Source organism: Pseudomonas khavaziana (assembly GCF_036704165.1).
GTDB lineage: Bacteria > Pseudomonadota > Gammaproteobacteria > Pseudomonadales > Pseudomonadaceae > Aquipseudomonas > Aquipseudomonas khavaziana.
In genome coordinates this window covers 4,197,905-4,255,213 of record NZ_CP129946.1, presented here as the reverse complement: position 1 = coordinate 4,255,213, position 57,309 = coordinate 4,197,905, and the positions used below count along the sequence as shown (strand labels likewise).

Annotated in this window: 49 protein-coding genes and 2 pseudogenes (2 of these 51 only partly in view); 25 read left to right on the top strand and 26 right to left on the bottom strand. The window is 60.3% G+C overall.

The window, feature by feature from the left end:
* Positions 1-3,425 carry the 3' portion of an amino acid adenylation domain-containing protein gene (locus QYQ93_RS18725; RefSeq protein ID WP_338475235.1) on the top strand. Its footprint begins 2,845 nt before the window's first position, so the window shows 3,425 of its 6,270 coding nt (coding positions 2,846-6,270); the start codon falls outside the window, past its left edge; the stop codon is at positions 3,423-3,425.
* 463 nt (positions 3,426-3,888) lie between these two features.
* On the opposite strand, the pseudogene QYQ93_RS18720 reads toward QYQ93_RS18725, so the two are convergent.
* Positions 3,889-4,107: pseudogene (locus QYQ93_RS18720) on the bottom strand (DUF6124 family protein); the annotation flags it as partial.
* Between the two features lie 335 nt (positions 4,108-4,442).
* Here QYQ93_RS18720 and QYQ93_RS18715 point away from each other — a divergent pair.
* Genes QYQ93_RS18715 through QYQ93_RS18690 form a run of 6 tightly spaced genes read left to right on the top strand, consistent with a single transcriptional unit; the run spans position 4,443 to position 9,035 of the window.
* Positions 4,443-4,661 carry a hypothetical protein gene (locus QYQ93_RS18715; RefSeq protein WP_338475234.1) on the top strand — a complete coding sequence of 73 codons (219 nt, stop codon included), beginning with the start codon at positions 4,443-4,445 and terminating at the stop codon, positions 4,659-4,661.
* A 59-nt stretch (positions 4,662-4,720) separates the two neighbouring features.
* Complete coding sequence (locus QYQ93_RS18710; protein WP_338475233.1) at positions 4,721-5,578, top strand: McbB family protein; 858 nt, start codon at positions 4,721-4,723, stop codon at positions 5,576-5,578.
* Positions 5,575-6,381: a SagB/ThcOx family dehydrogenase gene (locus QYQ93_RS18705; protein WP_338475232.1), complete on the top strand. Its 807-nt coding sequence runs from the start codon at positions 5,575-5,577 to the stop codon at positions 6,379-6,381. The genes QYQ93_RS18710 and QYQ93_RS18705 overlap by 4 nt, the downstream gene beginning before the upstream one ends.
* Positions 6,368-7,570, top strand: a complete 1,203-nt coding sequence (locus tag QYQ93_RS18700) for a YcaO-like family protein (protein WP_338475231.1) — start codon at positions 6,368-6,370, stop codon at positions 7,568-7,570. The genes QYQ93_RS18705 and QYQ93_RS18700 overlap by 14 nt, the downstream gene beginning before the upstream one ends.
* Positions 7,571-7,578: 8 nt before the next feature.
* Positions 7,579-8,322 (top strand): ABC transporter permease, encoded by a 744-nt coding sequence (locus tag QYQ93_RS18695; RefSeq protein WP_217883734.1) that lies wholly within the window; start codon positions 7,579-7,581, stop codon positions 8,320-8,322.
* Entirely contained in the window at positions 8,322-9,035 is a 714-nt protein-coding gene (locus QYQ93_RS18690; protein WP_043051340.1) for an AAA family ATPase, read from the top strand. The genes QYQ93_RS18695 and QYQ93_RS18690 overlap by 1 nt, the downstream gene beginning before the upstream one ends.
* A 138-nt stretch (positions 9,036-9,173) precedes the next feature.
* Here QYQ93_RS18690 and QYQ93_RS18685 read toward each other — a convergent pair whose 3' ends face one another.
* From QYQ93_RS18685 to QYQ93_RS18670, 4 genes are all read right to left on the bottom strand, one after another.
* Positions 9,174-9,482 (bottom strand): DUF6124 family protein, encoded by a 309-nt coding sequence (locus tag QYQ93_RS18685; RefSeq protein ID WP_043051339.1) that lies wholly within the window; start codon positions 9,480-9,482, stop codon positions 9,174-9,176.
* A gap of 332 nt (positions 9,483-9,814) precedes the next feature.
* On the bottom strand, positions 9,815-11,332 hold the full coding sequence (locus tag QYQ93_RS18680) for an ArnT family glycosyltransferase (RefSeq protein WP_338475230.1): 1,518 nt from the start codon (positions 11,330-11,332) through the stop codon (positions 9,815-9,817).
* Positions 11,333-11,358: 26 nt separating this feature from the next.
* On the bottom strand, positions 11,359-13,014 hold the full coding sequence (arnT, locus tag QYQ93_RS18675) for a lipid IV(A) 4-amino-4-deoxy-L-arabinosyltransferase (protein ID WP_338475229.1): 1,656 nt from the start codon (positions 13,012-13,014) through the stop codon (positions 11,359-11,361).
* 182 nt (positions 13,015-13,196) lie between these two features.
* Entirely contained in the window at positions 13,197-13,877 is a 681-nt protein-coding gene (locus QYQ93_RS18670) for a histidine phosphatase family protein (RefSeq protein WP_043051336.1), read from the bottom strand.
* 273 nt (positions 13,878-14,150) lie between these two features.
* On the opposite strand from QYQ93_RS18670, the gene QYQ93_RS18665 reads away from it, so the two are divergent.
* The 4 genes from QYQ93_RS18665 to QYQ93_RS18650 all read left to right on the top strand — a co-directional run bounded on the left by QYQ93_RS18665 (position 14,151) and on the right by QYQ93_RS18650 (position 19,949).
* Positions 14,151-14,819: an ABC transporter ATP-binding protein gene (locus QYQ93_RS18665; protein ID WP_043051335.1), complete on the top strand. Its 669-nt coding sequence runs from the start codon at positions 14,151-14,153 to the stop codon at positions 14,817-14,819.
* A 1-nt stretch (position 14,820) separates the two neighbouring features.
* Complete coding sequence (locus QYQ93_RS18660) at positions 14,821-17,283, top strand: ABC transporter permease (protein ID WP_338477274.1); 2,463 nt, start codon at positions 14,821-14,823, stop codon at positions 17,281-17,283.
* Positions 17,273-18,337, top strand: a complete 1,065-nt coding sequence (locus tag QYQ93_RS18655; protein ID WP_338475228.1) for a lipocalin-like domain-containing protein — start codon at positions 17,273-17,275, stop codon at positions 18,335-18,337. The genes QYQ93_RS18660 and QYQ93_RS18655 overlap by 11 nt, the downstream gene beginning before the upstream one ends.
* Positions 18,338-18,503: 166 nt before the next feature.
* A complete protein-coding gene (locus QYQ93_RS18650) occupies positions 18,504-19,949 on the top strand; it encodes a hypothetical protein (protein ID WP_338475227.1) in 1,446 nt (481 codons plus the stop codon).
* A 5-nt stretch (positions 19,950-19,954) separates the two neighbouring features.
* Here QYQ93_RS18650 and QYQ93_RS18645 read toward each other — a convergent pair whose 3' ends face one another.
* Positions 19,955-20,656 carry a sterol desaturase family protein gene (locus QYQ93_RS18645; protein ID WP_043051329.1) on the bottom strand — a complete coding sequence of 234 codons (702 nt, stop codon included), beginning with the start codon at positions 20,654-20,656 and terminating at the stop codon, positions 19,955-19,957.
* Positions 20,657-21,344: 688 nt separating this feature from the next.
* Here QYQ93_RS18645 and QYQ93_RS18640 point away from each other — a divergent pair.
* From QYQ93_RS18640 to QYQ93_RS18615, 6 genes are all read left to right on the top strand, one after another.
* Positions 21,345-22,265: a substrate-binding domain-containing protein gene (locus QYQ93_RS18640; protein ID WP_338475226.1), complete on the top strand. Its 921-nt coding sequence runs from the start codon at positions 21,345-21,347 to the stop codon at positions 22,263-22,265.
* Positions 22,266-22,316: 51 nt separating this feature from the next.
* On the top strand, positions 22,317-23,825 hold the full coding sequence (locus QYQ93_RS18635; RefSeq protein ID WP_338475225.1) for a sugar ABC transporter ATP-binding protein: 1,509 nt from the start codon (positions 22,317-22,319) through the stop codon (positions 23,823-23,825).
* Positions 23,791-24,783, top strand: coding sequence for an ABC transporter permease (locus QYQ93_RS18630; RefSeq protein ID WP_043048785.1), 993 nt, complete (start codon positions 23,791-23,793; stop codon positions 24,781-24,783). Before QYQ93_RS18635 ends, QYQ93_RS18630 begins: the two co-directional genes overlap by 35 nt.
* Before the next feature lie 27 nt (positions 24,784-24,810).
* Entirely contained in the window at positions 24,811-25,902 is a 1,092-nt protein-coding gene (locus tag QYQ93_RS18625) for an alcohol dehydrogenase catalytic domain-containing protein (protein WP_043048784.1), read from the top strand.
* A gap of 4 nt (positions 25,903-25,906) precedes the next feature.
* A complete protein-coding gene (locus tag QYQ93_RS18620) occupies positions 25,907-27,439 on the top strand; it encodes an FGGY-family carbohydrate kinase (protein WP_338475224.1) in 1,533 nt (510 codons plus the stop codon).
* Positions 27,440-27,684: 245 nt separating this feature from the next.
* Entirely contained in the window at positions 27,685-28,410 is a 726-nt protein-coding gene (locus QYQ93_RS18615; protein WP_043048781.1) for an SDR family oxidoreductase, read from the top strand.
* Here the strand turns inward: QYQ93_RS18615 and QYQ93_RS18610 are convergent.
* Together QYQ93_RS18610 and QYQ93_RS18605 are read right to left on the bottom strand one after the other, a co-directional pair.
* Positions 28,407-29,411: a LacI family DNA-binding transcriptional regulator gene (locus tag QYQ93_RS18610; protein WP_338475223.1), complete on the bottom strand. Its 1,005-nt coding sequence runs from the start codon at positions 29,409-29,411 to the stop codon at positions 28,407-28,409. The genes QYQ93_RS18615 and QYQ93_RS18610 overlap by 4 nt on opposite strands.
* Before the next feature lie 58 nt (positions 29,412-29,469).
* Positions 29,470-30,333, bottom strand: coding sequence for a LysR family transcriptional regulator (locus tag QYQ93_RS18605; RefSeq protein ID WP_043048778.1), 864 nt, complete (start codon positions 30,331-30,333; stop codon positions 29,470-29,472).
* A 312-nt stretch (positions 30,334-30,645) separates the two neighbouring features.
* Here QYQ93_RS18605 and QYQ93_RS18600 point away from each other — a divergent pair, with 312 nt between their 5' ends.
* Positions 30,646-31,098: a hypothetical protein gene (locus QYQ93_RS18600; RefSeq protein ID WP_338475222.1), complete on the top strand. Its 453-nt coding sequence runs from the start codon at positions 30,646-30,648 to the stop codon at positions 31,096-31,098.
* An 89-nt stretch (positions 31,099-31,187) separates the two neighbouring features.
* Here the strand turns inward: QYQ93_RS18600 and QYQ93_RS18595 are convergent, their stop codons facing one another.
* From QYQ93_RS18595 to QYQ93_RS18580, 4 genes are all read right to left on the bottom strand, one after another.
* Entirely contained in the window at positions 31,188-31,934 is a 747-nt protein-coding gene (locus QYQ93_RS18595) for an alpha/beta hydrolase (RefSeq protein WP_043048775.1), read from the bottom strand.
* A gap of 106 nt (positions 31,935-32,040) precedes the next feature.
* Positions 32,041-33,453: an efflux transporter outer membrane subunit gene (locus QYQ93_RS18590; protein WP_338475221.1), complete on the bottom strand. Its 1,413-nt coding sequence runs from the start codon at positions 33,451-33,453 to the stop codon at positions 32,041-32,043.
* The gene (locus QYQ93_RS18585) at positions 33,446-35,416 is read right to left on the bottom strand and encodes a MacB family efflux pump subunit (protein WP_043048796.1); all 1,971 of its coding nucleotides are present in this window, start codon (positions 35,414-35,416) and stop codon (positions 33,446-33,448) included. Before QYQ93_RS18585 ends, QYQ93_RS18590 begins: the two co-directional genes overlap by 8 nt.
* A gap of 1 nt (position 35,417) precedes the next feature.
* A complete protein-coding gene (locus QYQ93_RS18580) occupies positions 35,418-36,587 on the bottom strand; it encodes an efflux RND transporter periplasmic adaptor subunit (protein WP_043048773.1) in 1,170 nt (389 codons plus the stop codon).
* Positions 36,588-36,842: 255 nt separating this feature from the next.
* Here QYQ93_RS18580 and QYQ93_RS18575 point away from each other — a divergent pair, with 255 nt between their 5' ends.
* The 4 genes from QYQ93_RS18575 (at position 36,843) to QYQ93_RS18560 (ending at position 41,057) form a co-directional block, all read left to right on the top strand.
* Positions 36,843-37,325 (top strand): sigma-70 family RNA polymerase sigma factor, encoded by a 483-nt coding sequence (locus tag QYQ93_RS18575; RefSeq protein WP_043048772.1) that lies wholly within the window; start codon positions 36,843-36,845, stop codon positions 37,323-37,325.
* A 121-nt stretch (positions 37,326-37,446) separates the two neighbouring features.
* A complete protein-coding gene (locus QYQ93_RS18570; RefSeq protein ID WP_338475220.1) occupies positions 37,447-38,784 on the top strand; it encodes a lysine N(6)-hydroxylase/L-ornithine N(5)-oxygenase family protein in 1,338 nt (445 codons plus the stop codon).
* Positions 38,785-38,958: 174 nt separating this feature from the next.
* Positions 38,959-40,179 carry a putative DNA modification/repair radical SAM protein gene (locus QYQ93_RS18565; RefSeq protein ID WP_043048769.1) on the top strand — a complete coding sequence of 407 codons (1,221 nt, stop codon included), beginning with the start codon at positions 38,959-38,961 and terminating at the stop codon, positions 40,177-40,179.
* The gene (locus tag QYQ93_RS18560; RefSeq protein WP_338475219.1) at positions 40,176-41,057 is read left to right on the top strand and encodes a TIGR03915 family putative DNA repair protein; all 882 of its coding nucleotides are present in this window, start codon (positions 40,176-40,178) and stop codon (positions 41,055-41,057) included. Before QYQ93_RS18565 ends, QYQ93_RS18560 begins: the two co-directional genes overlap by 4 nt.
* 512 nt (positions 41,058-41,569) lie before the next feature.
* On the opposite strand, the gene QYQ93_RS18555 is transcribed toward QYQ93_RS18560, so the two are convergent.
* From QYQ93_RS18555 to ctlX, 7 genes are all read right to left on the bottom strand, one after another.
* Positions 41,570-42,067 carry an Lrp/AsnC family transcriptional regulator gene (locus QYQ93_RS18555; RefSeq protein ID WP_043048767.1) on the bottom strand — a complete coding sequence of 166 codons (498 nt, stop codon included), beginning with the start codon at positions 42,065-42,067 and terminating at the stop codon, positions 41,570-41,572.
* 4 nt (positions 42,068-42,071) lie between these two features.
* Complete coding sequence (locus tag QYQ93_RS18550; RefSeq protein WP_338475218.1) at positions 42,072-42,902, bottom strand: ABC transporter ATP-binding protein; 831 nt, start codon at positions 42,900-42,902, stop codon at positions 42,072-42,074.
* A gap of 3 nt (positions 42,903-42,905) precedes the next feature.
* Positions 42,906-43,619 carry an ABC transporter permease gene (locus QYQ93_RS18545; RefSeq protein ID WP_043048764.1) on the bottom strand — a complete coding sequence of 238 codons (714 nt, stop codon included), beginning with the start codon at positions 43,617-43,619 and terminating at the stop codon, positions 42,906-42,908.
* Entirely contained in the window at positions 43,616-44,317 is a 702-nt protein-coding gene (locus QYQ93_RS18540) for an ABC transporter permease (RefSeq protein WP_043048763.1), read from the bottom strand. The genes QYQ93_RS18545 and QYQ93_RS18540 overlap by 4 nt, the downstream gene beginning before the upstream one ends.
* A gap of 171 nt (positions 44,318-44,488) precedes the next feature.
* On the bottom strand, positions 44,489-45,268 hold the full coding sequence (locus QYQ93_RS18535; protein WP_043048762.1) for an ABC transporter substrate-binding protein: 780 nt from the start codon (positions 45,266-45,268) through the stop codon (positions 44,489-44,491).
* A gap of 226 nt (positions 45,269-45,494) precedes the next feature.
* A complete protein-coding gene (locus QYQ93_RS18530; protein WP_043048760.1) occupies positions 45,495-46,541 on the bottom strand; it encodes an ornithine cyclodeaminase in 1,047 nt (348 codons plus the stop codon).
* A gap of 11 nt (positions 46,542-46,552) precedes the next feature.
* Positions 46,553-47,479 (bottom strand): citrulline utilization hydrolase CtlX, encoded by a 927-nt coding sequence (gene ctlX / locus QYQ93_RS18525; protein WP_043048758.1) that lies wholly within the window; start codon positions 47,477-47,479, stop codon positions 46,553-46,555.
* 284 nt (positions 47,480-47,763) lie between these two features.
* On the opposite strand from ctlX, the gene QYQ93_RS18520 reads away from it, so the two are divergent.
* Positions 47,764-48,660, top strand: coding sequence for a GNAT family acetyltransferase (locus QYQ93_RS18520; protein WP_338475217.1), 897 nt, complete (start codon positions 47,764-47,766; stop codon positions 48,658-48,660).
* Between the two features lie 43 nt (positions 48,661-48,703).
* Here QYQ93_RS18520 and QYQ93_RS18515 read toward each other — a convergent pair whose 3' ends face one another.
* Positions 48,704-48,982 (bottom strand): hypothetical protein, encoded by a 279-nt coding sequence (locus QYQ93_RS18515; protein WP_338475216.1) that lies wholly within the window; start codon positions 48,980-48,982, stop codon positions 48,704-48,706.
* A 226-nt stretch (positions 48,983-49,208) separates the two neighbouring features.
* On the opposite strand from QYQ93_RS18515, the pseudogene QYQ93_RS18510 reads away from it, so the two are divergent.
* Positions 49,209-49,307: pseudogene (locus QYQ93_RS18510) on the top strand (GNAT family acetyltransferase); the annotation flags it as partial.
* Between the two features lie 188 nt (positions 49,308-49,495).
* Here the strand turns inward: QYQ93_RS18510 and QYQ93_RS18505 are convergent.
* The 5 genes from QYQ93_RS18505 to QYQ93_RS18485 all read right to left on the bottom strand — a co-directional run bounded on the left by QYQ93_RS18505 (position 49,496) and on the right by QYQ93_RS18485 (position 55,659).
* Positions 49,496-50,515: a branched-chain amino acid aminotransferase gene (locus QYQ93_RS18505; protein ID WP_043048752.1), complete on the bottom strand. Its 1,020-nt coding sequence runs from the start codon at positions 50,513-50,515 to the stop codon at positions 49,496-49,498.
* 195 nt (positions 50,516-50,710) lie between these two features.
* A complete protein-coding gene (gene lpdA / locus QYQ93_RS18500) occupies positions 50,711-52,090 on the bottom strand; it encodes a dihydrolipoyl dehydrogenase (protein ID WP_043048750.1) in 1,380 nt (459 codons plus the stop codon).
* A 4-nt stretch (positions 52,091-52,094) separates the two neighbouring features.
* On the bottom strand, positions 52,095-53,363 hold the full coding sequence (locus tag QYQ93_RS18495; RefSeq protein ID WP_338475215.1) for a dihydrolipoamide acetyltransferase family protein: 1,269 nt from the start codon (positions 53,361-53,363) through the stop codon (positions 52,095-52,097).
* Entirely contained in the window at positions 53,364-54,422 is a 1,059-nt protein-coding gene (locus tag QYQ93_RS18490) for an alpha-ketoacid dehydrogenase subunit beta (RefSeq protein ID WP_005789444.1), read from the bottom strand.
* Position 54,423: 1 nt separating this feature from the next.
* Entirely contained in the window at positions 54,424-55,659 is a 1,236-nt protein-coding gene (locus QYQ93_RS18485) for a 3-methyl-2-oxobutanoate dehydrogenase (2-methylpropanoyl-transferring) subunit alpha (protein ID WP_338475214.1), read from the bottom strand.
* A 195-nt stretch (positions 55,660-55,854) separates the two neighbouring features.
* Between QYQ93_RS18485 and bkdR the strand changes: the two genes are divergently transcribed.
* Positions 55,855-56,343: a Bkd operon transcriptional regulator BkdR gene (gene bkdR, locus QYQ93_RS18480; RefSeq protein WP_003174877.1), complete on the top strand. Its 489-nt coding sequence runs from the start codon at positions 55,855-55,857 to the stop codon at positions 56,341-56,343.
* 121 nt (positions 56,344-56,464) lie between these two features.
* Here bkdR and QYQ93_RS18475 read toward each other — a convergent pair whose 3' ends face one another.
* On the bottom strand, positions 56,465-57,309 hold the 3' portion of the coding sequence (locus QYQ93_RS18475; protein WP_043048745.1) for an MBL fold metallo-hydrolase. The gene runs 19 nt beyond the window's last position; 845 of the gene's 864 nt are visible here — the last part of the coding sequence; its start codon lies off the right edge, out of view; the stop codon is at positions 56,465-56,467.

The window sequence follows — 57,309 nt, the reverse complement described above, 5'->3', positions numbered from 1 at the left end:
ACGGGGTGGAAACCACCCTGGCGCAGATCTGGGCTGAATTGTTGCAAGTGCAGCAGGTGGGCCGCCAGGACCATTTCTTCGAGCTGGGCGGGCATTCGCTGCTGGCGGTGCAACTGGTGCAGCGCATGCGCCAGGCCGGCCTGCGCGCCGATGTGCAGGTGCTGTTCGGCCAGCCGACGTTGGCGGCGCTGGCGGCGGCGTGTGTTGGCAGTGACATCAAGGTGCCGGCCAATCGCATTCCGCCAGGCTGCACCCATATCACCCCGGACCTGCTCGCCCTGGCCGAGCTGGATCAACCCAGCGTCGACCGCATTGTCGCCGGCGTCCCCGGGGGCGCCGCCAATGTGCAGGAAATCTACCCGTTGGCGCCGTTGCAGGAAGGGTTGCTCTACCACCACCTCACCGACGAGCGCGACCCGTACCAGCAACAGGCGCTGTTCAGCTTTGCGCACCGCGAACAATTGGACGCCTTCGCCAACGCCCTGCAACAGGTGATCGACCGCCACGATATTTTGCGCACCAGCCTGGCCTGGGACACCCTTGAACAACCGATGCAGGTGGTGTGGCGTCAAGCGCGGCTGCAGGTCGAACCCCTGCGCGAACCGGCTGAACTCCTGGACCTGCGCCAGGCGCCGCTGATGGCCCTGGATTATGCCGAAGAACCCCATAACCAACGCTGGGTCGCCAGGCTGCGCTTTCATCACCTGGTCAACGATGCCACCTCGACCACTGTCTTGGTGGAGGAAATCCGTGCCCATCTGCTCGGCCAACAGGCGCAATTGCCCGCCCCCGTGCCGTATCGAAACGTGGTTGCGCAGACCCGTTGTGTCGCACGTCAGACTGCCCACGAGCAGTTCTTTCGTGAGCGCCTGGCAGAGGTATACGAACCGACCCTGGCGTTTGGCTTGCAGGAGCGCCAGGCCCACCGTGCCGAGATCGAAGAGGCTGAATGCTCGCTCAGCGATACGCTCAATCTGCGTTTACGCAGCCAGGCGCGGACCCTGGGTGTCAGTGCCGCGAGCCTGTTCCACCTGGCCTGGGCCCATGTGCTCAGCCGGGTCGCCGGCCGCGACGATGTGGTGTTCGGCACCGTCTTGCTTGGCCGCCTGCAAGCCGGCGAAGGCGCCGAGCGAGCCCTGGGGATGTTCATCAACACCTTGCCGCTGCGCCTGCGCCTGGCCGAACGAAACGTGCTGGATGCACTGCACGACACCCACGCCCAACTGAGTGCCTTGCTCGTCCATGAACAGGCGTCCCTGGCGTTGGCCCAGCGTTGCAGCGGCGTGTCACTGCTGTTCAACAGCCTGCTCAACTACCGCCACACCTCGGCCAACCCCGAGCTGAACCTGGTGCCGGGCATTGCCTTGCTCAGCAGTGAAGACATCCTCAGTTACCCGCTGATGCTCACGGTGGATGACGTGGCCAGCGGCTTCCGGCTCAAGGCCAAGACACCGCGTGCAGTGGGTGCCGAACGGCTGCTGGGCTATCTCGATACGGTACTCCATGGCTTGGTGGACGCGCTTGAGCGCGCCCCGAAAATGCCGCTGCGCGACGTGCAGGTGCTGCCTGCCAGCCAATTGCAAACCTTGCTGGTGGACTTCAACGCCACCGCCACCGATTACCCGCAAACCTTGACGGTGCAGGCGCTGTTCGAAGCCCACGCGCGGCGGACCCCCGATGCCATTGCGGTGCAAGCGGGCGAGCAGCGATTGACCTACCGCGAACTCAACGAGCGCGCCAACCAGTTGGCCTTCCATCTGCAAGAGCGTGGAGTACAGCCTGACTCGCGGGTAGCGTTGTGCGTGGAGCGCGGGTTGGAGTTGGTGGTAGGGCTGCTGGCGATTCTCAAGGCGGGCGGCGCCTATGTGCCCCTCGACCCGGGTTACCCGCGTGAGCGCCTGGTCTACATGCTCGCCGACAGCCAGCCGGTGGCACTGCTGGTACAGGCCACCACCCGCAAGTTGGTGGGCGAGGTCGCGATCCCGCTGATCGACTTCGACCACTGCACCTGGCATCAGGCACCCACGGTTGATCCCGTGGTGCCGGGCTTGAGCGTCGCCAACCTGGCCTACGTGATGTACACCTCAGGCTCCACCGGCACGCCCAAGGGCGTGATGATCGAACATCGCGGCCTGGGCAACCTGCTGCACTGGGGCTCCCGGCTGTGCCCGAATGCCGAAGGTGGTGCATTGTTGCAGCGCGCGCCGTTCAGCTTCGACGGTTCGGTGTGGGAGCTGTTCTGGCCGCTGAGCAACGGCATGCGCCTGGTACTGGCGCGGCCTGACGGGCACCGTGAACCGGCGTACCTGGCCCAGCTGATTCGCGAGCAACAGATCAGCGTGATCAAGTTCGTGCCGGCAATGCTGCAGCAATTTCTAGAACTGGATGAGTCGGCGCTGTGCACCAGCCTCACCGACGTCTTGTGCGGCGGCGGCGAACTCACCGAAGCCCTGGCCCGGGGCGTGCAGGCACGCTTGCCCAAGGTGCGCTTGCACAACGTATACGGCCCCACCGAAGCCACGGTAGACAGCAGCGCCTGGACCCTCGAGCCCGGCGCGCCCGTACCCGCCGGGCAACTGCCGATTGGTCGCGCCATCCACAACACCCGCCTGTACGTGCTGGACGCCCATGACATGCCCGTGCCGATGGGCATCAGCGGCCAATTGCATATCGGTGGCGTTGGGGTTGCCCGAGGCTACCTGGGCCTGGAACAACTGACCGCCGAGCGCTTTATCGACAGCCCCTTCGTGGCCGGTGACCGCCTGTATCGCACTGGCGACCTGGTGCGCTACCGGCCGGACGGCAACCTCGAGTTCCTCGGGCGCAACGACTTCCAGGTCAAACTGCGCGGCGTACGCCTGGAACTGGGCGAGATCGAGGCACGCCTGGCCGCACACCCGGCCTTGCGTGAAGTGGCGGTGCTGATTCGCGATGAGCGCCTGGTCGCCTACTACACCCTGCGTGGCCAGGCCTCTAGCCTGGAAGCCTTGCGCACCCATGTGCTGGAGCAACTGCCGGAATACATGGTGCCGGCCGCCTTCGTACAACTGGAAGCACTGCCTCTCAACCCTGCGGGCAAACTCGATCGCAAGGCCCTGCCCGAACCCGGGCTGGAAGCGGTGCTCAGCCGCGCCTATGAAGCGCCCGTGGGCGACGTGGAAACCCTGATGTCGGGGATCTGGGCCGAGGTGTTGAAACTCGAACGGGTAGGGCGCCATGATCACTTTTTCGAACTTGGCGGGCACTCGCTGCTGGCCGTAAACCTGGTAGCCCGTCTGCGCAAGGCCGGCCTGGAAGTGGATGCGCGCACCTTGTTCAGCCAACCCACCCTGGCCCAACTCGCCGCCAGGACGGTGGCGCAGGTACAACGCGTGGAAATCGCACAAACCGCCATCCCCCCACTCGACCGTCGGCGCCGGATCTGAGTGCACAGTGTGGGAGGGGGCTTGCCCCCGATGACGGAGTGTCAGCAGTGGATATATCAGCTGACCCACCGCCATCAGGAGCAAGCCCCCTTCCACATTTTAAGGTGCTGTCTTCAAGGGCTTCATACACTCGATGGAGCTATCCACGCTTCGACTGCCGAAGCGGATCAAGACATTGAAATGCGTCCAATGTGGGAGGGGGCTTGCCCCCGATGACGGAGTGTCAGCAGCGGATATATCAGCTGACCCACCGCCATCAGGAGCAAGCCCCCTTCCACATTTTAAGGTGTTGCCTTTAAGGGCTTCATACACTCGATAGAGCTATCCACGCTTCGACTGCCGAAGCGGATCAAGGCATTGAAATGCGTCCAATGTGGGAGGGGGCTTGCCCCCGATGACGGAGTGTCAGCAGTGGATATATCAGCTGACCCACCGCCATCGGGAGCAAGCCCCCTCCCACATTTTAAGGTGTTGCCTTTAAGGGCTTCATACACTCGATAGAGCGATCTACCGTAGTCCTGGCGATCTCCAGCAAATGCCACACCGCCAAAATCTTCGCCCGCCCTGGACTGTCCAGCAGTTCGCCACAATCCAGCGCGGTCGCCGAAGCACTGTCGAGCAGGCTGGCGGTGTACAGCAACGCATCTTCAAAACTCAGGTCGTTGTTGATGTTGTGGAGCCCTGACTGAACCGTTTGTCGGATTTTTTACCTTGTTTTTGACATGCCACGCTGTTTCCTACGCAGAGTTCGTCCTCGGATAATTTTCATATTCAATAATTGATACTTTCTAAAGTCTTAATTTCGCTGGGAATGGTTAATTCTTGAAAGTTTGATTCGGAATTTTCTACCTCGGACAATTACTTGTGTTCTGATTTTAATGAGAGAAATTTCCTAATTGAAAGTATTAATTTTCCTACTAGGAATGTTTGTTTTTCTTGCATGTTTTTTTTCGCCTACTAAATTGTGAATGTCACTTCGGTTAAGTGACTTCACAACAAATTGTAAGGGGTGTCAAAATGAAAGAGTCAGAGTTTGGAGAGGTCCTCTTCGGCTTCGATAGTGAATATGGATTTAATCCGTATGCCGGTAATGCAGGCGCTTCAGGAAGCCAGGGTGGTTGTGGTGGCAGCGGAGGTTGTGGAGGTGGCGGTGGTTGTAATGGAGGGAGTGGTGGCTCCGGTGGATGTGGTCACAACTCTATAGAAGATCAATCACCTGCCATCGAAAAAGTTTAACTTACCCACTTGACGGGGTTTCCTAGGCGCTGCCTGAAGCCCCTGCTGGGGATCATGCGATGAATATATCCATACCAAACTACCAGATTCTGAATTTCGAGACAGAAAGCCTAGTGATATCTGATGTAGGTATTTCAAAGGTACATTCACAACCACTTTTAAAGGCGTTGCGACAACTGCAGATGTCCCGGGCTATGACTAGAGATGAATTAGATGAAGTACTTTCTGGTAACGGTTTAAATGCGGACAGTGCATTTGCGTTTCTGGAGAAAATAATTCCTATCAGAACTGTAGGTGACCTTTATTTTGAAAAGACCATAGTTGTATATTCAAAGGAGGGGGTTGTTGGCGTTGAGGACCTATTTAGACAAGAGCTTTCCGGTGCGGTGGAGTTTAAAGAATTTTCAAGTGATGTAGTAAAGTCCGCTGCAGGGATTAGGTGTTTTATTGTTTTACTGTGTCATTCATATGATTATGAAGGTCTGAAAAAGCTACATTTCGACTTGGTCAAGTCGTCACCGCGCAGCGCTATTAGTGTTTGCTGGCCGATGGGGGATTTTTTTTGCATCGGGCAGCCTTATATCGCAGAGGTTGGGAATCCTTGTCATTTTTGTACCGTTGATCGACTTATTCATAATGAGTCAGTCAGGCTGGCGAAAAATAATTGGGCGTCTGCTTTGGCATTTTGTAAAAATAAGCATGTCAATATACCGTTTAAAAAACTAAGCCTGTATCAAGAGCTGATTGTTGTTGGTGCGATTATTAGAAATGTAAGGTTTTTTACTGAGGGCGGCGTGTTGCGTAAATACCATGACGATATTTTGTGTTCGTCGTATGTAAAGTTAAGCGATGGCGGAATATTTCAAGAACCAAATTCGCATTGGTATATGTGTGACTGCTTGGGGGGCGGGGTATGAAAAATATTCCGCATGATTATTACCTCAGATTTCTAGATCATTCGGTCTACGATGCGGTGCTCGAGTTTCACTGTAAGGGTAATTTTATTTTTCATGAAGCGTTTCAAGCTTGTACAGGCCTCCACTCACTGGATCAAAAACGTCTGAAACAGTTAACCGGCAATGAACTTGTCCTTTATCCTGATATGGATATAACGGTTGAGCTTGATTTTTCTGAGGAGGATAGGGCGAGTTGGTTGTATAGAAATGAATCATGTGAAAAATTCTCACCAGAACCCTTGGCCTTCAAAAGCCTGAATAAACTAGTAGCTCCTCTCGTCTCCAGGAGTATTGGGGGAAATAAGCGAGGATATCCGAGTGCGGGAGCGCTATACCCAGTTGAAATATTTGTTTGTTCCCTCACTGATTATAATACTGACTGGCCCACCCATGGCAATATTTTACATTTGCTGCCCAAATCTAGAAAGTTTGAAGTGTTGCAGAAGAAGGTGGATCTTGAGGATGTCAAAGCGGCTATTTTGAATTCGCCACAAGAAATTGGGCTTCCGAGTTTGGCGATTATCTATGCGGTCTATATTCCTAAAAACCTTTTCAAGTATAGATATCGCGGATATCGAATGGGACTTATGGAGGTTGGTTCTATTTATATGCTTATAGAGATTCAAGCAAAACAGCTGGGACTGGCATGTCGGCCCTGGTCCGCCTACACAGACTCTATGGTATGTAAGCTGTTGGGAGTTAATCCAGCCCTGTTCTTTCCTGTTTGTGTTCACTTGATAGGTAAACAGCATGAAACTGGTTAACGCAATGCAGAAGCCGGATCTTCCGGGAATATTATTGTTGCAACCTGCTGGGCTGCTTTCTCTGCCAAATTCCGTGGAGGTGTCAGACGCTCTTTCAGTTAATGGATCAGGTGTGGGTGGGGGTGCACGTTCTATCAAGGCTGCCCTAGGAGAGTATTTCGAAAGACGGCATTTTTACAGAGAACTTCTCTCAACAAAAAACGGGGTGCTTAATGAGTCATTGACGAAAATCGAAGTTGATAGTTTTGCACGCGCACTCACTCAGACTGCGTCGAAGTTTGTTTCAGTTGACGAAATTGAAAAGCATCAATTCTCATTGACTCGAGTCATGAGAGCTTCTGATTTTTCTGAATGCTTTATTCCCACAATAACAATTTCACTATCTGCGTATGGCCTTGAAAAGGATAACTTTCTATATCCTCTAAGGGATACATGTGGTTGCAGTTTTCACTGGGACCTGAATGTCGCATTTCTAGGAGCTATAAAAGAGTATCTTGAGCGACAATTTCTTATAAGGTTTTGGTTGACCAAACAATGTAGGTCACTAATTTCCCGCGTTGAAGTTGAAAGTCTGCTGGCGGGAAGAAATGTTAAATGTCTATATGATGCGCTTACTTTTTCAGGTGAGGTTTCCATTTTTGATATCTCTGACAACCGTTTCCCCGGAGTTTGTTTGCTAGTAGTTTATGGCCAAAAAAAGGCAAATCACCATGTGAAGTACTGTGCGGGTATGTCCTATTGTGGTGAGGTGGCTGAAGCCTTGGAAAAGTCAGTGCTTGAGTTGTGGCAAACCTATCGTTTCATGGATTTGTTTAAAGCGATCGAGTCTGATGAGGACAAGGTTGAGGATTCTTATCTTCGCTATTTCTTGAGTTGCAATGATTATATTACATATCAAGAAATAACTGATTATGTAGTTGTCGCAGATGAGCAAAATAGAGGAAATTTTTCAGCATTTTCGTTAGAGGTCTTTCTGTCTGTCCTGAAAAAACTCGGTATTATGGGTTATTTTTATTCCAAGTGTTCAAACGTCAATGGGGTTAGCTGTGTCTTTACAAAGTACATTTCACCTGATCTGTTCCTCCATATGGATAACTCGAAAAATATAAATCTAAAAAATAGATACTCCGAAAATTTTGAATCATCAATATTGTCGTCTCGTTTGGAGACCATGGTACCTTTCCCGTGAGGTGATCTATGTGTACCTATCCCTTATCTAAACCGTTTTTGCTGGCGATACTTTTTATCAAAGAACAGCTGAAAGAGCCGGTTGCCTTGCTCTGGATTGTGATATCCCCTGCAGTTACTTTTTACTTGTTAACTTACGCTAGGGTCACTGGTGATGAACTCTACCGAGACTACACCTCTGCGACTTCATGGTTCTACGCTTTTATCTCTTCAAGCGTGGCCCTATTTGGCTTGGCGTTTTATATCGTAGGGCGCAGGGAAAGTGGTTTTTTGCGTTCCTTTGTTTATACAAAACGCACCAAGATTACCTTTCTTACTGGGCAGTTTTTAGCCTACTCCTTCATGTCAGTTATTTATTGTTCGGTGTTTTACGTACTGACGCGGGGTTATTTTGGCTCCGTGGCTTTGGATGAATGGATGGTTATAGTTGGGCGTTTTTATATGTGCTTCTTGCTGTTTTCCACGCCAGCGCTCTTACTGACGTTGGTGCCTATCGGCTTTCAAAATAGCAACACCCTTTTTTCCATTTGTTCAGTCGCGATGTTGGCGCTAGGTATCGGTAGCCTGAGCGCCTCACATCCACTGTTTAACGTGATGGGTCTTTTTAATCCGATGGGGTGGGCTAATCGCATTATGTTGGTGGGTGTGACCGAATCTGCACCTGTGGTCGCGGTGGTTGTAGGGTTGATCATCGTCACAGGGTGGCTGGTGTTCCGATTTTTACTCATCAACCCCGTTTGGAGTCGGTACTGATGAAACGGCTGATCGTGGATGCACTGGATGTCAGGTATGCCCAGCACGTCTTATTCAACAACGCTGAGTTAGTCGTAGAATCGGGCTCGATTTCAGGATTGCTGGGGCCTAACGGTTCTGGGAAAACCACGTTTTTTGACGTGATCTGCGGTCTGAAAAAAAGGAGTGGCGGCGAAATACATCGTTCGTTTTCCAAGCTGCTTTACCTGTCGCAAATCATCGCAACGCCCCCTGTTTTTCGCATGTTCGATGTGTTCAACATGATGATGCTTTTTTGCTCCGACACACCGATTACCCAACGGCATGCCTTGGAGAAAATTGAAAAGTGGAGCCCTGGTATTGCTGAGCGGTACTGCGAAATCTGGAAGAAAAAATCTTCCCTTTGCAGTTATGGCGAAAAACGCTGTTTTTTTACCTTGTCTTTGCTGTCCGTCAACGCAGACCTGGTGATTCTAGATGAACCAACCGCGGGTGTTGACCCGGAGTTTCGTTATCACATCTGGCGGTGTTTGGAGGGGGCGGCGGCGGAAGGCGTTGCGGTACTCGTGTCGTCGCATAACGTCGATGAGATCGTCACTCACTGTGATGACTTTTATATGCTGAGCCAGCGGCGTTTTAATCGTTTTACCGATGCCGAGGGCTTTATGAGCAGGTATGGCGGCAGTACTTTGGATGAGGCATTTATTCACGCGGCCAGCCTGCCTGGAAATTGAAGCGTTGATACTGCGAGCATTGGAATACGCTCAGTTTGGGAGGGGGCTTGCCCGTTCAGTTAAGCGAACGAAATGCTCAAAGCAGCGAAGATCAAATGTGGGAGCGAGCAAGCCCGCTCCCACACTTTTCGACCGCGTTTAGGCTGTGGCCTTCAAGGGCTTCAGGCATTCGATAGAGCGATCTACTGTGGTCCTGGCAATCTCCAGCAAATGCCACACCGCCAAAATCTTCGCGCGCCCTGGGCTATCCAGCAATTCACCACAATCCAGCGCGGTCGCCGAAGCGCTGTCGAGCAGGCTGGCGGTGTACAGCAACGCATCTTCAAAACTCAGGTCGTCGTTGACGCTGTGGAAACCCTGGCTGGGCAGGTAGTGGTCGATGGCGCGATTGAACGCGGCGCGGGTTTTGGCAGGGTCGAAGGGTGGGTCGGGTAGGACTTTATTCATGGTGTAACTCCAACTGGTAGCTAAGGAGCCGAACCCTTCGCGACTAAACGTTGGGAGGCGGCTGTACGCAGGTTAGTCGACCGGCCAGTTGGATCCGGCGCACCCGAAGGTGCCCTGCGCACAGCCACCATGAGCAGGGTGACAGCTTGCGCACAACTGGAATCCGGGCGACTAAACCCGATCACTGATGAGCAGTGACGGATCGCAGACTAGCCACCGATTCCAACCGGCACAAGGCGGCGGGGATTGTCTCGGAAACGTCCTGCAATTTAAAGGGATACGACTTGCTGGCCCTTTACAAACCATGACGAAAGGCCAGTAGTGACACAGGCTCAGCGTGGTCCAGGCACAAACGCCACGCTCCCCCCCTCACGCTTCTGGAACCACCGCTCGCCATTATCCGGCTGCGTGGTGACCACCTGATGATCCACCCCCAGGAACGCCAGCGGCATCGGCTCCTGCTTGGAATACTGCGCGACAATAATCGTGCGCTGCGGGTCGAAGCGTTGGCCGCTGGTTTTGTCCAGCCAGGCCATGAATGCGGCGCTGTCACCCTGGCGGGGGAAGTCCTGGGTTTCGCTGACGTAGTAGTAGGGCTTGCCATGGTTTTGCAGGTACATCGGCAGCTTGTTGTCGACGTCCACCAGCACCATTTGCCACTGGTTCCACGGTGCGCTTTTCACCGCTTGGACCTGCAGGTCTGCGGCGAAGCGGGTCACGCCGCCGTTGCCGTTGGTCCAGGGGTAGATCACGCCCAGCACCAACACCATCAAGCCTGCGCCGAGTCCAATACCTTTCTGCCAGCGCGGCCAACTCGCCGGTCTTGTTTGCAGGCGTTCACTCAGCCACCAGGCAGCGAGCAATTGGGCAAAGGGCACCAGCGGCAGTACGTAGTAGCTGCGACGGCTGCCGCTGGCGGTGAAGAACACAAACAACAGGCCCAGGCCCCACACCAGCCAGCGCACGTTGGGCGGGGTGTGGCGCCAGTGCCGCACGGCCAGCCACAGGCCGAGCAGCCAGCAGGGCGCCCAGGGCAGGGTGTAGACCGGCAGGTAGATCAGGTAGGTGTAGATCGGCCCCATATGATCGAAGGGGTCGAAGAAGCGCACCACGTTTTCCCGCAGTACCAGTTCCAGGCCGCTCTGGCCGTAAGTGGGCGCGCTGTAGTAGTGGGACAATACGAAAGGAATCGCGTAGAACGCTGCGGCAATGAATACGGCCAGCAGCAGGCGCAGATTGAGGTGACGTTTGTAGCGCTGCTCGTTGAGCAGGTGCGGCAACAGCAGCAGCCCCGGCAGCACGAAACCGATCAAGCCCTTGAACAGTGAGGTGGCTGCCAACAGCAGGAAAAATACCGTGTAGCGCCCCAGTCGTGTGTCGTCCGGCCCACGCCAATACCACCACACCGCCGCCAGCACGCCGCACACAGTCAGCACATCAGCGGTGGCTACTCGCCCCCAGAACAGGAAGTAGAAGGTGGTAGCGAGCATCCAGCCGGCAATCAACCCGGTGCCCTTGCGGAACAGGCGTTCGCCAATCAGGTAGATCAGCCAGATACTCAGCCATGCGGCAATCACCGATGACAGGCGCAGCGACCACGGCCCCAGGCCGCCCATCAGGTGGGCGAAGCCTGTAATCAGCCAGTAGGAAGGCAGGGGTTTGTCGTAGTAGGGCGTGCCTTTGAGATAGGGATCGAAGTAATCACCGCTTTGCAGCATCTGCAAGGCGATGTTCGCCCAGCGGGTTTCCGGCCCCCACAGGTCGCGGCTGCCCAGGCCCAATAGCAACAGCAAGGCCGAGGTGCCCAGCAATACAGCCAAGGCGTCGCGTTCGGTTCTCCAGAAGCTCATGGGTGTTCCCTGTGGCAGGCACTGCATTAAGGTTGTCGTGGGTAAATCGTCAGTACCAGGTTGCCTTTGCGATAACGCTTGCCGCCGGGAGGCAGTTGCCCTTCTTCGCGATGTTCGCTGGTGCTCCTGACTCGCATCAGCACGCCGACCGAGCCCTGCTGGCGAGCCTCGGCCAACCAGGCCTGGACGTTATCCAGCGTGATCTTGCGGTGTGCCGAGTCTTGATAATGCAGGCCGTAGCGCAACTCGCCCACGGTGCTGTAGAAGGCCACTTGCGGCCGTCGCAAGCGCCATGACAAGGCCGACGCGGCCCCCAGTTCGTTGCTCAGCAAAGCCTGGGTTTGCTGCAGTTCCTCCAGGTGCTCAAGCACGAACTGGTCGGGCATTTCGTTATCCGCGATCAGCGCCGGCATGCCCGCCGGCAACAATGCCACCAGCAAGCCGATACCCAGGGCCGGCATCGCCCATAACGTCATTGGCCGTACTGCTTGCAGCAGGTTGGCGAGGATCCAGCCCAGCAGCACGATAAACACCAGGGACAGGCTGAACATCTCGGCATGGCTGTTGCCGTACAGCGGGTCGGTGATTTGCAGGTAAATCAGCACCACCATGGCGACCATGCCAAGGGTGAAATTGACCGCGCCGTTGATCACGATCGTGCGCGCCTTGCCTTGCTTGATCAGGTCGATCAACCCGTGACCCATCAGCAATGCCAGGGGCAACAGGCACGGCATGATGTAGGTGGGCAGCTTGCCTTTGCTCAGGCTGAAAAAGCCCAGGGGCAGCAGCAGCCACAGGGCGAGAAAGGCAATCGTCGGCTGGCGCTTTTCCTGCCAGGTCTTGCGCAATGTGGTGGGTAACAAGGCGGCCCACGGCAGGCACGCCACCACCATGATCGGCAGGAAGAACCACATCGGCCGCGCATGTTGTGCGTTGTCGGCAGCAAAGCGGCGGATGTGTTCATGCCAGAAGAAAAAATGCCAGTAATCCGGTTCCCGCAGGTGGATCGCCAGGGCCCACGGCAGGCACACCAGCACGGCGACCAGTACTGCCAGCGGCCCGTAACGCATCAGCTCGCCCACGCGGCGCTGCCAGAGCAGGTAAGGCACAGCGATCAGCACCGGCAGCAGCCAGGCCAGGAAACCCTTGGTCATAAACCCCATGGCGCAGGCCAACCCCAACACTGCCCAGGCCCCCAGGCGTTCGCGGGGTGTGCGGCTGTCCAGGGCAAACCACAGCGCTACCAGGCTCAGGTTCACCCATAAGGTAAATTGCGGGTCGAGGTTGGAATACCCCGCTTGCCCGGCCACCAGGCCAAAGCTCATGTACAGCAGGGCGCAGGCGAAGCTCTTGCGCGGATCGTTCCACAAGCGCCGGGCGAGCAGGTAGGCCAGCAGCACACTCACGCCAGTGCTCAGCACCGAGGCGATGCGCACGCCGAACAGGTTTTCACCGAACACGGCCTGGCCGAGGGCTATCAGCCAATAGCCGGCGGCAGGTTTCTCGAAGTAACGCACCCCCATGAAGTGCGGTGCCACCCAGTTGCCGCTCATCAGCATCTCCTGGCTGACCTGGGCATAGCGGGTTTCATCCGGAGTCCACAAACCATGCAAGCCCAAGGGCAGCAGGAAGAAGACGGCAAAGCCGAGTAATAACCAAGGCAGGGGATTCAAGCGGGTCATGAGTACGTCGCTCCATGACGTTCAATAAGACACAATGAGGCAATTAAATATGCAGGGCGAAGAGTCACGATGTTCACTGAACCATTGAGGGGATACTTAACTAACAGGTGCAAGCGAACATGCCATAACTGGGCTGTCGTTTTGCTGAACGTAATAACCGTGATATATGTAAAAAAGTGTGTTTAAAGTTGTTTTAGTGCGACCGTCCATTGCCGCATGTTCATAGTGCCCAATGCCTCGAATTCGCCGTTGGGCAATACCTTGACGAACAGCGCGCTGCCGTATTCGGCGGCGGCAGCGTGGGGGAAGCCAAGCGACTTTTGGAAGTCGCTCATGCAGGCACTGTGGGTGATCAGCATCAGGTTGCGACCGCTGCGTTTGTGGCCGAGGATTTCCTCGCCCATGGCGTCACCACAGATGGCAAGGGGCCCCGGCGACAGCTCGGTCTTGCCGAACATGAACAGTGAGGTCTGGGCGGTGCGCGTGGTGGGGCTGCTGAGCACGTCGGTGAGTTCCATGCCCAATGAATCAAAGGCTTTGCCCAGTTGCGCGGCGCGTTGGCTGCCCTGGACTGTGAGGCCCCCAGCGGGGCCGAAGCAGGGGTTGGTGGAGCGGTCGCACCGCTCTTCATGGCGCACCAGCACGACCACGTCACCATTGCGCCAACTGGCGAGCACCCCCGAGGTTACCAGTCGGTTGCCGACGCCCAGGTCCAGCGGCGAGACCGGCCATAACAGGAAGCCCGTCAGAAGAACGGCGGTAACAGTGATACCCAGCAAATGCAGGCGGTATTTTTTCAGGCGCTTTAACCGTGCCCCTTTGAGTTTAGGGTTGGCCAGGGTCATATCTGCCACGCTGTTCACCTTTGGCTCTATTGTTGTGTTTATAAACACGCACAGTGAATGGGCAGTTGCCCGTTGTGGAACAGGAGCCTGTCATAGCGCTGCTGTCTTTTTGCTGAACACCTGCCTATTAACAACACTCTGTGCACTAACTAATAAGTTGCGGCTTATCGCCGTTTGACGCGCAATCTAAAGTGTCGAGGATGGGCAGGCAGTGAAATCCATGTGAAAAATTTGCATGGGCTGCACAATCAGCCGTTATTCTCGTTGGCAGTCCTTCCTACGAGCGTTTTTATGTTGCAGGTGCAAGGTGTTGTAAAAAACTACGCCACCCCCCAAGGCCCGTTGGCCGTCCTGGCGGGTGTCGACCTCTACCTGGGGGAGCGCAGCAGCCTGGCGCTGATGGGCGAGTCGGGCAGCGGCAAAAGTACGCTGTTGCACCTGGTGGCCGGGCTGGACCGTGTGGATGGCGGCAGCATTCAAATCGGCGCGCAGCGCCTCGACCAACTGACGGAGGCGCAATTGGCCCATTGGCGGCGCACTGAAATCGGCCTGGTGTTCCAGCAGTTCAACCTGATCGGCAGCTTGCGCGTGGAGGACAACCTGGCGTTCCAGGCGCGGTTGGCCGGGCGTTTCGATGCACAGTGGCAGGCGCAGTTGGTGGAGCGCCTGGGCCTGGGCGATTTGCTCAAGCGTTACCCTGAGCAACTGTCCGGAGGTCAGCAACAGCGAGTAGCGGTGGGGCGAGCCCTGGCATCGCGCCCAGGCTTGCTGTTGGCCGATGAGCCCACCGGCAACCTCGACGAAACCACCAGCGATGAGGTGCTGCAACTGCTGTTGGACCTGCTGCGCGACAGCCCCACCAGCCTGTTGATGGTCACCCACAGCCCACGCCTGGCCGCACGCCTGGACCGCCAGGTGGTGCTGCATCATGGCCGTGTCGTGCCGATGGATGCGCGCTGAGATGGCGCTGTTCTACTGGACGTTGCGTGCGTTGGTAAGCCATTGGCGACGTCACCCAGTGCAGTTTTTCAGTGTGCTCACCGGTCTGTGGCTGGCCACGGCGTTATTGACCGGTGTGCAGGCCCTCAACAGCCAGGCACGGGACAGCTATGCCCGCGCCAGCCAGTTGATCGGTGGTGAGCCCCAAGCCAGCCTGAATGCGCCGGACGCCGCCAGTTTCCCGCAAGCGCTGTTTGCCCAACTGCGCCGCGCCGGGTGGCCGGTGTCCCCGGTGGTGCAGGGACGGTTGGTACTCAAGGGGCACGAGCAACAGCGCCTGCAACTGATGGGCATCGACCCGGTGTCGTTGCCCGGCAGTGGCAGTGTGGCGGGGCAACGCTTGAGCCAGGCGCAGATGCTGGCGTTTTTCACCCCGCCAGGGCGTACCTGGGTGGCTGCGCAAACCTTGCAGGCGCTTGGGTTGCACGAGGGCGATCAGCCGCAGACAGTCAACGGGCACACCCTGCCGCCATTGCAGGTACAGGCGGACATGGCGCCGGGTTTGCTGCTGACCGATATTGCGTTTGCCCAACCCTTGCTCCACATGCAGGGGCAACTGTCACGCTTGCTGCTGGACAACACCTTCGCCGCCCGCCGCCCCACGCCCCCCGTCGCGCTGCAACTCAAGCAGGGTGAGGACAACAACCTCGCGCGCCTCACCGAGAGCTTTCACCTGAACCTTGATGCGTTGGGCTTTCTATCCTTTGTGGTGGGGTTGTTTATCGTGCACGCGGCCATCGGCCTGGCCCTGGAACAACGCCGTGGCCTGCTGCGCACCTTGCGTGCCTGTGGCGTCAGCGCGCGGATGCTGATCCTGAGCCTGGGCGTGGAACTGGGGGTTTTATCGTTGTTGGGCGGCTTGCTCGGCATCGCCAGCGGATATGTATTGGCCAGCCTGTTGCTGCCGGATGTGGCCGCCAGTTTGCGTGGCCTGTATGGCGCTGAAGTCCCGGGCCAACTGAGCTTGAGCCCCTGGTGGTGGCTCGCCGGCCTGGGCTTGAGCCTGCTTGGCGCACTGCTCGCCGGGGCCAGCAGCCTGTGGCGTGCCGCGCGCTTGCCCTTACTGGCGTTGGCCAACGCCCAAGCCTGGCATGAGGCCCATGGGCGCTGGTTGCGGCGCCAGGGCTGGGTGGCGTGCGCGGCACTGCTGATCGCGCTGCTGGCGCTCTGGCTGGGCGATAGCCTGGCCGCCGGTTTTGTGCTGATGGCGGCGTTGCTGCTGGGCGCCGCGCTGGGCTTGCCGGTGCTGCTCAACGGGCTGTTGAAAGCCGTGCTGGGTCGCAGTCGCTCGGTGCTCGGCCAGTGGTTCCTCGCCGATTGCCGCCAGCAACTGCCGGCCCTGAGCCTGGCGTTGATGGCGCTGCTGTTGGCCCTGGCGGCGAATATCGGCGCCGGCTCCATGACCTCGGGTTTCCGCCAGACCTTCAACCATTGGTTGGAGCAGCGCCTGACCGCCGAGCTGTACCTCAACCCGCAGAACCCGGCCCAGGCCGAGCAACTGAATGCCTGGCTGGCACGCCAGCCGCTGGTGCAGGCAGTGTTGCCTACCTGGCAGGCCGCGGTGCAACTGCAAGGCTGGCCGGCAGACGTGTTCGGCGTGGTCGACGACCCCACCTATCGCCAGCACTGGCCGTTGCTTGAGGCTGCAAACGCACCCTGGGACCGCTTGCTGCAAGACGACAGCGTGATGCTCAGCGAGCAACTGGCGCGACGCTTGAACGTTCAGTTGGGCGATACCCTCTCGATCCCTACGCCACAGGGAAGCTGGGCGCCGCAGATCGTCGGGATCTACGCCGACTATGGCAATCCCAAGGGCCATCTGCTGGTCAATGCCCGGCACTTGCTGGCGCACTGGCCGACACTGTTACCGGCGCGTTTCAACCTGCGGGTGGCGCCCCAGAACGTGCCGGCACTGGTGGGTGAAGTGCAGCGTGCATTTGCCCTCGAAGACAGCCGCATTGTCGATCAACAGCAACTCAAGGGCTGGTCCAGCCAGGTCTTCGAACGCACCTTCGCCGCCACCGCCGCGTTGAACAGCCTTACGCTGGGCGTGGCTGGCGTGGCGTTGTTCATCAGCCTGCTGACCCAGAGCCAGAGCCGCCTCGGCCAACTCGCGCCGCTATGGGCATTGGGTGTGACACGACGCCAGCTGATGCTGCTCAACCTGGGCCAGACCTGGCTGCTGGCGTTGCTCACGCTGATCCTGGCGCTGCCGTTGGGGCTGCTGCTGGCGTGGTGCCTGGATGCGGTGATCAATGTCCAGGCCTTCGGTTGGCGCCTGCCGTTGCAGGTGTTCCCGTGGCAGCTTGCGCAATTGCTGGGGCTGGCGATGGTTGCCACGTTGCTGGCGTCTGCCTGGCCCCTGTGGCAGTTGTACCGCAGCCGCCCGGCGGATTTGTTGAGGACCTTTGCCCATGAAGATTAAGGCCTTGTGCTGCGCCGCCTTGTTCCTGCTGAGCGCATGCGACAAGACGCCCGCGCCTGAGACCAGCTTCGCCGGCCTGGGCAGTGAGGCGGCGGACTTTACTCAGGTAGTGCCCGGCAAAGTCTTCAGCTTTCCCGAGGACCATGGCCCGCACCCAGGCTTTCGTATCGAATGGTGGTACGTCACCGCCAACCTCAAGGATGCCCAGGGCAATGTCTTCGGTGTGCAATGGACGCTGTTTCGCAATGCGCTGAAGGCCGGTCCCACGCAACCGGGCTGGCACGATTCAACGGTGTGGCTCGGTCACGCCGCCGTCACTTCGGCCACCCGCCACTACGCCGCAGAACGCCTGGCCCGCGGCGGCGTCGGCCAGGCCGGAGCCCAGGCGGTGCCGTTCAACGCCTGGATCGACGACTGGAACTTCGCCACCCACCCCGGCGCCGCCAGCCCCCTGGCCGACATGCAACTCAAGGCCAGCGGTGCCCAATTCGCCTACGACCTGCGCCTGACCTCCAGCCGCCCGCTGGTGTTGCAAGGCGACAAGGGCTACAGCCGCAAATCCGACCAGGGCCAGGCGTCGTACTACTACAGCCAGCCGTTTTTCACTGCCAGCGGCAGCGTCAGCCTCGACGGCCAGACTTACCAGGTCAGCGGCCCGGCCTGGCTCGACCGCGAATGGAGCAGCCAACCCCTGTCTGCCAGCCAGACCGGCTGGGACTGGTTTTCCCTGCACCTGGACCGTGGCGAGCAACTGATGCTGTTTCGCGTACGGCAAAAAGACGGTGGCGGTTACCTCACCGGGACCTGGATCGACGCCCAAGGCCACACCGAGACCCTGCACAACGCCGATATCCAACTGACACCGCTCGCCACCACGGGCATCGACGGGCGCAGCATTCCTACGCGCTGGTCGCTGAAAATTCCTGGCAAACAGCTGGATATCACTACCCAGGCGGTCAATCCAAAGGCGTGGATGAATTTGAGCATCCCGTACTGGGAAGGGCCGGTGCGGTTTGAGGGGGGGGTGGGGTATCTGGAGATGACGGGGTATTAGGACGCTGCAGTCTCGCCGACTCTTCCTACGACCCGAGCGAAGCAGTCCCATAAAATATTGAAAAAATACTGTACATCCATACAGCATTGTCCTACAGTCCATCCCAGGTGACCGGATGTCACCGGTTACCTGAGCTTCAATTTTTTAACTATGGATGGATAAAAAAATGAAATCGAAAAAAGCCTTTATGCTGGGCGCGGCCATGGCGGCCTCCTGCTTCGTTTCGGCCTTCGCCCTGGCCGAGCAACCTGTTCTGAAACTCAGCGCACAGACGGTCAAGCAGGCCGTGGACAAAGCGTTGAAACCTGGCGGCACGCTGGAGACGGCCACCGTTTCGGACGCGCTCAAGCAAAAGCTCAACGCGGCCAAGAGCGGCCAGTCCAAAGTCGTCAAGAGCAAAGCAGTCGCCAGCAACGTGGCGATTGACACCAAGGTTGAGGCGTTGCAAAAACCTGATCCGGCGCAAGCGAAGCAGTCTGCAATTGCTGCATTCACGCCGCTGTTTCCGACCCTGGATATCAATACCCTTTACACCGTTACCGGGGTGGAGACCGGCGCGCAAATCGCTTATCACTTCAACCTGCCGAAAAACTCGCGAATCCAGGTGCAACTGCTGAACCAGAGCGCCGGTACGGACATGTCGTTGACCCTGTTCCACGACGACGGCCAGGGTAACCTGACGCCACTGGGCACCTCGGATAACCCTGGCAGTGCCGATGAATACCTCAACGGCGTGTTGCCGGCCGGTGACTACTACTGGTTCATGGTGGCCAATACCGCGAGTAACGCGCAGTTCAGTTTCGGCGTGGCGGTGGACAGCAACATTGATGCCTACGAGCCCAATGACACTGAGCAAACCGCGTTCGCGCTGCCGGATGCCTTGAACCAGGTGACTGGTAACCTCGACAGCGTCAATGACGTGGATTACTTCTCCTTCGTCTCGTTGCGTGGCCAAGGTGTGGGCATGTTCCTGGGCGATGACGGTGCGGGCACGCGTAACCAGTGGATCTTCGAACGGTTCGATGGCACCAAGTGGGTGGAAGTCCCGCAGGGCTCCACCTCCACCTATCCCAACCTGACGCCGGGCTACACGGTCAAGGTGCGTGTACGGGCCAATCCAGCGGTGGCACTGAACCCTCAGGCTCAATACAAGCTGACCCTCGGTTCGGCGCCACGCCTGAACCAGCACAATGTGAACGGCGATAACGTGGTACGCATCCCCAGCTCGATCTTCCAACTGGCCACCCAGGCGGCCCGCAATCTGAGCTGGAGCACCCAGTGGTCAGACAGCACTGGCGAGCCCCTGCGCGGCGTCACCCCTGTACTGCGTGTCGACAAGCATTTTGGCGCCACTTACAACTGGGTCGACTATGAGGCCAAGACCGGCATCACCGGTGCAGCCTCGGGGAATGTCGCGCTGGGCACCTGCTCTGGCGACTACAAAGTGCGGTACCCGGACAGCGCCTCGGGCCAGACCTACAACTGGGAAACCTGGTTCAACGAGGGCGGCTGGCGCATCGAGCTCAGGGAGTTCCCTGGTGTGGGCGTGGGTGGCAATAACGTCCAATACGTCAGCCTCGGCCACATCTGCAGCCAGACCATCGTGCACTGATTGATCTATGTGTGTGAAGCGGGGGGCAGTCCAGTTGGACTGCCCCTTTTTTTTACCGTGGGTTCCCAATGCAAAGTGCCAAACAGATAGTCCATCAACGGCAGCACGATATTGAAATTACGCCCCTGCATCAGCTCGCGACGGTGGTGCAGGGCGTGCAGGTGGTGCATCTGGCGAATCCACGGCAGACGCGCCACCGGGTGTTCAGCGGGCAAGTGTTCGCAGGCGTGGAACACTTCGTAGAGCAGGTAGCCGAGGATCATGCACCCGGCAAACAACCCGGCGACGTTGGGGCTCAACTGTTTGAGCAGCCACCAGGCGGGGAGGGTGATGGCCAGGCTGTGCAGCACGATCAGCCAGGCGGGGAACAGGATGACGCGCCAGTCCCGGGGGCTGTCGTAGGTCATGTGCCCAGGGGTGAAGAAGCTGTGGTGGTCGCCGGTGTGGCGTGCGTAGAACAGCCGAGCGAACCCATGTTTGTGATGGCCGAGGTGGCGGTGTACGAGGTAGATGCACAGGTTGAAGAACACCAGGGTCAAGGGCACGGTCAGCCACTCTAGCGCGGTGATGTCGGCGGTGGCGGACCAGGCCAGGGTCATGCAGATGATGCCGTAGCCGAGGACGAACGTGGCGTGCAGCCAGGGGTTGTAATGGCGATGCACGTTGGCGCGGTAGTGGGCGCGGAAGGTTTCGGTGGGATGGACCATGGTGGGCTGCTCGGTCTTTTTGTCAGGGACTGAGCTTAGTGGATGGGGCGCAATGTGCGAATTTTTTGGAGCCCCGCTCCTAATGTGGGAGGGGGCTTGCTCCCGATGGCGGCCTGACAGCCGACCAGGATGTTGGATCAGGCCGGGTACATATCCATTGCTGCGGTAACGGCCACTTAGGGTTCCGCTTTTACAGCGGGTCACTTTTGGAAAAGAGCCCCAAAAGTAACCAAAAGGGCTCTTGCCCCACCACTCGGCACCTCGCCCAGGCTCGGTGTGCCCGTAATCCGACAGGGATTTGGGGGGCCGCCGCCACGCGCCATCCATGGCGCGGGGCGGCTAAACCGGCATCCCTGCCGGTTTACCCCCCAAATCCCTGTCGAATTCCGGCCAGCGTGGTTTGACGGGGCGCCTGAGATCAAAAGCAGATCAAGATCAAGAGCGGCTCGCTGCGCATCGTGGTTACCGTTGGCTGCTACTCAGTTGTGTAAATACCCATGCCCCGATGATGGAATGTCAGTGATACATCAGTGGCTGACCCACCGCTACCGGGAGCAAGCCCCCTCCCACATTTTGATCGAGACCGACCAGTGGAGGCTTGCGCAGGTCCGATTTACTTGTTAGCTTCTGGTAAAATGTTAACGATAACATTTGCTCTAAAAATAAAAACAAAACAGAGACCCACGCCATGAAAATGCTCTCGAAGACCCTGTGTTTACTGGCTGCCGGCATCACCCTCGGCACTCAGGCATTTGCCGCCACCTCACCTGCGCCCATTCGCATCGGCGCCTCGTTCCAGGAAATCAACAACCCCTATTTCGTCACCATGAAAAACGCCCTGGAAGAAGCCGGCGCGACCATCGGTGCAAAGCTCATCATTACCGACGCCCGTCACGACGTGTCCAAGCAGGTCAGTGACGTCGAAGACATGCTGCAAAAAGGCATCGATATCCTGCTGATCAACCCTACCGATTCGGTCGGTGTGCAATCGGCCGTGAAGTCGGCCCATGCCGCGGGCGTCGTGGTGGTGGCGGTGGACGCCCAGGCGGACGGCCCGCTGGATTCGTTCGTCGGCTCGAAGAACTTCGATGCTGGCTTCCAGGCGTGTGAATACCTGGCGAAAAACATCGGTGACAAAGGCAATATCGCCATCCTCGACGGCATTGCCGTGGTGCCGATCCTCGAACGTGTGCGCGGTTGCAAAGAGGCGGTGGCCAAGCACCCGGGCATCAAGATCGTCAGCATCCAGAATGGTAAGCAGGAACGTGACCAGGCGCTGACCGTCACCGAAAACATGTTGCAGGCCCAACCCACCCTCGAGGGTATTTTCAGCGTCAATGACAACGGCTCCCTCGGTGCACTCTCGGCCATCGAAGCCAGCGGCATGGATGTGAAGCTGGTCAGCGTCGATGGCGCGCCGGAAGCGATCAAGGCGATCCAGAAGCCCGGCAGCCATTTCATCGCCACCTCGGCCCAATACCCCCGTGACCAGATCCGCTTGGCTTTGGGTATTGCCCTGGCCAAGAAGTGGGGCTCGCAAGTACCCGCCACCATTCCGGTGGACATCACCCTGATCGACCAGGCCAAGGCCAAGGATTTCAGCTGGTAAACCCCTCAAGCCCCACGCTCGCCGTGGGGCCCTGAACGCGAGGTCGGCGGTATGAGCAGTCTTCTGAAGCTGGAAAACATCTGTAAGCGGTACCCGGGCGTGCAGGCCCTCAAGTCGATCAACCTGCAAGTGGAGCGCGGTGAAATCCACGCCTTACTCGGCGAAAACGGCGCGGGAAAATCCACCCTGATGAAGATCCTCGGCGGTGTCGAGCATCAGGACGAAGGGCAGATCCTCATCGACGGCCAGCCCCGGCAATTTGCGACCTACCGTGACGCGATTGCCGCCGGTATCGGTATCGTGTTCCAGGAATTCAGCCTGATTCCCTACCTCACGGCCGTGGAAAACATCTTCCTCGGCCATGAGTTGAGCAACCGTTTCGGCCTGTTGCGCAGGCGCGAAATGGCCGCGGCGGCGCAGGCGTTGTTTCAACGCCTTGGGGTGAGTATCGACCTGCATTGCGCGGTCAAACACCTGAGCGTGGCCGAGCAGCAGTTCGTCGAAATCGCCAAGGCTCTGGCTCTGGATGCGCGCCTGTTGGTACTCGACGAACCCACCGCAACCCTGACCCCCAGCGAAGCCGAGCTGCTGTTCGAGATCATGCGCGAACTCAAGCGCCAGGGCGTGGCGGTGATTTTTATCTCGCACCATCTGGAAGAGATTTTCCAGGTGTGCGATCGCATCAGCGTGTTGCGCGACGGCGGCAATGTGGGCGTTACCGATGTGGCCGACAGCGATATCGACCGCCTGGTGGAAATGATGGTGGGGCGGCGCCTGGCATGCAGCTTCCCGCCCAAGCCCACCGGCGAGCGCGGTCCGCTGTTGCTGGAGGTCAAGGACATCCAGTTGGTACGCAACGGCCCGCATAACAGTTTCCAACTACACAAGGGCGAGATCCTCGGCTTCGCCGGGCTGGTGGGCTCGGGCCGCACCGAACTGGCCTTGGGCATGATGGGCGCGCTGCCGTCGGTGAGCAAGGACGTGTGGCTGCGCGGCGAAAAAATCAGCCTCAATGACCCGGCCGAGGCACTCGCCCATGGTATCGGCCTGCTGCCGGAAAGCCGCAAGAGCGAAGGGCTGATCACCGATTTCAGCATTCGCGAAAACATTTCCCTGAACAACCTGCCCAAGTACCAGAACGCCAGCGGGCTGATCGACACGGCCAAGGAATGCGCCAGCGTCGAAGCGCTGATGCGCCAGCTGTCGATCAAGGCGCCCAGCGGCGAAAGCCGGGTGCTCAACCTCAGCGGCGGCAACCAGCAAAAAGTCGTGATCGCGCGCTGGATCAATCACCACTGCGACGTGCTGGTGTTCGATGAACCCACACGTGGCATCGACGTCGGCGCCAAGGCGCAGATCTACGCCTTGATGCGCAGCCTCACCGAACAGGGCTACGCCATCATCATGATTTCTTCCGAACTGCCCGAAGTCATCGGCATGTGCGACCGCGTCGCCGTGTTCCACAAGGGCGCGATCGTCAAGCTGCTGGAAGCGTCCGCCGTCAATCCTCAAGAGGTCATGCGCCATGCAACAGGGGGCTCAAGTGAATACGTCCATTAACACCGCAGGCACCAGCCGCTTGCGCCTGAACCTGGCGCGGCTGCTGCGCTCGCCGGCGTTTTATCCGTTTGTGGGGCTGGTGGTGGTGACCCTGGTGATGATCCTTGCCAGCGACACGTTTCTCACCGCCAGCAACCTGTCCAACATCGCCCGCCAGGTGTCGATCAACGCGATTATCGCGGTGGGCATGACCTGCGTGATTCTTACCGGTGGCATCGATTTGTCGGTGGGGCCGGTGATGGCGCTGTCCGGCACCTTGACTGCCGGGCTGATGGTCGCGGGTGTGCCTCCCGGCCTGGCGATTGGCGCCGGGTTGCTGGTGGGCGTGGCGTTCGGCATCGGTAACGGCTTGTTCGTGGCTTACCTGCACATGCCGCCGATCATCGTCACCCTGGCGACCATGGGCATCGCCCGTGGGTTCGGGCTGATGTACACCGACGGTTACCCGATTTCCGGGTTGCCGGAGTGGTTCGCCTTTTTCGGGCGCGGCAGCGTGTTCGGTATGCAGGTGCCGATCCTGGTCATGCTGCTCACTTACCTGGCCGCCTATGTGCTGCTGCAACACACGCGTATCGGCCGCTACATCTACGCCATCGGCGGCAATGAAGAAGCGGTGCGTTTGTCCGGGGTGCGCGCAGCGCGCTTCAAGCTGCTGGTGTATGGCATCAGCGGCTTCACCGCGGCGATTGCCGGGCTGGTGCTCACCTCGCGCCTGATGAGCGGCCAGCCGAATGCCGGCGTGTCGTTCGAGCTGGATGCAATTGCCGCCGTGGTGCTTGGCGGCGCATCGATTGCCGGCGGACGCGGGGTGATCGTCGGCACCTTGCTCGGCGCCATGCTGCTGGGCGTATTGAACAACGGCTTGAACATGCTCGGCGTGTCGCCTTACGTGCAGAGCGTGATCAAGGGCGGGATCATTTTGCTGGCGATCTTTATCAGCCGTCAGCGTCATCGATAAATACCTCACTACACAGGACCGAACACCATGGACAAGCACACCCATATGCAAGCCGTCGTCTGCCACGGCCCGAAAGACTACCGCCTGGAACGCATCGGCAAGCCCCAGGCCCGCGCCAATGAATTGGTGATCCGCATCGCCGCCTGTGGCATCTGCGCCAGCGACTGCAAGTGCCACTCGGGCGCGGCGATGTTCTGGGGCGGTGACAACCCCTGGGTCAAGGCGCCGGTGGTGCCGGGCCATGAATTTTTCGGCTACGTGGTGGAAGCGGGCGAGGGCGCCGAGGAACACTTCGAGGTCAAGGTCGGTGACAAGGTCATCGCCGAACAGATCGTGCCCTGTGGCAAGTGCCGCTTCTGCAAATCGGGCAAATACTGGATGTGCGAAGTGCACAACATCTTCGGCTTCCAGCGCGAAGTGGCCGAAGGCGGCATGGCCCAGTACATGCGCATTCCCAAGACGGCCATCGTGCACAGGATTCCCGAGGCAGTGTCTTTGGAGGATTCGGCGCTGGTGGAGCCCATGGCCTGCTCGATCCATACCGTTAACCGTGGCGATATCCAGCTCGACGACGTGGTGGTGATTGCCGGCGCGGGCACCCTCGGCCTGTGCATGGTCCAGGTGGCGGCGCTGAAGACCCCGAAAAAACTGGTGGTGATCGACATGGTCGACGAGCGCCTGGAACTGGCGAAAAAATTCGGCGCCGATGTGGTGATCAACCCGGCCCGTGACAACGCTCGCGAAATCATCAATGGCCTCACTGACAACTACGGCTGTGACGTCTATATCGAAACCACCGGCGTACCGGCCGGCGTCACCCAGGGCCTGGACCTGATCCGCAAGCTCGGGCGGTTTGTCGAGTTCAGCGTGTTCGGCGCCGAGACCAGCGTCGACTGGTCGATCATCGGCGACCGCAAGGAACTCGACGTGCGTGGCGCGCACCTTGGGCCGTATTGCTACCCGATTGCCATCGACCTGTTCGAACGCGGCCTGGTCACCTCCAAAGGCATTGTCACCCATGATTTCCCGCTGGACGATTTCGCCGAAGCCTTCGAACTGGCCAACTCGACCAAGTCGATCAAGGTGCTGTTGAAGCCGGTGCTGCCCGCCCATGAGTAACGGCATGCACTACGTCATGGGTGTCGACATCGGCACCCAGAGCACCAAGGCGCTGTTGGTGGATGCCCAGGGCACGATCATCGCCCAGCACAGCCAGGGTTATCGGGTGGATACCCCGAAAGTGCGCTGGGCCGAGCAATGGCCGCAGGTGTGGCTGGATGCAGTCGAGGCGTGCGTGGCCCAGTGCATGGCCAAGGCTGGCGTGCCGGCGCAGCAGGTCAAGGCGCTGTGCATCAGCAGCCTGTACGGCGGTTCGGGGATTGCCGTGGATGCGCAGATGACGCCGCTGCACCCGTGCCTGATCTGGATGGATCGCCGCGCCGGCGAACAGGTCGAGTGGGTGCGTGAGCACGTGGACCTGGACCGGCTGTTTGCGCTGACCGGCAACTCGGTGGACAGCTACTACGGTTTCACCAAGATGCTCTGGCTCAAGCAGCATCAGCCGCAGGTGTGGGCGAATACCCGCTACCTGTTGCCGCCCAACAGCTATATCAACTGGTGCCTGACCGGTGAGCTGGCGGTGGACCACAGCAGCGCCGGCAATATCGGCGGTGTGTATGACGTGGCCGAGCGCGGCTGGTCCGAGGAGATGCTCGCGGCGCTGGAGATTCCCTTGGCCATGATGCCCGAGCGCCTGTTGTATTCCGGCGAGGTGGTGGGTGGGCTGTTGCCGCACTGGGCGGCCCGCCTGGGTTTGCAGGCGGGCATGCCGATTCTCGCGGGCGGCGTGGACGCGGCCATGGCGACCCTGGCCGCAGGCGTGACCCAGCCGGGTAATCATGTGGCGATGATTGGCACCAGCATGTGCTGGGGTTACCTCAACCAGCAGGTGGATGCCCGCCATGGCTTGGTCAGCATGCCCCACGTCTACAACGGCCATCGCGACCTGTACATCTTCGGCGGCGCGATCACCGCGGGGGCCTCGGTCAGCTGGTTTCGCGAGCAGTTCTGCCAGGCCGAAGAGCAACAGGCCCAGGCGTCGGGGCAAGACAGCCTGGTGCTGCTGGAGCAGAGCGCGACGAAGATCCCCGCGGGCAGCGAAGGCCTGTTGTTCCTGCCGTATCTGATGGGTGAGCGCAGCCCGGTGTGGGACGACCGCGCCAGCGGCAGTTTTGTCGGGCTCAACCTGTATCACAGCCGTATCCACCTGTACCGCGCAGTGCTGGAAGGGGTGAGTTTTGCCCTGCGCCACAATATCGAAGCAGGCACCCAGGGCGCACATTCACTGGATCCGCGCCTGATTGTAGTGGGCGGGGCGAGCCATTCTGACCTGTGGATGCAGATTATCGCGGATGTCACGCGCTACCCCGTCTACACCATTGTCCAGGAGGTTGAAGCGGCCCTGGGCGCGGCGTTATTGGCGGCGCATACGGTGGGGTTGGTGAGTGATGAGGCGATGGATACAGGCTGGGTGCAACTGCAGCAACGGGCGCAGCCCAAGCGCGAGAATGTCGCGGTCTACGACCAAGGGTTTGCCGAGTACCTGAAGCTATACCCGGCCCTGAAACCGATCATGCACAACCTGCAAGCTACCTGACTCAATACAGAAAAAAATGTGAGAGGGGGCAAGCCCTAATGCCAGTCAGTTAAGGCTTTTTTTGTAGGAGCGAGCTTGCTCGCGAGAAACTTACAGGCGCCGCGTTCATTCAGCAAACACGCGTTATCGTTGACGTTTTTCGCGAGCCAGCTCGCTCCTACAGAAGGCGATGACCGCTTAACTGATTGGCATTTGGGCAAGCCCCCTCCCACAGTGGATCTTCATTGTTCTTGAGATTTTTATCTATGAACGCAGTCTTCAACTTCACCCACCACCGCATCCTCGTCACCGGCGCCAGCAGCGGTATCGGCCGGGAAATCGCGCGGCAGTTGATTGCCAACGGCGCCGAAGTCTTTGCCCTCGGCCGCGACGCCCAAGCCTTGGCCCAACTGGGCTGCCACTCCCTGTGTGTGGACATCGCCGACAGCGCGGCCCTCGATAAAGTGCTGCAAGACCTGCCGCCCCTGCACGGCCTGGTCAATTGCGCCGGCATTTCGCGCCTGGAGCCCGCCGCTGCCATCAGCGCAGACGCCTTCGACCAGGTGATGAACGTCAACGCCCGCGCCGCCGCCCAGGTGGCCAGCCGTGTCGCGGCCAAGATGATCGCGGCGAACATCGCCGGCAGTATCGTCAACGTTTCCAGCCAGGCGTCGTTGGTGGCGCTGGATGACCATCTCGGCTACTGCGCCTCCAAGGCGGCCCTGGATGCGATCACCCGCGTGCAGTGCGCCGAATGGGGCCGTTTTGGCATCCGCGTCAACAGCGTCAACCCCACCGTGACGCTGACGCCGATGGCAAGCATGGCCTGGTCCGACCCGGCCAAGCGCGACCCGGCGCTGGCGGCGATTCCCTTGGGGCGTTTTGCGCAACCGGCGGAAGTGGCGTTGCCGGTGCTGTTCCTGCTGAGCGATGCGGCGAGCATGATCAGCGGCGTGAGCTTGCCTATCGACGGTGGCTACACCAGCCGCTAACCGTTTTCCAACTGACCGGCGATCACAACCTTGTCCCGTGGCTTGTAGGGATCTTCCAACCGGTCGAGCAGCAGGCGTACCGCGCTGCTGCCGGCCAGGGAGGCGTCGTGGGCCACGCAGGCGATGGGCACGCCAAAGATATCGGCGAAGGGCAGGCGGTCGATACCGCAGATGGTCAGGCTGTCGTGGGAGATGTTGTGCATGCGCAATGCGCGCAGGGCTCCGAGGGTGATCAACTGGTTGAAACCCATGATCGCATCCGGCGCCGAGTGGCTGGCCAGGTAGTCGAGGGTGTGCAAATACGCCGGCATCAAGGTGTAGTCGCCGGCCTGCACCTCGACCTGAATGTGCGGGTGTTCGGCCAGCACTTCGCGCAGGCCCTTAAGGCGTTCTACCGTGATTCGCGAATGTTCCGGGCCGGTCAGCACCAGCAGGCGCTTGAAGTTCGGGGTCTGGCGCAGCAGGTGGTGTGCGGCCTGCAGGCCGCTGTGGTAGTTGTCCAGCACCACGCGGCTGAACGGGCTGTCGTGGAGGGTGCGATCAAGCAGCACCACCGGGGTCTTGCCGTTGCCCAGGCGTTCCAGGTAATCGGGCTGGTAGCTCGGCTCATCGGAGACCGGCGACAGGATGATCCCCGCCACGCGGTAGCCCAGCAGGGTATCCACCGCTTTGCTCTCGAGTTCCTCCAGCTCATCGGTGTCCACCAGCATGATGGTGTAGCCGTGCTTTTTCGCCTCGCGGGAAATCGCCTTGATCATCTCGCTGTAGAACGGGTTGTCCACCGACGCGGTAATCACCCCGATGATCAGGCTCTCACTGCGCTTGAGTCCACGGGCGAAGGCGTTGGGCACATAGTCCAGCTCCCGCGCTACCTCCAGGATGCGCGCCAGGGTGGCGGGTTTGACCAGGTCGGGTTTGCTCAGCGCCCGGGACACCGTGATAGTGGTCATGCCGACGCGTTTGGCGATGTCGCTGATGGTGACGGACTTTTTCTTGTTCATCGGTAAGGCTGCAAAAGGACACACCCGCAGGCTAGCATGCGCGGCGGCATCCGGTGCTTCAAATCAGCGGATCCCAGCGTTGCGACCAGTCACTTTCAGCCTTGACCACTTCGCGCAGCAGCGCCAATGCCTGTTGCAGCACCGCCGAGTCCCGCGCCCGTGAATAAACCAGGTAGGTGGGGAAGCTGAATTCCGGTGCCTTGGCCACCCGCTGCATCACGCCGCTGTCCAGATAGCTCTGCACCACTCGCGTGCGGAAATAGCCGGCACCGCCATTTTCCAGGATGTACTGCAACGCCAGCGGCCCGAGGTTGAAGCTCAACGCGGCGCGGGCCTTGTCGGGCAGGGCGGCGTCATGTTGCTGGCGAAAACCCTGGCCCCAGTCGATATACACGTAGGGCTCTGGTTTGCTCGCCAGCTGTACCAGGATCAGTTTTTCTTCCAGCACCTGCTCCACCTGTAAGCCTGGCCAATACTGAGGCTGAAACACCAGGGCGGCGTCCAGCACGCCCAACTCGAGTTGGCGCAGCAGGTACTCGCCCTCACGGATTTCAGTACGTAGCGCATGGCCGGGAATCTGCTGGCGCAGGGCCTGGGCCCAGCCGAGCATCAACGGGTTGCACAGGCTTACCTCACCGCCGATATGCAGCATATTGCGATAGCCATCGGGCAACGGCAGATCACGGCGTGCGGCCTCCCAGGTTTGCAGCAGCTGGTTGGCGTACACCACAAAGGCTTCCCCATCGGCGGTCAGGCGCGCACCGGCACGGTTGCGGATAAACAGCGTGCTGCCCAGCTGGCTCTCCAGGTTCTTCACCCGGGCGGTGATGGCGGTCTGGGTGACGTGCAGCTTCTCGGCCGCTGCGGCCAGGCTGCCGCAGCGCGTGATTTCCAGAAAGGTGCGTGCCAATTCGATATCCATGAAGCCCCCGGGGATGAATGGGGGACATTGTAGAGGCAGGTGGATTGGAATGCGTTCAAAAAGGTGGGGGGCGCTCCACTTGCCCTCGATGGCGGCCTGGCAGCCAACCAGGATGTTGGATCAGTCACCTGCACGGGCGCCAGCATAGCCGAGCTGCTGCGCGGTGAGGTTAGGCCTACCATAAGGTACCTGTCAGTTCTGACAGTAGACGGTTCTTTTTTCTCGCGTTTGAATGACCGGAAGAGTGGTTGAGGTGCCGTCCAATCGCTTGTTGAAACTAAACCCCCCGATACCGAATACAAGGAATTTAGTATGAGCGGTTCAAGCGTTATCAATGATGTTTCAATTTTCTCTCCTGCCCCGTTGCACGGTTGGTTCTCTACCTCAGGGGTGCACGCTATCCGAGCAGATAATCCGGATGGGTTGGACTCATACTTCAGTGCGCCGATCATTGACTCTTCGGCAGACCTGAGGAAAGTATTCCCGCAGGCATTTGGAACTGAGGAAGTGCAGGTGAAGTTAGTCATGCGCCTGCCCCAGGGTGTCAACGTGTCAAGTATTGTTGTTACCGCTATTGGCGATACCGGTGGTGGGGTTTCGATCCCCGCGCCAGACGCTGACGGTGAATGGCACACCGAGGTTGCTCGGTGGACACCACAAAAACCTGGCCGTACGCAAATTTTGATTTTATTTCGTGATGCTTCTTCCCCGAGCGAATATCTGGGTGTGGATATCAAGTCAATTACGGTTGAGGCAAAAAAATGAGGGGGCTTGGTGTTCTCACATCGGGAAGCATTTGGCGTTTGCGGCGTAGCGCGCGAGTCTTCGGTGGCAGGAGGTCGTAAATGTGCTGATCAACGCCAGGCGCCGAGGTCAAGGCAACGGGCGGACGGCGGTGGTAGTTTGCCGAAGGCCAGGAAGTCCCCCAGCCAGCGGCTGACACAGCCGTCGGCATTCGACTCCTTGAGCAAGAGTTGCTCGACACCGATGGCCATAGGTTCGCCAGGCGCGGCATTGATCAATACCATGCGCGCCACGCGCTCGGGAAACAGCGCGCCGTAGCGGCTGCCGAGGCGGGTGGCGGTGTCGTTTCCCAGGTAGTTGAGACGTGCTTCGCCGAGTTGCCCGCGTACGAATTCCATGTCTCGTGCGGCTTGCTCGACCGCATTCATCTGCCGCAGGTCGCGGGCGCTCAGTTCGATGACGTCATAACGGTCGACCAGTGTTCGATAGGCGCGGGTGGCAAGGGATTCCCAGCGGCTGGCCAGATGCAGGGCGAAAGGCGCTTCCCTGGCTGATGAAGGCTTACCGGCCTGGATGAACACAACACCTTCTCGGTTGAGCGGTTGCCTTGCGCCGACGCGGGTCACGCTCAGGCGTATGTGGCCGCGCTCGGGGGCGGCATGATCGCGGGGCACGCTGACCAGGCCGCATTGGGTACGTCCGACTACCTCGGGGTCCAGGCGCGCGGTCGTGGGAAGGGGGCAGTCCAGCAGCCAGTTGATCGCCGTAGGGGCAATCAAGGGCTCTGCCAGCGCCAGGTTGGCTGTCAGCCAGCAACCGATGCAGGCCAGGCTTTTTAGGAAAACGCTGGGTTTCATCAAGAGGTCCAGGGCAGCCGTGTGATAACGGCTTTTTTACCAAGGACCTCGAGTTGGAAAATGTAAGGTGAAGAAACAACTCGTGTATGAAATAAGAGTTTGTTTATCAGCTTTCGGTGTTCCACCCCCCCCCTAATGCCTTGTACAGGGCGATGCCGGCCTGCAAGCGCGAGAGGCGCAATTGCACATTCAAGTCTTGGGCGGCGTACAGGGTGCGTTGGGTCTCCAGCACCGTGAGCAAGCCCTCGGCCCCGGCCTCATAGCGGCTTTGCGCGATCTGGAAGGCCGCCTGCGCGTGTTGCAGCTCTTGGCTCTGCCATTGGCGTTGCTGGTCCAGGCGGGTGATGCTGCTGAGGGCTTTCTCTACATCGGCAAAGCCGTTGATGATCGCTGCGCGGTAGGTTTGCAGCAGCTCATCCTGGCGCGCGCGAGCCTTGTCGCGCTCTGCGCTTAAACGGCCGTTGTTGAAGATGGGGGCGACCAGGCCGGCGGTCAGGGTGTAGTAGGGGCTGCGCAGGATTTGCCCTGCCTTGTAGGCGTCGGAGCCGAGCGTGGCGCCGAGGGTCACGGCGGGCAGCATGGCGGCACGGGCCACGCTGACATCCGCCTGGGCAGCGGCCAGTTCGGCTTCGGCCTTGGCCAGGTCGGGCCGGCGGCTCAGCAGTTGGCTCGGTACGCCCGGGCCTATGGCTGGCCAGGTGAGCGTCTGGAAGGCTTCACTGCCCAGGTCGAGGGCCTGCACCGGCTGGCCGAGGAGGGCGGCGAGGGTGATCCGCGCTTCTTCGGCCAGCTGTTGGATCAGCGGCAATTGCCGTTGCTGGCCGGCCACCAGGCTTTTCTGCTGGGCCAGCTCCAGGGCGGTGGCAGAGCCTGCGTCATAGCGGGTCTGTACCAGGTCGAGGACGTTGCGCGCATTGGCCAGGTTGAGTTCGGCAATCTGTTGGCGCTGGCTTGCGGCGAGGGTTTGCGCATAGCGGTCGGCCACATTGCTGAGTAAGGTCAGCTCCACAGTGGCCTGGTCCGACTCACTGGCGCGCAGGCTGTAGAGTGCGCTGTCGCGGGCGGCAGCGCGGCCACCCCAGAAGTCCACTTCATAGCTGGCGCTGAAGTTGGCGCCGAAATTATTCACCGTTTCGTCGCTTTGCGAGGCGTCCAGGTCCGGCCCGCCCTGGCCGCGCAGCAGCCTCTGGTGACTGCTGGCGAGGTTGAATTTCACCTCCGGCAACAGCGGCGCGCCGGCGATCACTGCCGTGGCCTGGGCCTGCCGCACCCGGGCCATGGCGGCAGCCACGTCGAAACTGTCGCGCCGGGCCTGCTCGATCAGGCGGTTCAGCGCCGGGCTGCCAAACTGCATCCACCAGCGCTGGTTGGTGGCCTGGGTCGCCGCGCGTTCGGCGTATTGCCAGGCGGCGGGCGGGGCAATGCCGCTGTCGAGTGTGGGCGGGTTGCCGGTACAGGCACTGAGCAACAGGCACAGGCTGAACGCTGACAGCTGCGCGGGAATGGATCGATTATTCACTGGTCAACGCCTTAACCGGATCGAGCCGGGCAGCTTTACGGGCCGGCATAAAGCCGAATACGACGCCGGTGACCAGTGCACAGCCAAATGCGCCGAACACGGCCACCAGGGAAAACTGTACCGCCACTTCGGCCAGCACCAGCACGCCGCCGACCAGCAACGCCAGGGCGATACCGAACAGGCCGCCGACCACCGAGAGCATCACCGCCTCGGTGAGAAATTGGCGCAGGATGTCGCGCTGCCGCGCGCCGGTGGCCATGCGAATGCCGATTTCGCGGGTGCGCTCACGCACGGTCATCAGCATGATGTTCATCACGCCGATACCGCCTACCAGCAAGGAAATCGCGGCAATCGAGCCGAGCATCAACGACAGTGAGTTCTGGGTCCGCGCTTCGGCCTGGATCATCGCGGCGTTGTTGGTCAGCTCGTAGTCGCGCTTGCCGTTGTGCAGCTTCAACATCAGCTGGTCGATCGCCACTTCGGCTTCATGCACGTTGCGCGCATCGGTGGTGCCAATCACCACGTATTCGGGGTTATAGCTGCCGAACAGGCGAACACTGGCGGCGCTATAGGGAATGGCGATACGGTCGTCACTGTCCTTGTCGCCGGAGCTTGCGCCTTTTTCCGCGAGCACGCCGATCACCTGGAACGGCACATTCTCGATCAGAATGTACTGGCCGATCGGGTTGGGCACGTCCTTGAACAGTTTCTGACGGATGCGCGCACCGATCACTGCGACCGTGGCGGCAGCCTGTTCGTCGGCCTCGGTGAAGTAGCTGCCCTCGACCACCGGCCAGTTGAAGAGGTGCGGGAAGTTGGTGTCGTTGCCACCCACGTAGGCCATGTAGTCGACATTGGCGAAGCGCACGCCGGCTTCGGCGCCGTTGACCGGCATGATGCGCTTGACCTGGGGCAACGCAGCCAGGGCCTCGACATCCTTGAGGGTCACGATACCCGATGGCGTACGCGGGTTGGGCGAAGAACCGCTGAGGTAGATGATATTGGAGCCGAACGCGCCCATCTGCGCCATGACCTGGCGCTTGCTGCCTTCGCCCACTGCCAGCATCACCACCACCGACGCCACGCCGATGATGATCCCCAGCAAGGTCAGGGCGGTGCGGAAGCGGTTGACCCACATCACTCGCCAGGCGGCTTGCACCGCGTCCAGCAACTCGGCCTTCCATGCACCGTTGTGCTCGGCGCCGTCGGCCAGCCGCTGGCGCAGGTCCACGGCATGCAGGGCGCCGGCCGCCAGGGCTGGCTTGACCGTGCAGGTGTCGGCCGAGTCGCTGATGATCTGGCCGTCGCGGATCTCGATGATACGGTTGGCCCGCGCCGCCACTTCGCGGTCGTGGGTGATCAGGATGACCACATGGCCCTGGCCCGCCAGTTCGTCGAGCAGGGTCATGACCTCGGCGCCGCTGTGGCTGTCGAGGGCGCCGGTGGGTTCGTCGGCGAGGATGATATGGCCGCCGTTCATCAGGGCACGGGCGATGGATACCCGTTGCTGTTGCCCACCGGAAAGCTGGTGCGGGCGATTGCCGGTGCGTTCAGCCAGCCCCAGGCGGGTGAGCAGGGCATTGGCGCGGGCCTGCCGTTGGGCAGCGCTGATGCCGGCATAGATCGCCGGCATTTCGACGTTTTCCTGGGCTGAGCCTGAGGGAATCAAATGGTAGCCCTGGAACACAAACCCGAAGGCTTCACGGCGCAGCCAGGCCAACTCGTCGCTGCCCAGATGGGCGACGTTTTCCCCGGCGAACAGGTAGTCGCCTTCCGTCGGGCGGTCGAGGCAGCCAAGGATATTCATCAGCGTCGACTTGCCGGAACCGGAGGCACCGACAATGGCGACGAATTCCCCGGCATGGATCGCCAGGTCGATGCCGCGCAACACGTCGACCTGCGGGCTGTCGCCGCCGCCGTAGGATTTGCAGATGTGCTTGAGTTCGATCAGCGGCGTGGCCACGTCAACCCCCACTGCTGTCGGACGGGCCGATCAGCAGGTGATCGCCCTCATTGAGACCCTCGAGCACCTCGATGCGCAGGCGGTCGCTGATACCCAGGCGTACTTTGCGCTCCTCGATGGCGCCGTTTTTCGCCACGACCCGGGCGATTTGGGTGTCTGCGCCGGGCGTGCCCTGCAGGGCGGCGACAGGCACGGTCAGGGTGTCCTTGACTTGGCCGGCGACGAAAAATACCTGGGTGGTCATTTCCGCCATCAGCGCGTTATCGGCGTTGTCCACGTCCAGCAGCACGGTGTACAGCACCACTCGGCCGGTCCCGCTCTTGCCGGAGCTGCTCGGGCTGCCGCTGCCCTGGGTTTCGTTCAGGGGCTTGGGCGGGATCGGCAGGATCTGGCGCACGGTGCTGGCCCAGCGCCGGCTGCCGCCGCTCAACGTGGTGAAATACGCGCGCATGCCGGGTTTGACGTGGCCGATATCGGCTTCGGAGACTTCGGCCCATACGGTCATCGGCGACAGCTTGGCGATGCGCAGGATCAGCGGGGTTTGCTGTTGTGCGTTGAGGGTCTGGCCGACCCGCGCATCCACGGCCACCACGGTGCCGGTCATCGGTGCATAGATGCGCGTGTAACCCAATTCGGCCTCATCGCTGCGCAGGCTGGCCCGGGCCTGGCGGATCTGGGCCTGGAACATGTCGACCCGGGCCTGGGTCGCGCTGAGTTCGGCCTGGGCGGTCTGCACATCTTCTTCGCGAGTGGCATTACCGGCGCTCAGGCGCTGCTGGCGCTGATACTTCTGGCGGGCCAACGCGTGCTGGGCTTTTTGCTCCTGCAATTGGGCCTCGAGGTTTTCGATGGCGTAGCGGCTGGCGTCGAGCTTGGCTTGTTGCGTCGAGGGGTCGATCTCCACCAGCAACTGGCCTTCCTTGACCTGGTCGCCGGCCTCGACATGGATCTTGCGGATCTGCCCGGAGGCCTGGGCGCCGACATCCACATACCGTCGCGGTTGCAGGGTGCCCAGGGCGGTGACGCTGTTTTCGATATCGCCACGGGTCACGGTGACGGTCGCCAGGGCGTCGCGGCCCGGTGCCAGGCCCTGCCAGGTGGCGAACGCAACGATGGGAATCAGGCACGCTACCGCTAGCAGGGCGCGTCGGGCAGGTCGAGGGCGTTTCATGGGTAGGTTCCAGCCAGGAAAGATCGGGGCGCAGTTGCGCAAAGCTGACAGTTAAACGAGAAAAAGCCCCGGGGATTTAGGCTGTTACACACGCAGAAACAGGTCTGCGGAGAAAAAAAACCTGCGTTGATGCAAGACTTCTTTAAAAGTAGATGAGAATTACTATAAATTGCACGCACTCAAACTGCCATCATCGATGGGCTCGTTCCTGCACGGACGGGCATCGTCAGTACCACGGCCATGGGGCCAGGAGTCATGTTGGAAAACTACTATCGCGAGCTGGTGTGTTTCCTCAACGCCAAGCTGGGCAACCGTCAGGTGGCCGAAGATGTGGTGCATGACGCTTATGTGCGGGTGCTGGAGCGCGCCAGCGATACCCCGATCGAGCAGCCCCGTGCGTTTCTTTATCGCACGGCCTTGAACCTGGTGATTGACGGCCATCGACGCAATGCCCTGCGTCAGTGCGAACCCCTTGAGGTGCTGGACAGCGAAGAACGTTTCGCCCCTTGTTCGCCCCACACCAGCCACGACCAGCGCCAACGCCTGGAGATGCTCGAACGCGCCCTGGCCGAGTTGCCGGCCGCCTGTCGCGACAGCTTCCTGCTGCGCAAGCTCGAAGGCTTGTCCCACCTGCAGATCGCCGCGCGCCTGGGCATTTCCCGCAGTCTGGTGGAAAAACACATCGTCAACGCGATGAAGCATTGCCGGGTGCGCATGCGCGAGTGGGAAGCGCACTGATCAGCTGTTGGTTAAATTTTATTTCACTGTCCTCGTTTCCTATCAACACACGGCCGGTTGTTCAGGCCATGAAAGGTATTCCCGCCCCCACCGCCAAGGGGCTTATCCAGAGGACACTGGAATGACACAGGTAATTGCTTCGCCCGAGGTTCATGACCTGATCGGGATAGGTTTCGGCCCCTCGAACCTGGCGCTGGCCATCGCCCTGCAGGAACGTGAAAAAGCCCAGGGCAAGCTGGACGTGCTGTTTCTCGACAAGCAAGCCGACTACCGCTGGCACGGCAACACCCTGGTGACCCAGAGTGAACTGCAGATTTCCTTCCTCAAGGATCTGGTAACCCTGCGCAATCCCACCAGCCCATATTCCTTCGTCAATTACCTCAAGGCCCATGACCGCCTGGTGGACTTCATCAACATGGGCACCTTCTATCCGTGCCGGATGGAGTACAACGACTACCTGCGCTGGGTTGCGGGACAGTTCCAGGCACAAGCCAGCTACGGTGAGGAAGTGCTGGCCATCGAGCCGATCCTGCACCAGCAGCAGGTCGAGGCGTTGCGGGTGATCTCCCGCGATGCCCAGGGCGAGCAGCATGTGCGCACCACCCGCTCGGTAGTGGTCAGCGCCGGCGGCACGCCGCGGATTCCCGAGGCGTTCAAGGCGCTCAAGGACGATACCCGCGTGTTCCACCATTCCCACTACCTGGAACGCATGGCCAGCCAGCCCTGCGTGAACGGCAGGGCCATGCGCATTGCGGTGATCGGCGGCGGCCAGAGCGCGGCTGAAGCGTTTATCGACCTCAATGACAGCTTCCCGTCGGTGCAGGTCGATATGATCCTGCGCGGCTCGGCACTCAAGCCGGCCGATGACAGCCCGTTCGTCAACGAAGTGTTTTCGCCGGCCTTCACCGACCTGGTGTTCCAGCAAGTCGGTGCAGAGCGCGAGCGCCTGGTTGCCGAGTACCGCAATACCAACTATTCGGTGGTGGACCTGGACCTCATCGAGCGCATCTACGGGATTTTCTACCGCCAGAAAGTCTCCGGCATCGCCCGCCAGGCATTCCGCACCATGACCGTGGTGGAGAAAGCTACCGCCGGCCCGCTGGGCGTCGAACTGGTGCTGCGCAACAACGCCACCGGCGAAACCAGCCTCAACCATTACGACGCGGTGATCCTGGCCACCGGCTACGAGCGCCAGATGCACCGCGAATTGTTGGCGCCGCTGCAGGCCTATATGGGCGATTTCGAAGTGGCCCGCGACTACCGCATCGTCACCGACGAGCGCTGCAAGGCCGGCATCTACATCCAGGGCTTCAGCCAGGCCAGCCATGGCTTGAGCGATACCTTGCTGTCGGTGCTGCCGATTCGCGCCGATGAGATTGCCGCGTCGTTGTATGAGAACGATCGAAACCATGACAAGGGCCGTTCGGTGCAGGACCTGCTGCTGGCCACCGCCAGCTGAGCGGCCCCTCTGTAGGAGCGAGCTTGCTCGCGAAGAACGTCAACGATAACGCGTCCTGTCTGGATTAACGCGGCGCTCTTGCGGTCTTCGCGAGCAAGCTCGCTCCTACAGACGGCACTTGTGACAATGTGTGGCTATTGATACTGTACAAAAAACCAGTATCGGTAGCCCGCCATGCAGTTGATCGAAAAACTCAGCATCCTCGCCGATGCCGCCAAGTACGACGCGTCCTGCGCCAGCAGTGGCGCGCCCAAGCGCAGTTCCGAGGGCAAGGCGGGGCTGGGTTCCACCGATGGCATGGGCATCTGTCACAGCTACACACCCGACGGGCGCTGCGTGTCGTTGCTCAAGGTGTTGCTCACCAACTTCTGCCTGTACGACTGCCAATACTGCGTCAATCGCCGTTCCAGCGACGTGCCTCGTGCGCGTTTCAGCCCGGAAGAGGTGGTGACCCTGACCCTGGATTTCTACAAGCGCAACTGCGTCAGCGGGCTGTTCCTCAGTTCCGGCATCATCCGTTCGGCCGACTACACCATGGAGCAACTGGTGCGGGTGGCCAAGCTGCTGCGCGAAGAGCATGACTTTCGTGGCTATATCCACCTCAAGACCATCCCCGAGGCCGACCCGGCGCTGATCGCCGAGGCCGGGCGCTATGCCGACCGCCTCAGCGTCAATATCGAACTGCCCACCGACGCCAGCCTGCAAACCCTGGCGCCGGAGAAACAGATCGTCTCGATCAAGCAGGCCATGCAGACCATCTACACCGGCGAGCAGACGGTGCTGAACGAACCCCGTGCCCCGCGTTTCGCCCCGGCCGGGCAGAGCACGCAGATGATCGTTGGCGCCGACGACACCGATGACAGCACCATCCTCCACGGTGCCGAGGCGTTGTATGGCAATTTCAAGCTGCGCCGCGTGTATTACTCGGCGTTCAGCCCCATCCCCAACAGCCCGAAAAGCGTACCCTTGGCCGCGCCGCCGCTGATGCGCGAACACCGCTTGTACCAGGCCGATTTCCTCCTGCGCAGCTACGGTTTCAGCGCCAACGAACTGTTTACAGGCCCCGGCCACCTGGCCCTGGACATCGACCCCAAGCTGGCCTGGGCCCTTGAGCACCGAGAGGTGTTCCCGCTGGACCTGAACCGCGCCGAGCCGACCCTGATTGCGCGTATTCCCGGCATCGGCCTGCGCACCACCCAGCGCCTGGTGGACCTGCGCCGCGAACGCAAGATCCGCTTCGAAGACCTCGCACGCATGCGCTGCGTGCTGGCCAAGGCCAAGCCGTTTTTCATCACCAGCGACTACCACCCGCAACAGGCCGACAGCACCAGTGTGTTGTTGCGCGAGCAATTGCGCGACCGCCCGCAGCCACAACAGATGGGGTTGTGGGGATGATCAGCCTGGAATGCGACAACCTGTTCAGCACTTGGCGCGAACAGGCGCGCTGGCTGCTCAGCCATCAGGTCGACCCCAGCCAGGTGAGTTGGGGCGAGGTGCAGGCGGCAGACCTGTTCGCCACTGATGAGCCGATCCCGCCAGGGCTGGGGCCGTTCCAGGCACGGATTCCCAAGACGTTGCTGGAACTGCTGGAGTCGGCCGCCTGTTACCACGGCGATCAGCGTTGGAGCCTGTTGTACGAAGTGCTGTGGCGGGTCAGCCATGGAGATCGCACCGCGATGCTGGCGGGGGACAAGTTGGGCAGCGAGTTGCAGCGGCGCATCAAGCAGGTCAGCCGGGAAGCCCACCACTTGCACGCGTTTGTGCGCTTCATCGCGCTGCCGGCCGAGGCAGGGCCGGAACTGCCGGAGTACGTGGCCTGGCATGAACCGGCCCACGACATTCTCAAAAGCGCCAGCCAGCATTTCATCGGGCGCATGGGCTGCCATCGCTGGATGATCGCCACACCCCTGGACGGGGTTTATTACGACGGCGAGCAACTGATTCATCAGCGCAGGTGCCCCGAGGCCTGGCAGCTACTGGCACAGAATGTCGAAGATCCCCACAGCGCCATGTGGCTGACCTACTACAGCCACATCTTCAACCCGGCGCGGTTGAACCCCAAGGTGATGGAGGGGCACTTGCCCAGCCGATTCTGGAAGAATCTGCCGGAGGGCAGGTTGATTCCCGGGTTGATCAGCGAGGCGCGCACGGGCAAGCAGAAGGATGGGCAGGCGAAGTGGGTGGGGGCCAAGCCAGGCAAAAGAATTGCAAACCCGATCAATGTGGGAGCTGGCTTGCCTGCGATAGCGGTCGAGCAGCCAGATGTGGGGTGACTGATGCACCGCTATCGCACATAGGCATCTACACAACGCTGTAGCGCCCAAAGGTAACCACGATGCGAAGCGAGTCGCTCTTGATCTGCTTTTGATCTTGATCTTAGGCGCCCCGTTAAACCACGCTGGCCGGAATTCAACAGGGATTTGGGGGGTAAACCGGCAGGGATGCCGGTTTAGCCGCCCCGCGCCATGGATGGCGCGTGGCGGCGGCCCCCAAATCACTGGCGGATTACGGGCACACCGAGCCAAAGCGAGGTGCCGAGTGGTGGGGCAAGAGCCCTTTTGGTTACTTTTGGGGCTCTTTTCCAAAAGTGACCCGCTGTCAGAGCGGAACCCTAAGTGGCCGTTACCGCAGCAATGGATATGTACACAATCCAACTGTGTCGCCTGTCAGGCCGCCTTCGCGAGCAAGCCCGCTCCCACAGTTTGATCGCAAGGTGTCAGGTAGATAGATGTCGGCTGTCAGGCCGCCATCGCAGGCAAGCCAGCTCCCACACAAGCCAGCTGGATCAGGCCAGTTCAGTGGCAGTGTTCTTGACTACTGCCAACTCCGGATGCGCCACCAACTTATCAATGTGCAACTCATCATTATTCAACCAGGTCTCGGTCAGCACCCGGTAATGTTCCATGTCCCGGCAGCGCATGCGCAGGCTGTAGTCGAATGGCCCGCTGATCAGTTGGCATTCGAACACCTGCGGGCAGGCCTTCACACAGGCTTCGAAGGCCTTTTGCGCCGAACGCCCGCTCTGGTTGGACAAGGCCACCAGCACCAGCAGCGACAGCCCCGGCGAGACCATCTGCACGTCGATGATCGCTCCATACCCACGGATCACCCCGCGTCGCTCCAGCTTGCGCACCCGCTCCAGGCAGGGCCTTGGGGTGAGGTGCACCAGCGATGAGAGCCTTTCGTAGGTGATACGCCCCTGGTGCCGCAGCACGTCGATGATTGCCTCGTCGATGCGATCCAGCGCAGGGGAAGAATGGGGTCCGTTGGCCTTGGTATCCATGGGTTCACTTCAAACGGTTGGAAAGAAATTGCTGCAAGCGTTCGCTGTTGGGATGGTCGAGGATCTCGGCGCCGCCGTGTTCCTCGACCCGACCCTGATGCAAGAACAGCACTTGGCTGGACACCTGGCGGGCAAAGCCCATTTCGTGGGTGACCATCAGCATGGTACGACCTTCCTCGGCCAACGTCTGTATGACTTTGAGGACTTCTCCTACAAGTTCTGGGTCGAGGGCAGAGGTCGGCTCATCGAACAGGATGATCTCCGGCTCCATTGCCAACGCCCGGGCAATCGCCACGCGCTGCTGCTGGCCACCGGACAGGAACGCCGGGTATTGGTCCGCCACGCGGCTTGGCAGGCCAACCTTGTCCAGGTACAGGCGTGCGCGTTTTTCCGCCTCGGCGGCGCTCACGTCCAGCACCCGGCGCGGGGCCATGGTGATGTTTTCCAGCACGGTCATGTGGCTCCACAGGTTGAAGTGCTGGAACACCATGGCCAGGCGCGTGCGCAGGTTTTGCAGTTGCGCCTGATGCGGCGCGCGGCTGCCGGCGCGGCCTGGCTGCATCTGGATGCTGATGCCATCCAGGGTGATCACCCCGGCGTCCGGCTGTTCGAGAAAGTTGATGCAACGCAGCATGGTGCTCTTGCCCGAGCCGCTGGCGCCGATCAGGCTGATCACATCGCCCTGGCGCGCATTGAGGGATACGCCCTTGAGCACTTCATGTTCGCCGTAGCGTTTATGGATGCCTTCGACTTGCAGCTTGATCGCGGCAGTTGCAGCGTTGGTCACGGGTACATCCACCGGATAAGTGGCCAGGGCCTGCGCGGACTGATTCATGGGTTAGCCTCGGGTAGGAACAAGAAAACGCATCCAGCGACGTTCGGCCAGTCGAAACAGGCCCACCAGTGCAAAGGACAGCAGCATGTAGAGCAGGGCGGCGATGCCGAAGGCCTGGAAGGTCAGGAATGTCTCGGCATTTGCGTCGCGCGCGACCTTGAGGATGTCGGCAACCGTGGCGGTGAACGCCAGCGAGGTGGCGTGCAGCATCAGGATCATTTCATTGCTGTAGGCCGGCAGCGCTCGACGCAAGGCGGCGGGTACCACCACATACAGGTTCAGCCGCCAGCCGTGCAGGCCATAGGCGCGCGCCGCCTCGATCTCGCCATGGGGAATGTTGCGGATTGCCCCTGCGAAGATTTCCACGGTGTAGGCGCAGGTGTTGAGCACAAACGCCAACAGCGTGCAGTTCAGCGCATTGCGGAAAAACTGGTTGAGCAGGGCGTTGTCCTGCACCACCTCCAGGCTGTACAGCCCGGTGTAGCAAATCAGCAATTGGATATACAGCGGCGTGCCACGGAACAGGTAGGTGTAGAGCTCCACCGGCCAGCGCAGCCAGAAATGCTCTGAGACGCGTGCCAACGCCAGGGGGATCGACAGGCCAAAGCCCAGCACCACCGAGATAATGAACAGCCACAAGGTCATGGCCACACCGGACAACCCCGCGCCATCGCTGAACAGGTAGGCCATGCCGTATTGCTGGAACAGTTCGATCATCGCGCCATCCCCTTGATGCCCAGGTTATAGCGCCGTTCCAGGCGCTTGAAGATGCGGTTGGAGAGGGTGGTAATCACCAGGTACACCAGCCCCGCGAGGATCAGGAAGTAAAGCGGCTCGCTGGTGGACTTGCCGGCGTTCTGCGCGGCCTTGACCAGGTCTGACAGGCCGATGATCGATACCAGCGCCGTGGACTTGAGCAGCACCAGCCAGTTATTGCCAAGGCCTGGCAGGGCAAAGCGCATCAGTTGCGGGAACAGCACCAGGTGAAAGCGCTGCCAGCGGCTCAGGCCATAGGCGGTAGCGGCTTCCAATTGGCCTGCCGGCACACTGAGGATCGCGCCGCGGAAGTTCTCGGTGAAATACGCGCCGTAGATAAATCCCAGGGTGATCACCCCGGCGGTAAAGGGGTCAATTTCGAAATATTCCCAGCCGAACACTTCGGTCAGGTCATTGAGCCACAGTTGCAGGCTGTAGAAGATCAGCAGGATCAGTACCAGGTCCGGCACGCTGCGGATCAGCGTGGTGTACAACGTGGCCGGTACGCGCAGCCATCTGGCGCTGGAAAGCTTGGCGCCGGCGGCGATCAGGCCCAAGGTGAGGCTTAGGGCCAGGGCCAGGAAGGCCAGCTTGAGCGTCATCCAGGCACCCTGTGCCAGCATCGGGCCGTAGCCTTGCAGGTTGAAGAGTTCGTTCATGGGCAAGATCTCTAAAAGGCACACACAATCTCTGCGGGAACCGACCTGTGTGGGAGGGGGCTTGCTCCCGATAGCCGTAGCTCAGTCAATATTTTCAGTGACTGACACACTGCTATCGGGAGCAAGCCCCCTCCCACACAAGCTTCTTCCACAGGGCAGGCGATGGCTTGGTTACTCGTTGTAGATATCTTGATCGCCGAAGTATTTCTTCTGGATCTGCGCGTAGGTGCCATCGGCCTGGACGGCGGCGATGCCCTTGTTGATCAGCTCACGCAATGCCTGGTCGTTCTTGCGCAGGCCCATGGCGATGTCCAGGGGCAGGGTCGGGTCCTTGAAGGCCGGGCCGGTCTTGAAGTCGGCGCCTTCGGGCTTGGACAGAAAGTTGAGCTGGGCTTCGAGCTTGTCGGTCAAGGTAGCGTCGAGGCGACCGTTCTGCAGGTCGGCGTAGTTCTGCTCCTGGGATTGGTACGCCTTGATCTGCGCGCCAAGCTTGGCCAGGTGCGCCCGCGCATAGGCCTCCTGCAGCGAGCCTTGCAATACGCCGACTTGCTTGCCGTTGAGCGATTCGGGCGTGTCGCCGAAGTCCGCGCCTTTGCGAGTGATCACCGAGGTCGGGCTGAGGAACAGCCGATCGGTGAAATCGATGACTTTTTCCCGGGCCGGGGTCACCGCCATGGACGACATGATCGCGTCGAACTTGCGCGCCCGCAGGGCCGGGATCATGCCGTCGAATTCATTGTGCACCCAAGTGCACTTGACTTCGAGCTTGGCGCAGATGGCGTTGCCCAGCTCGATATCGAAGCCTTGCAGGCTACCGTCGGCGGCTACGGATTCGAAGGGCGGGTATTCGGGGAACACGCCGAAGCGGATTTCTTTCCAATCCTGGGCGTGGGCGGCGGTGGCGCACAGTGGCAACAGCAAGGCAGCGAAGAGTGATCGCAGTGGAGTCATGTGGAGGTCCCTTTATTTTGTAATTGATGTCAGGGCAGTGAATAACTGGGAGCAGAGAATGCTTCATGATGGTGCGTTTTTTGTGTCGTTTACCCGGTGTGCAAAGCGCAAATTGCGCTGTTAAAACCTGCAATGCAGCGGAATCGGCTGCAGCACCCGCTGAATCGGCTTTTTGCCTCTGCAAATCTGGCCTGCCCTTGGCGCAAAGCGGCAGGCCAGAGCGGTCTCAGGCGCGCTTTTTGTGCTGTGCGACCGGCTGCTGGGCCAGGCGGGCAAATAGGTCTTTCGGGTCGGCCAGGTCGGGTACCAGTTCCAGTTCGCTGCCTATATCAAGGGCCTTGGCCACGTCCAGCACATAGCGCAATGCCGAATAGTCTTCGATGGCAAAACCCACCGAGTCGAACAGGGTGACTTGGCGCTCATTCTCGCGGCCGGGTTTCTGGCCGTTGATCACCTGCCACAGCTCGGTGACTGGCGAGTCTTCCGGCATGTGCTGGATCTCGCCTTCGATACGGCTTTGTGGTTCGTACTCGACGATCACGCGGGCGCGCTCAACGATGCGGCGGTCCAGCTCGGTTTTGCCTGGGCAGTCGCCGCCCACGGCGTTGAGGTGCATGCCGGGCTCGATCATCTCGTTCGTCAGGATGGTGGCGTAGGCCTTGTCGGCGGTGACGGTGGTGACGATATCCGCGCCTTTGACCGCTTCGGCGACGCTGCCGGCCAGGATCACCTTGATCGCCGGAAACGCCTTGAGGTTGGCGGCGAGCTTGGCGGTGGCCTTGGGGTCGATATCGAACAGGCGGATTTCAGTAATGCCGAGCATGGCGTGGAAAGCCAGGGCCTGGAACTCGCTCTGGCAGCCGTTGCCGATCAGCGCCATGCTGCGGCTGTCGGCACGGGCCAGGTAGCGGGCGACCAGGGCCGAGGTGGCGGCGGTGCGGATCGCCGTGGTCAGGGTCATTTCCGCCAGCAGCACCGGTTTGCCGGTGTCCACATCGCCCAGAGCGCCGAAAGCCATCACCGTGAGCATGCCCGCCAGGGTGTTTTTCGGGTGGCCGTTGACGTATTTGAAGGCATATAGCGAAGCGTCGGACACCGGCATCAGCTCGATCACGCCATCCGGTGAATGGTTGGCCAGGCGCGCGCACTTTTCGAAATCCTGCCAGCGCAGGTAGTCGGCGCGAATGTAGTCGGCCATCTCGGTGATGCAGGTTTGCAGGCCTTTCTGCGAAACCAGGTAGCTGAGGTCGTTGACGTCGATATAACGGGTCATGGCAAGACTCCTTATTGAAATGAGGGACGGGCCGGCAGATGCACTTCGGCCAGCATGCAGCGGGCACTGCCGCCGCCGATGCGTTCGATGTTGTCGATATTCACCACCACCGGCCGCGTGTGGCGCTCCACGTGCTGGCGCTGCGCCGGATGCAGCGCGCCCCAGGCGCTGGCGGACATCACCAGCAGTGGCTGGCCGTCACGGTCGTGGACTTCGAGCATGTTGCCGGCAAAGGCTTCCAACTGGTCGAAGTCGAGGGCGAGGATGTCTTTGCCGGTGTCGCGCAGTGAGCGCTCCAACGTCAGGCGCTCGCTTTCATCGGGCAGGGCTTGCAGGCACACCACCGCGAGGTCGCGACCGACGCTCATCATCACGTTGCTGTGATAGATCGGTGCGTGGTGGCGGTCGAGGGCATGGAATACGCAGAGCTGGTAGTCGAGGCGTTCGGCAAACTGGCGCAGCGCCGCGTAGTGGGTGCGCCCCGAATGGCAGGCGTAGCTGATGCGGTGCTGGCGGTCGAGCACCATGCTGCCGGTGCCTTCCAGGAAGATATTCTGTTGTTCCAGGTGGCTGAGGTCGATGGTGGTGTTGATCGCAAAGCGTTGCTCCAAGACTTGCAACACGCCCTTGTTGCGCTCCAATCGACGGTTCTGGCCCTCCATGGGGTAGAGCACCAGGCTACCGTCGGCGTGGCTGCTCCACCAGTTGTTGGGGAAGATCGAGTCCGGGGTGTGGGGCGCCGGGGTGTCCTGCACCACCAGCACTTCCACCCCGTGATTGCGCAGGGTGTCGACATAGCCGTCGAACTCTTCCAGCGCTTTGTGCTGTGCACTGAGCGGGTCCAGCGGCGGGCGTTGAAAACGGTTGTTGATCGCGGTGTCCGGGTTGAAGGCAAAGCGCGCCGGGCGGATCATCAGGACGGTGTTGGTGGTTTGCATGGGGGCACGGGTCCATGGGGTGATCTTGTAGCGCTATTTTGTGCGTTGTGCGGGGAGGATCCCGGCTGAAACAGTAGGGCGGCTCAGCCGGGAAAGCTGAAAAGGGGAGTGACGCAGCCGAATCAGCTGCTAACTTGAAATGCAATCAAACTGTGGGAGCTGGCTTGCCTGCGATAGCGGTGTGTCAGCCCCATTAATCTGGCTGGCCCGCCGCTATCGCAGGCAAGCCAGCTCCCACATTGGTATTGTGGTGATTGTTATTGTTGTGTCCGCCAGGAGGAGCCATGTCTACCGCTGTTCGCCTTGCCCAACCTTCAGATGCCGAGGGCATCAGCCAAGTCATCCTGGCTGCGCTGCACAGCAGCAACGCAGGTGATTACCCCGCGGATGTGATTGCGCGGGTTGCCAGCAACTTCACCCCCGACGCTGTACTGGCGTTGCTCCAGCGGCGGGTGGTGTTGGTGGCGACTCAGGATCAATTGATCGTCGCTACGGCCGCACTGGATGGCAATGTGGTGCGCTCGGTATTCGTCAACCCAGCGCTGCAAGGGCAGGGCATTGGCCGATTGTTGATGATCGAGATCGAACTGCGCGCCCGGGAGTCGGGCGTGACGATACTCAGCGTGCCGTCCTCACTGACTGCGGAGCCCTTCTATACCAAGCTGGGTTTTCATACCGTGCGCGATGTCTACCATGGCAACGAGCGCACGCTGGTGATGGAAAAGGCGCTGCTGTCACGACATCCCATCGGCCCTTATCGAGACCGTCAGCACCGTACCCAAGTGATCGAGTTATGGCAGGAGGCGTTTGGCTATGACACCGCGCATAACCTGCCGAGTCTGGCGATTGACAAGAAGCTGGCGGTCAGCGATGGGTTGTTCTTCGTCGCCACCGAGAAGAAAGCCGTGATCGGCACGATACTCGCCGGCTATGACGGTCACCGTGGCTGGCTGTACTCCGTGGCTGTGCATGCCGACTATCGTCGCCATGGTTTGGGATCGTCGCTGGTGCGCCATGCCGAGCAGGCGTTGACGGCGTTGGGCTGCATGAAGATCAACCTGCAGATCACCGGCGGCAATGACGTGGTGGTGGGGTTTTATGAGGCGCTGGGGTATGGGGTGGAGCCGAGGATCAGTATGGGTAAGAGGATCGTTGAGTGTATTCCAGGACAGAGTAGATGACCGACAGCAATCTGATCATCCGTCTAGCCTTTAAGGCTTACGCTTATTTTTTCCGCTTCGCGGTATAGCCTTTCATTGCCGCAAAAGCATTCGCCAAGTTCAGAAACAGGATCTTGTCGTCAATATCCCCTTCGACATCGCCGTCACCGTCGGCATCCCCCGGGCTTGAGGAACGGTCATAAAAACCATTTTTTTCGCTGGAACTGGCATACACCAGAAGAGGGTCGGGATCGTTGGGGGCATTCAATACTTCCATCAATATTTCTTTGCTTGCGTCACCTTCGAAGTCATCTGTCGTGAGGTGAATGATAAATTTGCCCATGAGGTGTCTCCTTGAGGTTTGGTGAGAATCCAGCCTCTGCATTTATAATCTCGATCCCCGCGCATCTCTACTGTCAAACTTGACAGGGTGGATGCATTTACAGTTGATCGTTCCCACGCTCTGCGTGGGAATGCCGCCAGGGGCGCTCCGCGTCCCGCCGGACAACTTAAATGTCGGCAGATGACGCGGAGCGTGGGAACGATCAGCATGGCGCGACGCATAACCTGCCGAGCAGGCGGTGACGGCGCTGGGCTGCATGAAGATCAACCTGCAGGTCACTGGCGGCAATGACGTAGTGGTGGGGTTCTACGACGCGTTGGGGTAGGGGGTGGAGCCGAGGATCAGTATGAGCAAGAAGATTGTCGGAAATATCCCTCAATCCTGAAAATACTGGAGATCCAATGTGGGAGGGGGCTTGCTCCCGATAGTGGAGTGTCAGTCGATGAAAATGTTGACTGACCTGCCGCCATCGGGAGCAAGCCCCCTCCCACAGGGTATTGCGGTGTCGCTGGCTTATACCTTGACGATCCAACCCGCTGGCGCTTCCACGTCACCGGTCTGCACACCGGTGAGCTCTTTGTAGAGCTTCTGGGTGATCGGGCCGACTTCGGTCTCGCTGTGGAACACGTGCAGCTTGCCGTTGTACTGGATGCCGCCGATCGGCGAGATCACCGCCGCGGTACCGCAGGCGCCGGCTTCCTTGAATTGGTCCAGCTTGTCGATGAACACTTCGCCCTCAACCACTTCCAGGCCCAGGCGGGTCTGGGCCAGTTCGATCAGCGACAGGCGGGTGATGCCTGGCAGTACCGAAGGCGACTTCGGCGTGATGAACTGGTTGTCGTGGGTGATCCCGAAGAAGTTGGCCGAGCCGACTTCTTCGATTTTCGAGTGGGTCATCGGGTCCAGGTAGATCGCGTCGGCGAAGCCGAATTTCTTCGCTTCCGAACCCGGCATCAGGCTGGCGGCGTAGTTGCCACCGACCTTGGCGGCACCGGTGCCTTGCGGCGCGGCGCGGTCGTAACCGGAGATCTGGAAGTTGTGCGGCACCAGGCCGCCCTTGAAGTAGGCACCGACCGGGATGCAGAACACCGAGAAGATGAACTCCGGTGCAGTGCGCACGCCGATGTTGTCACCGGTGCCGATCACGAACGGGCGCAGGTACAGCGCACCGCCGCTGCCGTACGGCGGGATGAAGCGCTCGTTGGCCTTGACCACTTGCTTGCAGGCGTCGATGAAGGCTTCGGTCGGTACTTGCGGCATCAGCAGGCGGCCGCAGCTGCGCTGCATGCGCGCAGCGTTCTGGTCCGGGCGGAACAGGTTGATCGAACCGTCCTTGCAACGATAGGCTTTCAGGCCCTCGAAGCACTGCTGGCCATAATGCAGGGCGGTGGAACCTTCGCTGATGTGCAGCACGTTGTCGTCGGTCAGGGTGCCTTCCTGCCATTCGCCGTTTTTCCAGACCTGGAGAAACCGCTTGTCGGTCTTGATGTAGTCAAAACCCAGCTTGTCCCAATTGATGCTTTCGTTACCCATGACACCCTCTATCTCTGGTCAAGTCGGTTTTTTTTCTGGATGGGAGCAACAATACTGCATTCGCAGGGCTGTTCGCATCCCTTGTAGGAGCGAGCTTGCTCGCGAAGAACATAAGGGCGCCGCGTTTAACCGGGTTGCACGCGTTATCCTTGACGATTTTCGCGAGCAAGCTCGCTCCTACAAGTGTTGTGTCATTTATAAATGCAACGCATGCCCCAACGCCCGCAACGCCGCTTCCTGCACCGCTTCACCCAGGGTCGGATGGGCGTGAATGGTGCCGGCCACATCCTCCAGGCGCGCGCCCATTTCCAGGCTCAGGCCAAAGGCGGTGGACAGCTCGGACACCCCGGCCCCCACGGCTTGCCAACCGACAATCAGGTGATTGTCACGTCGCGCCACCACCCGCACGAAGCCGGCTTTGGACTCCAGGGTCATGGCCCGGCCGTTGGCGGCGAACGGGAAGTTCGACACGATGCAGTCCAGGCCGGCGGCCTTGGCGTCGTCCGGGGTCTTGCCGACTACCACCAGCTCCGGGTCGGTAAAGCACACCGCCGGAATCGCCGCCGGGTTGAATTCACGGGTTTTACCGCTGATCAGTTCGGCAACCATCTCGCCCTGGGCCATGGCCCGGTGCGCCAGCATCGGTTCGCCGCTGAGGTCGCCGATGGCATACACATTGCGCATGCTGGTCTGGCAGCGGCTGTCGATCTTGATCGCCGCGCCGTTCATGTCCAGGTTCAGCGCTTCGAGATTCCAGCCCTGGGTGTTTGGCTTGCGGCCCACGGCCACCAGCACCTGGTCGGTGTCCAGCGCAAGCGCGTCGCCGTCGGGCGCGCGCACTTGCAGTTGGTTGTCGGCAAAGCCGGTGACAGTGTGCCCAAGGTAAAGCTTCACCCCGAGTTTCTTCAGGGACTCGGCCACCGGTAAGGTCAGCTCGGCATCGTAGGCGGGCAGGATATGTTCCTGGGCCTCGACCACACTCACTTCGGCACCGAGCTTGCGATAGGCAATGCCCAGTTCCAGGCCGATATAACCACCACCCACCACGATCAGGCGCTTGGGCACGCGGGTTGGTGCCAGGGCTTCGGTGGACGAGATAATTGGCCCGCCAATCGGCAGCATCGGCAGGTTGACGCTTTTCGAACCAGTGGCCAACAGCAGGTGCTCGCACTGGATACGCTGGTCGCCCACCTCGACGGTCTTGCCGTCGACCACCTTGGCCCACCCGTGGATCACCTGCACCTTGTGTTTTTTCAGCAGCGCGGCAACACCGGTGGTCAGGCGGTCGACGATACCGTCTTTCCATTCCACGCTCTTGCGGATGTCCAAAGTCGGTACATCCACTTCAATGCCCAGCTGCGAGCCCTGGCTATGGTGCACGGTTTGCTGGAACTGCTCGGCCACATGGATCAGCGCCTTGGACGGGATGCAGCCGATGTTCAGGCAGGTGCCGCCCAGTGCCTGGCCTTCCACCAGGAGGGTGGGGATACCCAGCTGACCGGCGCGAATTGCCGCCACATAACCGCCGGGGCCGCCGCCGATAATCAGCAGCGTGGTGTGCAATGTCTGAGTCATGCCTTTACTCCAGGAACAGGCTGGCGGGTTGTTCGAGCAGGCCGCGGATGGCCTGGATGAATTGCGCCGCGTCCATGCCGTCGACCACGCGGTGATCGAAGGAGCTGGAGAGGTTCATCATTTTGCGCACCACGATCTGGCCCTTGATCACCATCGGCCGTTCGACGATACGGTTGACGCCGACGATGGCCACTTCCGGCAGGTTCAATACCGGCGTGCTGACGATGCCGCCCAAGGCGCCAAGGCTGGTCAGGGTGATGGTCGAACCGGACAGCTCATCACGGCTGGCCTTGCCCGTGCGTGCAGCGTTGGCCAAACGGGCGATTTCTTCGGCAGTGCCCCACAGGCTGCGGGCTTCGGCGTGGCGTACCACTGGCACCATCAGGCCCACGTCGCTCTGGGTAGCGACGCCCACATGCACCGCGCCGAGGCGGGTGATGACCTGGGCTTCGTCGTCATAGCGGGCGTTGATCTGCGGGAACTCGCGCAGCGCCACCACCATGGCGCGCACGATGAACGGCAGCAGGGTCAGCTTGCCGCGTGTGGCACCGTGCTTCTCATTGAGATGCACGCGCAACTCGTCGAGGGCGGTGACGTCGATTTCTTCCACATAGCTGAAATGCGCGGCGCGGCGGGTGGCGTCCTGCATGCGCTGGGCGATCTTGCGACGCATGCCGATCACCGGGATCTGGTGTTCGTCATTGCGCTCGGTGTAAGGGTTAACTGCACTCGCACCGGCGGCCGGTCCCTGCTGCAGGTACGCCTCCAGGTCTTCGTGCAGGATTCGGCCCGCCGGGCCCGTGCCCTGGACCAAGCGCAGTTGAATCCCGGCATCCAGCGCGTGCTTGCGCACGGCGGGGGAGGCCAAGGGGCGTTCACTGGCTTCACGGGCCACGGGTGCTTGCGGCGCTTTCACGGCAGGCGCGGATTTGTTTTCTACCGATGCCGGTGCCGGTGCCGGTTTGGCTTCGGCCACAGGCGCGGTCTTTACCGGTTCGGCGGCCGCCGGCACATCCTTGGTATTGCCCGCGCCTTCCACTTCAATGCTGATCAAAATACTGCCCACCGCCATGACTTCACCCGGCTCGCCGCCGAGGGAAATCACCTTGCCGTGGACCGGCGAGGGAATATCCACCATCGCCTTGTCGGTCATTACATCCGCCAGCACCTGGTCTTCAACCACCAGGTCGCCGACCTTTACATGCCATTGCGACAATTCAACTTCCGCGATGCCTTCGCCGATGTCCGGCATCTTGATAACGTGCGTGCCCATTCAGACCTCCATGACCCGCTTCAACGCCGCGCCCACTCGGGACGGGCCTGGGAAATACGCCCACTCCTGCGCGTGCGGGTAGGGAGTGTCCCAACCGGTGACGCGCTCGATCGGCGCTTCCAGGTGGTGGAAGCAATGCTCTTGCACCAGCGACACCAGCTCGGCACCAAAGCCGCAGGTGCGCGTGGCTTCATGCACCACCACGCAACGACCGGTCTTTTTCACCGACTTGACGATGGTTTCCAGGTCCAGCGGCCACAGGCTGCGCAGGTCGATGACTTCGGCGTCGATGCCGGTTTCTTCGGCGGCAACTTGCGACACATACACGGTGGTGCCGTAGGTCAGCACGGTCACGGCCGAACCCGGGCGCACAATGGCGGCCACGTCCAGCGGTACGGTGTAGTAACCATCCGGTACCTGGGCTTGCGGGTGTTTTGACCACGGCGTTACCGGGCGGTCGTGGTGGCCGTCGAACGGGCCGTTGTACAGGCGCTTGGGCTCGAGAAAAATCACCGGGTCATCGTTCTCGATGGAGGCGATCAGCAGGCCCTTGGCGTCATAGGGGTTGGACGGCATCACTGTGCGCAGGCCGCAGACCTGGGTGAACACCGCTTCGATACTCTGGCTGTGGGTCTGGCCGCCGTAGATGCCGCCGCCGCAGGGCATGCGCATGGTCAGGGGCGCAGTGAACTGGCCGGCCGAACGATAGCGCAGGCGTGCCGCTTCGGAGATGATCTGGTCGGTGGCGGGGTAGACGTAGTCGGCGAACTGGATTTCAGCCACCGGGCGCAAGCCGTAAGCACCCATGCCCACCGCGACACCGACGATGCCGCTTTCCGAGATCGGTGCGTCGAATACCCGCGAGCTGCCGTACTTGGTCTGCAGACCTTCGGTGCAGCGGAACACGCCGCCGAAATAACCGACGTCCTGGCCGAACACCACCACGTTGTCGTCACGTTCAAGCATCACATCCATGGCCGAGCGCAGGGCCTGGATCATGGTCATGGTGGTGGTGGTCATGGCGGTTTCCAGTTCGATGCTGTTGTTGTGGTCGTTCATGTCACACCCCCAACTGCTGACGCTGGCGCTTCAAATGCTCCGGCATCTCTTTATAGACGTCCTCGAACATGGTCGCGGCGCTTGGGATCTGTCCGCCGGCCAGGGTGCCGTACTGCTCGGCTTGCTTCTGCGCCTTGACCACTTCGGCTTCAAGTTCGGCACTGACCGCCGCGTGTTCCTCTTCAGACCACTGGCCAATCTTGATCAGGTGCTGCTTGAGGCGGGCAATCGGGTCGCCCAACGGGAAGTGGCTCCAGTCGTCGGCGGGGCGGTATTTTGATGGATCATCGGAGGTGGAGTGCGGGCCGGCGCGGTAGGTGACCCATTCGATCAGGGTTGGCCCAAGGTTGCGGCGCGCACGCTCGGCAGCCCAGGCCGAGGCTGCGTACACCGCGATAAAGTCGTTGCCGTCCACGCGCAGGGAGGCGATGCCGCAACCGACGCCGCGTCCGGCGAAGGTGGTGGCTTCACCGCCGGCGATGGCCTGGAAGGTGGAGATAGCCCATTGGTTGTTGACCACGTTGAGTATCACCGGCGCACGGTAGACGTGGGCGAAGGTGAGGGCGGTGTGGAAGTCTGATTCAGCCGTGGCGCCGTCGCCGATCCAGGCCGAGGCGATCTTGGTGTCGCCCTTGATCGCCGAGGCCATGCCCCAGCCCACGCCCTGGACGAACTGGGTGGCAAGGTTGCCTGAAATAGTGAAGAAACCGGCGTCCTTGACCGAATACATGATCGGCAACTGGCGGCCCTTGAGCGGGTCACGCTCGTTGGACAGCAGTTGGCAGATCAGGTCCACCAGCGGCACATCGCGGGCCATCAGGATGCTTTGCTGGCGATAGGTGGGGAAGCACATGTCGTCGATGTTCAAGGCCAGGGCCTGGGCGCTGCCGATGGCTTCCTCGCCAAGGCTTTGCATATAGAACGACATCTTTTTCTGACGTTGGGCGACCACCATGCGGTTGTCGAAGATGCGCGTCTTGAGCATGGCGCGCATACCGCTGCGCATGATCTCGACAGGCACGCCTTCGGCCCACGGGCCCAGTGCCTGGCCCTGGTCGTCGAGCACGCGGATCAGGCCCTTGGCCAGGTCGGCGGTGTCGGCCGGTTCTACGTCGATGGCGGGTTTGCGTACCAGGCCTGCGTCGGTCAGGCGCAGGTAGGTGAAGTCGGTCTTGCAGCCTGGGCGGCCCGAGGGTTCGGGAACGTGCAGGCGCAGCGGTGCATACGGCTGGGTCATGGCTTTCTACGCTCTATCTTGTGAATTTCTTGTAGTGGGCGCGCTAGCTGACAGTCAGTCTTCGGGTAGAAGAAATCCTGTCCTACAACAATCATAGGCGTGGCGTAGAAGAATATTTATCTGTGTTTCATTGCGCTCAGAGCCATTTGAGGATAAAAAAACTGCATAAACATAATAAGCAGGTGATTTTGTCTCATGCGCAAACTGGACCGTACCGATATCGGCATTCTCAACGCCCTACAGGAGAATGCCCGGATCACCAACGCCGACCTGGCCCGCTCGGTCAACCTGTCGCCGACGCCGTGCTTCAACCGGGTCAAGGCCATGGAAGAGCTGGGCCTGATTCGTGAGCAGGTCACGCTGCTGGATGCCGACCTGTTGGGGCTGCACGTCAATGTGTTCATCCACGTGAGCCTGGAAAAGCAGAACGAGCTGGCATTGCAGCAATTCGAAGGGGCGATCTCCGACCGGCCGGAAGTGATGGAGTGCTACCTGATGGCGGGCGATCCGGATTATCTGATCCGCGTGCTGGTGCCGACGATCCAGTCGCTGGAGCGTTTCATGATGGACTTTTTGACCAAGGTGCCGGGGGTGGCGAACATTCGCTCCAGCTTTGCGTTAAAGCAAGTGCGCTACAAAACCGCACTGCCATTGCCGGCCAATGGCATCAGCCTCGGTTCCTGATTCAACACAGGACCAAATGTGGGAGGGGGCTTGCTCCCGATAGCGGTGCGTCAGTCAACGTATGTGTAGCTGATCCACTGCTATCGGGAGCAAGCCCCCTCCCACATTTTTTACTGTATTTTCACAGTTGGTTGAGAGGGATCTTCAGGTAGGTCACGCCGTTTTCTTCCGCTGGCGGCATGTTCCCCGCCCGCACATTCACCTGGATCGCCGGCAGCAACAGCGTCGGCATGCCCAGCCCGGCATCACGGGTGGTGCGCATCTCTACAAACGTCGCTTCATCCACCCCATCATGCACATGGATATTCCCCGCCCGTTGTTCCGCCACGGTGGTCAGGCACTTGGCCTCACGCCCTTCAGGCGGATAGTCATGGCACACATACAGCTTGGTATCCGAGGGGAACGCCAGCAGCTTGCGCATCGACGCGTACAACTGCCGCGCATCGCCGCCGGGAAAATCGCAGCGGGCGGTGCCGACGTCGGGCATGAACAGCGTGTCGCCCACCAGGATCAAGCGGCCGTCGATCAAGTAGGCCATGTCGGCCGGGGTGTGTCCCGGCACATGCAGGGCCTGGGCTTTCAAACCGCCGATATGAAAGATTTCATCCGGCGCAAACAGGTGATCGAACTGCGAACCGTCGACGCGAAATTCCGGCTCCAGGTTGAACAGGTGCTTGAATACGCCTTGTACCTTGCTGATCGACTCGCCGATCGCGATCTTGCCGCCCAACGTGCGACGAAGGTAGGGCGCGGCGGACAGGTGGTCGGCATGGGCGTGGGTTTCGAGCAACCACTGCACCTGCAAGCCGTGCTCGCGCACAAAGGCAATGACCTTGTCAGCCTGGGCGGTGTCGGTACGCCCGGACGCCGGGTCGTAATTGAGCACCGAGTCGACAATGGCGCAGGGGCCGCCATCCGCTTCATAGACGATATAGGTGTAGGTCGACGATGCGTCATCCAGAAAGG

Coding starts and splice junctions, on each gene's coding strand:
- QYQ93_RS18715 (WP_338475234.1), top strand. CDS start 4,443: ATGAAAGAGTCAGAGTTTGGAGAGGTCCTCTTCGGCTTCGATAGTGAA.
- QYQ93_RS18710 (WP_338475233.1), top strand. CDS start 4,721: ATGAATATATCCATACCAAACTACCAGATTCTGAATTTCGAGACAGAA.
- QYQ93_RS18705 (WP_338475232.1), top strand. CDS start 5,575: ATGAAAAATATTCCGCATGATTATTACCTCAGATTTCTAGATCATTCG.
- QYQ93_RS18700 (WP_338475231.1), top strand. CDS start 6,368: ATGAAACTGGTTAACGCAATGCAGAAGCCGGATCTTCCGGGAATATTA.
- QYQ93_RS18695 (WP_217883734.1), top strand. CDS start 7,579: ATGTGTACCTATCCCTTATCTAAACCGTTTTTGCTGGCGATACTTTTT.
- QYQ93_RS18690 (WP_043051340.1), top strand. CDS start 8,322: ATGAAACGGCTGATCGTGGATGCACTGGATGTCAGGTATGCCCAGCAC.
- QYQ93_RS18685 (WP_043051339.1), bottom strand. CDS start 9,482: ATGAATAAAGTCCTACCCGACCCACCCTTCGACCCTGCCAAAACCCGC.
- QYQ93_RS18680 (WP_338475230.1), bottom strand. CDS start 11,332: ATGAGCTTCTGGAGAACCGAACGCGACGCCTTGGCTGTATTGCTGGGC.
- arnT (WP_338475229.1), bottom strand. CDS start 13,014: ATGACCCGCTTGAATCCCCTGCCTTGGTTATTACTCGGCTTTGCCGTC.
- QYQ93_RS18665 (WP_043051335.1), top strand. CDS start 14,151: ATGTTGCAGGTGCAAGGTGTTGTAAAAAACTACGCCACCCCCCAAGGC.
- QYQ93_RS18660 (WP_338477274.1), top strand. CDS start 14,821: ATGGCGCTGTTCTACTGGACGTTGCGTGCGTTGGTAAGCCATTGGCGA.
- QYQ93_RS18655 (WP_338475228.1), top strand. CDS start 17,273: ATGAAGATTAAGGCCTTGTGCTGCGCCGCCTTGTTCCTGCTGAGCGCA.
- QYQ93_RS18650 (WP_338475227.1), top strand. CDS start 18,504: ATGAAATCGAAAAAAGCCTTTATGCTGGGCGCGGCCATGGCGGCCTCC.
- QYQ93_RS18645 (WP_043051329.1), bottom strand. CDS start 20,656: ATGGTCCATCCCACCGAAACCTTCCGCGCCCACTACCGCGCCAACGTG.
- QYQ93_RS18640 (WP_338475226.1), top strand. CDS start 21,345: ATGAAAATGCTCTCGAAGACCCTGTGTTTACTGGCTGCCGGCATCACC.
- QYQ93_RS18635 (WP_338475225.1), top strand. CDS start 22,317: ATGAGCAGTCTTCTGAAGCTGGAAAACATCTGTAAGCGGTACCCGGGC.
- QYQ93_RS18630 (WP_043048785.1), top strand. CDS start 23,791: ATGCAACAGGGGGCTCAAGTGAATACGTCCATTAACACCGCAGGCACC.
- QYQ93_RS18625 (WP_043048784.1), top strand. CDS start 24,811: ATGGACAAGCACACCCATATGCAAGCCGTCGTCTGCCACGGCCCGAAA.
- QYQ93_RS18620 (WP_338475224.1), top strand. CDS start 25,907: ATGCACTACGTCATGGGTGTCGACATCGGCACCCAGAGCACCAAGGCG.
- QYQ93_RS18615 (WP_043048781.1), top strand. CDS start 27,685: ATGAACGCAGTCTTCAACTTCACCCACCACCGCATCCTCGTCACCGGC.
- QYQ93_RS18610 (WP_338475223.1), bottom strand. CDS start 29,411: ATGAACAAGAAAAAGTCCGTCACCATCAGCGACATCGCCAAACGCGTC.
- QYQ93_RS18605 (WP_043048778.1), bottom strand. CDS start 30,333: ATGGATATCGAATTGGCACGCACCTTTCTGGAAATCACGCGCTGCGGC.
- QYQ93_RS18600 (WP_338475222.1), top strand. CDS start 30,646: ATGAGCGGTTCAAGCGTTATCAATGATGTTTCAATTTTCTCTCCTGCC.
- QYQ93_RS18595 (WP_043048775.1), bottom strand. CDS start 31,934: ATGAAACCCAGCGTTTTCCTAAAAAGCCTGGCCTGCATCGGTTGCTGG.
- QYQ93_RS18580 (WP_043048773.1), bottom strand. CDS start 36,587: ATGAAACGCCCTCGACCTGCCCGACGCGCCCTGCTAGCGGTAGCGTGC.
- QYQ93_RS18575 (WP_043048772.1), top strand. CDS start 36,843: ATGTTGGAAAACTACTATCGCGAGCTGGTGTGTTTCCTCAACGCCAAG.
- QYQ93_RS18570 (WP_338475220.1), top strand. CDS start 37,447: ATGACACAGGTAATTGCTTCGCCCGAGGTTCATGACCTGATCGGGATA.
- QYQ93_RS18565 (WP_043048769.1), top strand. CDS start 38,959: ATGCAGTTGATCGAAAAACTCAGCATCCTCGCCGATGCCGCCAAGTAC.
- QYQ93_RS18560 (WP_338475219.1), top strand. CDS start 40,176: ATGATCAGCCTGGAATGCGACAACCTGTTCAGCACTTGGCGCGAACAG.
- QYQ93_RS18555 (WP_043048767.1), bottom strand. CDS start 42,067: ATGGATACCAAGGCCAACGGACCCCATTCTTCCCCTGCGCTGGATCGC.
- QYQ93_RS18550 (WP_338475218.1), bottom strand. CDS start 42,902: ATGAATCAGTCCGCGCAGGCCCTGGCCACTTATCCGGTGGATGTACCC.
- QYQ93_RS18545 (WP_043048764.1), bottom strand. CDS start 43,619: ATGATCGAACTGTTCCAGCAATACGGCATGGCCTACCTGTTCAGCGAT.
- QYQ93_RS18540 (WP_043048763.1), bottom strand. CDS start 44,317: ATGAACGAACTCTTCAACCTGCAAGGCTACGGCCCGATGCTGGCACAG.
- QYQ93_RS18535 (WP_043048762.1), bottom strand. CDS start 45,268: ATGACTCCACTGCGATCACTCTTCGCTGCCTTGCTGTTGCCACTGTGC.
- QYQ93_RS18530 (WP_043048760.1), bottom strand. CDS start 46,541: ATGACCCGTTATATCGACGTCAACGACCTCAGCTACCTGGTTTCGCAG.
- ctlX (WP_043048758.1), bottom strand. CDS start 47,479: ATGCAAACCACCAACACCGTCCTGATGATCCGCCCGGCGCGCTTTGCC.
- QYQ93_RS18520 (WP_338475217.1), top strand. CDS start 47,764: ATGTCTACCGCTGTTCGCCTTGCCCAACCTTCAGATGCCGAGGGCATC.
- QYQ93_RS18515 (WP_338475216.1), bottom strand. CDS start 48,982: ATGGGCAAATTTATCATTCACCTCACGACAGATGACTTCGAAGGTGAC.
- QYQ93_RS18505 (WP_043048752.1), bottom strand. CDS start 50,515: ATGGGTAACGAAAGCATCAATTGGGACAAGCTGGGTTTTGACTACATC.
- lpdA (WP_043048750.1), bottom strand. CDS start 52,090: ATGACTCAGACATTGCACACCACGCTGCTGATTATCGGCGGCGGCCCC.
- QYQ93_RS18495 (WP_338475215.1), bottom strand. CDS start 53,363: ATGGGCACGCACGTTATCAAGATGCCGGACATCGGCGAAGGCATCGCG.
- QYQ93_RS18490 (WP_005789444.1), bottom strand. CDS start 54,422: ATGAACGACCACAACAACAGCATCGAACTGGAAACCGCCATGACCACC.
- QYQ93_RS18485 (WP_338475214.1), bottom strand. CDS start 55,659: ATGACCCAGCCGTATGCACCGCTGCGCCTGCACGTTCCCGAACCCTCG.
- bkdR (WP_003174877.1), top strand. CDS start 55,855: ATGCGCAAACTGGACCGTACCGATATCGGCATTCTCAACGCCCTACAG.